General features: G+C 64.6%; 61 protein-coding genes and 1 riboswitch (1 of these 62 only partly in view). Of the genes, 34 read left to right on the plus strand and 27 right to left on the minus strand.

Translation table 11 applies throughout. From position 1 onward, the window contains the following. Positions 1-383, plus strand: a 383-nt coding sequence (locus tag N7650_RS17380; protein WP_279899277.1) for a DNA-3-methyladenine glycosylase, incomplete at its 5' end; no start/stop codon positions are given. A gap of 4 nt (positions 384-387) precedes the next feature. Beyond that, entirely contained in the window at positions 388-1,704 is a 1,317-nt protein-coding gene (locus tag N7650_RS17385; RefSeq protein WP_279899279.1) for a bifunctional DedA family/phosphatase PAP2 family protein, read from the plus strand. 3 nt (positions 1,705-1,707) lie between these two features. Here N7650_RS17385 and N7650_RS17390 read toward each other — a convergent pair whose 3' ends face one another. From N7650_RS17390 to N7650_RS17400, 3 genes are read right to left on the minus strand one after another with little or no spacing between them, the layout of a single operon-like run. Then, positions 1,708-2,298 carry an LON peptidase substrate-binding domain-containing protein gene (locus N7650_RS17390; RefSeq protein ID WP_279899280.1) on the minus strand — a complete coding sequence of 197 codons (591 nt, stop codon included), beginning with the start codon at positions 2,296-2,298 and terminating at the stop codon, positions 1,708-1,710. Between the two features lie 10 nt (positions 2,299-2,308). Then, positions 2,309-3,025: an LrgB family protein gene (locus tag N7650_RS17395; RefSeq protein ID WP_009397910.1), complete on the minus strand. Its 717-nt coding sequence runs from the start codon at positions 3,023-3,025 to the stop codon at positions 2,309-2,311. Then, a complete protein-coding gene (locus N7650_RS17400) occupies positions 3,022-3,384 on the minus strand; it encodes a CidA/LrgA family protein (RefSeq protein WP_009397909.1) in 363 nt (120 codons plus the stop codon). Before N7650_RS17400 ends, N7650_RS17395 begins: the two co-directional genes overlap by 4 nt. 171 nt (positions 3,385-3,555) lie before the next feature. Between N7650_RS17400 and N7650_RS17405 the strand changes: the two genes are divergently transcribed. The 3 genes from N7650_RS17405 to N7650_RS17415 all read left to right on the plus strand — a co-directional run bounded on the left by N7650_RS17405 (position 3,556) and on the right by N7650_RS17415 (position 6,493). Further along, positions 3,556-4,011 carry a MaoC family dehydratase gene (locus N7650_RS17405; protein WP_064302059.1) on the plus strand — a complete coding sequence of 152 codons (456 nt, stop codon included), beginning with the start codon at positions 3,556-3,558 and terminating at the stop codon, positions 4,009-4,011. 90 nt (positions 4,012-4,101) lie between these two features. Further along, positions 4,102-5,823 (plus strand): C13 family peptidase, encoded by a 1,722-nt coding sequence (locus N7650_RS17410; protein ID WP_279899282.1) that lies wholly within the window; start codon positions 4,102-4,104, stop codon positions 5,821-5,823. Between the two features lie 28 nt (positions 5,824-5,851). Beyond that, on the plus strand, positions 5,852-6,493 hold the full coding sequence (locus N7650_RS17415) for an oxidoreductase (RefSeq protein ID WP_009397906.1): 642 nt from the start codon (positions 5,852-5,854) through the stop codon (positions 6,491-6,493). 73 nt (positions 6,494-6,566) lie between these two features. On the opposite strand, the gene N7650_RS17420 is transcribed toward N7650_RS17415, so the two are convergent. The 4 genes from N7650_RS17420 to N7650_RS17435 all read right to left on the minus strand — a co-directional run bounded on the left by N7650_RS17420 (position 6,567) and on the right by N7650_RS17435 (position 10,797). Beyond that, on the minus strand, positions 6,567-6,854 hold the full coding sequence (locus tag N7650_RS17420) for a YceK/YidQ family lipoprotein (RefSeq protein ID WP_279899283.1): 288 nt from the start codon (positions 6,852-6,854) through the stop codon (positions 6,567-6,569). Continuing rightward, a complete protein-coding gene (ubiX, locus tag N7650_RS17425) occupies positions 6,851-7,480 on the minus strand; it encodes a flavin prenyltransferase UbiX (RefSeq protein WP_009397903.1) in 630 nt (209 codons plus the stop codon). Before ubiX ends, N7650_RS17420 begins: the two co-directional genes overlap by 4 nt. Beyond that, positions 7,477-8,829, minus strand: a complete 1,353-nt coding sequence (mpl, locus tag N7650_RS17430; RefSeq protein WP_279899285.1) for a UDP-N-acetylmuramate:L-alanyl-gamma-D-glutamyl-meso-diaminopimelate ligase — start codon at positions 8,827-8,829, stop codon at positions 7,477-7,479. Before mpl ends, ubiX begins: the two co-directional genes overlap by 4 nt. Before the next feature lie 66 nt (positions 8,830-8,895). Continuing rightward, on the minus strand, positions 8,896-10,797 hold the full coding sequence (locus N7650_RS17435; protein WP_279899287.1) for a sigma-54-dependent Fis family transcriptional regulator: 1,902 nt from the start codon (positions 10,795-10,797) through the stop codon (positions 8,896-8,898). Positions 10,798-11,064: 267 nt separating this feature from the next. Here N7650_RS17435 and N7650_RS17440 point away from each other — a divergent pair, with 267 nt between their 5' ends. The 9 genes from N7650_RS17440 (at position 11,065) to N7650_RS17480 (ending at position 20,361) form a co-directional block, all read left to right on the plus strand. Beyond that, positions 11,065-12,585 carry an aldehyde dehydrogenase gene (locus N7650_RS17440; protein WP_279899288.1) on the plus strand — a complete coding sequence of 507 codons (1,521 nt, stop codon included), beginning with the start codon at positions 11,065-11,067 and terminating at the stop codon, positions 12,583-12,585. A gap of 176 nt (positions 12,586-12,761) precedes the next feature. Beyond that, entirely contained in the window at positions 12,762-14,210 is a 1,449-nt protein-coding gene (eat, locus tag N7650_RS17445) for an ethanolamine permease (protein ID WP_064302065.1), read from the plus strand. A 48-nt stretch (positions 14,211-14,258) separates the two neighbouring features. After that, complete coding sequence (locus N7650_RS17450; protein ID WP_009397405.1) at positions 14,259-15,653, plus strand: ethanolamine ammonia-lyase subunit EutB; 1,395 nt, start codon at positions 14,259-14,261, stop codon at positions 15,651-15,653. 11 nt (positions 15,654-15,664) lie between these two features. Beyond that, complete coding sequence (gene eutC / locus N7650_RS17455; protein WP_279899289.1) at positions 15,665-16,483, plus strand: ethanolamine ammonia-lyase subunit EutC; 819 nt, start codon at positions 15,665-15,667, stop codon at positions 16,481-16,483. 109 nt (positions 16,484-16,592) lie between these two features. Then, positions 16,593-17,045, plus strand: a complete 453-nt coding sequence (locus N7650_RS17460; RefSeq protein WP_009397409.1) for a GNAT family N-acetyltransferase — start codon at positions 16,593-16,595, stop codon at positions 17,043-17,045. Between the two features lie 298 nt (positions 17,046-17,343). Continuing rightward, the gene (locus N7650_RS17465) at positions 17,344-17,994 is read left to right on the plus strand and encodes a DedA family protein (RefSeq protein ID WP_279899292.1); all 651 of its coding nucleotides are present in this window, start codon (positions 17,344-17,346) and stop codon (positions 17,992-17,994) included. 9 nt (positions 17,995-18,003) lie between these two features. Continuing rightward, a complete protein-coding gene (locus N7650_RS17470) occupies positions 18,004-18,819 on the plus strand; it encodes a zinc-dependent peptidase (protein ID WP_279899294.1) in 816 nt (271 codons plus the stop codon). 91 nt (positions 18,820-18,910) lie between these two features. Then, on the plus strand, positions 18,911-19,438 hold the full coding sequence (gene ppa / locus N7650_RS17475) for an inorganic diphosphatase (protein ID WP_009397414.1): 528 nt from the start codon (positions 18,911-18,913) through the stop codon (positions 19,436-19,438). Between the two features lie 209 nt (positions 19,439-19,647). Then, entirely contained in the window at positions 19,648-20,361 is a 714-nt protein-coding gene (locus N7650_RS17480; RefSeq protein ID WP_037059688.1) for an XRE family transcriptional regulator, read from the plus strand. 224 nt (positions 20,362-20,585) lie between these two features. On the opposite strand, the gene N7650_RS17485 is transcribed toward N7650_RS17480, so the two are convergent. From N7650_RS17485 to N7650_RS17505, 5 genes are all read right to left on the minus strand, one after another. Then, positions 20,586-21,080 carry a DUF6882 domain-containing protein gene (locus N7650_RS17485; RefSeq protein WP_279899297.1) on the minus strand — a complete coding sequence of 165 codons (495 nt, stop codon included), beginning with the start codon at positions 21,078-21,080 and terminating at the stop codon, positions 20,586-20,588. Positions 21,081-21,160: 80 nt separating this feature from the next. After that, positions 21,161-22,027 carry a hypothetical protein gene (locus N7650_RS17490; RefSeq protein WP_279899299.1) on the minus strand — a complete coding sequence of 289 codons (867 nt, stop codon included), beginning with the start codon at positions 22,025-22,027 and terminating at the stop codon, positions 21,161-21,163. 3 nt (positions 22,028-22,030) lie between these two features. After that, on the minus strand, positions 22,031-22,597 hold the full coding sequence (gene mntP / locus N7650_RS17495) for a manganese efflux pump MntP (RefSeq protein WP_279899300.1): 567 nt from the start codon (positions 22,595-22,597) through the stop codon (positions 22,031-22,033). A 3-nt stretch (positions 22,598-22,600) separates the two neighbouring features. Continuing rightward, positions 22,601-22,769: riboswitch (yybP-ykoY riboswitch) on the minus strand. A 156-nt stretch (positions 22,770-22,925) separates the two neighbouring features. Further along, positions 22,926-23,825: a proline iminopeptidase-family hydrolase gene (locus N7650_RS17500; protein ID WP_009397424.1), complete on the minus strand. Its 900-nt coding sequence runs from the start codon at positions 23,823-23,825 to the stop codon at positions 22,926-22,928. 97 nt (positions 23,826-23,922) lie between these two features. Next, positions 23,923-24,684 (minus strand): LuxR family transcriptional regulator, encoded by a 762-nt coding sequence (locus tag N7650_RS17505; RefSeq protein WP_279899302.1) that lies wholly within the window; start codon positions 24,682-24,684, stop codon positions 23,923-23,925. Between the two features lie 175 nt (positions 24,685-24,859). Between N7650_RS17505 and N7650_RS17510 the strand changes: the two genes are divergently transcribed. The 9 genes from N7650_RS17510 (at position 24,860) to dxs (ending at position 34,427) form a co-directional block, all read left to right on the plus strand. After that, a complete protein-coding gene (locus tag N7650_RS17510) occupies positions 24,860-25,747 on the plus strand; it encodes a proline iminopeptidase-family hydrolase (protein ID WP_279899303.1) in 888 nt (295 codons plus the stop codon). A 3-nt stretch (positions 25,748-25,750) separates the two neighbouring features. After that, the gene (locus N7650_RS17515; protein WP_064302079.1) at positions 25,751-26,698 is read left to right on the plus strand and encodes an ABC transporter permease; all 948 of its coding nucleotides are present in this window, start codon (positions 25,751-25,753) and stop codon (positions 26,696-26,698) included. Then, positions 26,695-27,552: an ABC transporter permease gene (locus N7650_RS17520; RefSeq protein ID WP_279899306.1), complete on the plus strand. Its 858-nt coding sequence runs from the start codon at positions 26,695-26,697 to the stop codon at positions 27,550-27,552. Before N7650_RS17515 ends, N7650_RS17520 begins: the two co-directional genes overlap by 4 nt. Beyond that, positions 27,549-28,535 (plus strand): ABC transporter ATP-binding protein, encoded by a 987-nt coding sequence (locus tag N7650_RS17525; protein ID WP_279899308.1) that lies wholly within the window; start codon positions 27,549-27,551, stop codon positions 28,533-28,535. Before N7650_RS17520 ends, N7650_RS17525 begins: the two co-directional genes overlap by 4 nt. Beyond that, positions 28,532-29,506, plus strand: a complete 975-nt coding sequence (locus tag N7650_RS17530) for an ABC transporter ATP-binding protein (RefSeq protein ID WP_279899309.1) — start codon at positions 28,532-28,534, stop codon at positions 29,504-29,506. The genes N7650_RS17525 and N7650_RS17530 overlap by 4 nt, the downstream gene beginning before the upstream one ends. A gap of 32 nt (positions 29,507-29,538) precedes the next feature. Continuing rightward, positions 29,539-31,080 carry an ABC transporter substrate-binding protein gene (locus tag N7650_RS17535; protein WP_009397431.1) on the plus strand — a complete coding sequence of 514 codons (1,542 nt, stop codon included), beginning with the start codon at positions 29,539-29,541 and terminating at the stop codon, positions 31,078-31,080. A gap of 138 nt (positions 31,081-31,218) precedes the next feature. Then, positions 31,219-31,461, plus strand: coding sequence for an exodeoxyribonuclease VII small subunit (locus tag N7650_RS17540; protein WP_279899311.1), 243 nt, complete (start codon positions 31,219-31,221; stop codon positions 31,459-31,461). Next, positions 31,458-32,345, plus strand: a complete 888-nt coding sequence (gene ispA / locus N7650_RS17545; protein ID WP_009397433.1) for a (2E,6E)-farnesyl diphosphate synthase — start codon at positions 31,458-31,460, stop codon at positions 32,343-32,345. The genes N7650_RS17540 and ispA overlap by 4 nt, the downstream gene beginning before the upstream one ends. Positions 32,346-32,528: 183 nt before the next feature. Next, positions 32,529-34,427 carry a 1-deoxy-D-xylulose-5-phosphate synthase gene (gene dxs / locus N7650_RS17550; protein WP_279899313.1) on the plus strand — a complete coding sequence of 633 codons (1,899 nt, stop codon included), beginning with the start codon at positions 32,529-32,531 and terminating at the stop codon, positions 34,425-34,427. 109 nt (positions 34,428-34,536) lie between these two features. On the opposite strand, the gene N7650_RS17555 is transcribed toward dxs, so the two are convergent. The 11 genes from N7650_RS17555 to nrdR all read right to left on the minus strand — a co-directional run bounded on the left by N7650_RS17555 (position 34,537) and on the right by nrdR (position 42,403). Next, a complete protein-coding gene (locus tag N7650_RS17555) occupies positions 34,537-34,956 on the minus strand; it encodes an MFS transporter (RefSeq protein WP_279899314.1) in 420 nt (139 codons plus the stop codon). Then, complete coding sequence (gene ribA / locus N7650_RS17560) at positions 34,953-35,570, minus strand: GTP cyclohydrolase II (RefSeq protein WP_279899315.1); 618 nt, start codon at positions 35,568-35,570, stop codon at positions 34,953-34,955. Before ribA ends, N7650_RS17555 begins: the two co-directional genes overlap by 4 nt. Positions 35,571-35,686: 116 nt before the next feature. Continuing rightward, entirely contained in the window at positions 35,687-36,421 is a 735-nt protein-coding gene (locus tag N7650_RS17565) for a transporter substrate-binding domain-containing protein (protein ID WP_009397437.1), read from the minus strand. Positions 36,422-36,434: 13 nt separating this feature from the next. Then, the gene (locus N7650_RS17570) at positions 36,435-36,938 is read right to left on the minus strand and encodes a phosphatidylglycerophosphatase A (protein WP_009397438.1); all 504 of its coding nucleotides are present in this window, start codon (positions 36,936-36,938) and stop codon (positions 36,435-36,437) included. Then, positions 36,935-37,900 (minus strand): thiamine-phosphate kinase, encoded by a 966-nt coding sequence (thiL, locus tag N7650_RS17575; RefSeq protein ID WP_279899317.1) that lies wholly within the window; start codon positions 37,898-37,900, stop codon positions 36,935-36,937. Before thiL ends, N7650_RS17570 begins: the two co-directional genes overlap by 4 nt. A gap of 18 nt (positions 37,901-37,918) precedes the next feature. After that, entirely contained in the window at positions 37,919-38,419 is a 501-nt protein-coding gene (gene nusB / locus N7650_RS17580; protein WP_009397440.1) for a transcription antitermination factor NusB, read from the minus strand. Then, positions 38,416-38,892 carry a 6,7-dimethyl-8-ribityllumazine synthase gene (gene ribE / locus N7650_RS17585; RefSeq protein ID WP_009397441.1) on the minus strand — a complete coding sequence of 159 codons (477 nt, stop codon included), beginning with the start codon at positions 38,890-38,892 and terminating at the stop codon, positions 38,416-38,418. The genes nusB and ribE overlap by 4 nt, the downstream gene beginning before the upstream one ends. Positions 38,893-38,982: 90 nt before the next feature. Further along, positions 38,983-40,074, minus strand: a complete 1,092-nt coding sequence (gene ribBA, locus N7650_RS17590) for a bifunctional 3,4-dihydroxy-2-butanone-4-phosphate synthase/GTP cyclohydrolase II (RefSeq protein ID WP_009397442.1) — start codon at positions 40,072-40,074, stop codon at positions 38,983-38,985. A gap of 19 nt (positions 40,075-40,093) precedes the next feature. Beyond that, on the minus strand, positions 40,094-40,759 hold the full coding sequence (locus N7650_RS17595; RefSeq protein WP_009397443.1) for a riboflavin synthase: 666 nt from the start codon (positions 40,757-40,759) through the stop codon (positions 40,094-40,096). Positions 40,760-40,805: 46 nt separating this feature from the next. Beyond that, entirely contained in the window at positions 40,806-41,936 is a 1,131-nt protein-coding gene (ribD, locus tag N7650_RS17600; RefSeq protein WP_279899320.1) for a bifunctional diaminohydroxyphosphoribosylaminopyrimidine deaminase/5-amino-6-(5-phosphoribosylamino)uracil reductase RibD, read from the minus strand. Between the two features lie 2 nt (positions 41,937-41,938). Next, positions 41,939-42,403 (minus strand): transcriptional regulator NrdR, encoded by a 465-nt coding sequence (gene nrdR / locus N7650_RS17605; RefSeq protein WP_009397445.1) that lies wholly within the window; start codon positions 42,401-42,403, stop codon positions 41,939-41,941. A 109-nt stretch (positions 42,404-42,512) separates the two neighbouring features. On the opposite strand from nrdR, the gene N7650_RS17610 reads away from it, so the two are divergent. The 3 genes from N7650_RS17610 to trxA are packed head-to-tail and all read left to right on the plus strand — an operon-like array spanning position 42,513 to position 44,526. Then, a complete protein-coding gene (locus N7650_RS17610; protein WP_064302089.1) occupies positions 42,513-42,962 on the plus strand; it encodes a YbaY family lipoprotein in 450 nt (149 codons plus the stop codon). Continuing rightward, positions 42,963-43,622: a 50S ribosomal protein L11 methyltransferase gene (locus N7650_RS17615; RefSeq protein WP_279899321.1), complete on the plus strand. Its 660-nt coding sequence runs from the start codon at positions 42,963-42,965 to the stop codon at positions 43,620-43,622. Between the two features lie 31 nt (positions 43,623-43,653). Beyond that, entirely contained in the window at positions 43,654-44,526 is an 873-nt protein-coding gene (gene trxA / locus N7650_RS17620) for a thioredoxin (protein ID WP_009397448.1), read from the plus strand. A gap of 84 nt (positions 44,527-44,610) precedes the next feature. Here the strand turns inward: trxA and N7650_RS17625 are convergent, their stop codons facing one another. Then, complete coding sequence (locus N7650_RS17625; RefSeq protein WP_009397449.1) at positions 44,611-44,952, minus strand: hypothetical protein; 342 nt, start codon at positions 44,950-44,952, stop codon at positions 44,611-44,613. 129 nt (positions 44,953-45,081) lie between these two features. Here N7650_RS17625 and N7650_RS17630 point away from each other — a divergent pair, with 129 nt between their 5' ends. From N7650_RS17630 to N7650_RS17650, 5 genes are all read left to right on the plus strand, one after another. Next, positions 45,082-45,672 (plus strand): DUF2796 domain-containing protein, encoded by a 591-nt coding sequence (locus N7650_RS17630; RefSeq protein WP_279899322.1) that lies wholly within the window; start codon positions 45,082-45,084, stop codon positions 45,670-45,672. 45 nt (positions 45,673-45,717) lie between these two features. Then, positions 45,718-46,437, plus strand: a complete 720-nt coding sequence (locus tag N7650_RS17635) for an ABC transporter ATP-binding protein (RefSeq protein WP_279899324.1) — start codon at positions 45,718-45,720, stop codon at positions 46,435-46,437. Continuing rightward, a complete protein-coding gene (locus N7650_RS17640; protein ID WP_009397452.1) occupies positions 46,437-47,702 on the plus strand; it encodes an ABC transporter permease in 1,266 nt (421 codons plus the stop codon). Before N7650_RS17635 ends, N7650_RS17640 begins: the two co-directional genes overlap by 1 nt. Before the next feature lie 11 nt (positions 47,703-47,713). Continuing rightward, complete coding sequence (locus tag N7650_RS17645; protein WP_009397453.1) at positions 47,714-48,235, plus strand: DUF3299 domain-containing protein; 522 nt, start codon at positions 47,714-47,716, stop codon at positions 48,233-48,235. A 108-nt stretch (positions 48,236-48,343) separates the two neighbouring features. Next, a complete protein-coding gene (locus N7650_RS17650) occupies positions 48,344-49,027 on the plus strand; it encodes an OmpW family outer membrane protein (protein WP_009397454.1) in 684 nt (227 codons plus the stop codon). 105 nt (positions 49,028-49,132) lie between these two features. Here N7650_RS17650 and N7650_RS17655 read toward each other — a convergent pair whose 3' ends face one another. Together N7650_RS17655 and N7650_RS17660 are read right to left on the minus strand one after the other, a co-directional pair. Next, positions 49,133-50,062 (minus strand): NAD-dependent epimerase/dehydratase family protein, encoded by a 930-nt coding sequence (locus N7650_RS17655; RefSeq protein ID WP_009397455.1) that lies wholly within the window; start codon positions 50,060-50,062, stop codon positions 49,133-49,135. After that, positions 50,055-50,939 carry a sugar nucleotide-binding protein gene (locus N7650_RS17660; RefSeq protein ID WP_279899326.1) on the minus strand — a complete coding sequence of 295 codons (885 nt, stop codon included), beginning with the start codon at positions 50,937-50,939 and terminating at the stop codon, positions 50,055-50,057. Before N7650_RS17660 ends, N7650_RS17655 begins: the two co-directional genes overlap by 8 nt. 290 nt (positions 50,940-51,229) lie before the next feature. On the opposite strand from N7650_RS17660, the gene N7650_RS17665 reads away from it, so the two are divergent. Beyond that, entirely contained in the window at positions 51,230-52,273 is a 1,044-nt protein-coding gene (locus tag N7650_RS17665; RefSeq protein WP_279899327.1) for a TauD/TfdA family dioxygenase, read from the plus strand. A gap of 21 nt (positions 52,274-52,294) precedes the next feature. Further along, positions 52,295-53,092, plus strand: coding sequence for a TSUP family transporter (locus tag N7650_RS17670; RefSeq protein WP_009397460.1), 798 nt, complete (start codon positions 52,295-52,297; stop codon positions 53,090-53,092). A 1-nt stretch (position 53,093) separates the two neighbouring features. Here the strand turns inward: N7650_RS17670 and N7650_RS17675 are convergent, their stop codons facing one another. Next, complete coding sequence (locus N7650_RS17675) at positions 53,094-53,912, minus strand: helix-turn-helix transcriptional regulator (RefSeq protein WP_009397461.1); 819 nt, start codon at positions 53,910-53,912, stop codon at positions 53,094-53,096. Between the two features lie 178 nt (positions 53,913-54,090). Between N7650_RS17675 and N7650_RS17680 the strand changes: the two genes are divergently transcribed. After that, positions 54,091-54,861: the 5' portion of a sodium:alanine symporter family protein gene (locus N7650_RS17680; RefSeq protein WP_009397462.1), read on the plus strand. The gene runs 672 nt beyond the window's last position; only the first 771 of its 1,443 coding nucleotides appear in the window; it begins with the start codon at positions 54,091-54,093; the stop codon falls past the right edge of the window.

The following is a 54,861-nucleotide window of genomic DNA, read 5'->3' on the forward strand; positions in this document are numbered from 1 at the left end:
AGTCCGGCTTCCCCTGGGTGGATGAACTGTCCGACGACAACGCCCTGGCACAGATGCAGTTGAACAACCCGGACGCCAGCGGCGGCCTCCGCCCGCCCGAGCGCCTGTGCGCCGGGCAGACCCTTCTGTGCAAGGCCCTGGGCCTGAAAGTGCCGAACTGGGACGCCAAGCGCTTCGATCCGCAACAACTGTTCGTCGAGGATTGCGGAATCATCGTGCAACAAATAATCCAGACCACACGGCTGGGCATCCCTCAAGGCCGCGACGAACATCTGCCGCTGCGCTTCGTCGATGCCGAATACGCACGGTACTGCACGCGGAACCCGCTGCGCCGCGGCCAAGTCGAAGGCCGCGATTTCTTCTTTCTGACACAAGGAAACTGAGACGATGGGCCCATGGCTCGACAGCCTCACCGGCTGGCTGACGATGAACCCGCAATGGCTGGGTCTGGCGATATTTCTGGTGGCCTTCGTGGAGTGCCTGGCGATCGCCGGGATCATCGTGCCCGGCACCGTATTGCTGTTCGCCGTGGCCGTGCTGGCCGGCAGCGGCGCCCTGTCGCTGCATGAAACCCTGATCCTGGGCTACCTCGGCGGGTTGCTGGGGGACGCGGTGTCCTACACCCTGGGCCGACGCTTCCATCAGAACATCCGGCGCCTGCCCCTGCTGCGCCATCACCCGGAATGGATCGGCAGCGCGGAAACCTATTTCCAGCGCTATGGCATCGCCAGCCTGCTGGTCGGCCGCTTTATCGGGCCGCTGCGGCCGATGCTGCCGATGGTTGCGGGCATGTTCGACATGCCGCTGCCGCGCTTTATCGCGGTCAGCCTGATCGCCGCCGCCGGCTGGTCGCTGGCCTACCTGCTGCCCGGCTGGGCCACCGGCGCGGCCATGCGCCTGCCGCTGCCGGAAGGCTTCTGGCCGCAGGCCGGGGTGGTCGCAGCCGGCCTGGCCATCCTGGTCGGGGTGAGCATCAACAGCTCACTGCGCGCCCAGCCCCGCGGCACCCGCTTGATTGCAGCGGTCAGCCTGGTGATGCTGGCGGCAATCTTCTTCGGCTGGCCCTACCTGACCCATCTCGACCAGGGGCTGATGGCGCTGGTCCAGGAACATCGCAGCGATTACCTGAACAGCATCATGGTGCTGATCACCCGCCTTGGCGATTTCCGTACTCAATTCGTTGTCGCCGCCGTGCTGGTCGCCCTGCTCCTGCTGACCCGGCAATGGCGCCCGGCATTCTTCGCCGCCGCCACCCTGGGCGGTACGGCGATCTGCAACGCCGGCCTGAAGTGGTTCTTCGCCCGCGCTCGCCCGGAAGTGCTGACCGAACCGCTGACCAGCTACAGCATGCCCAGCGGCCACAGCTCGGCCTCCTTCGCCTTCTTCCTGACCCTGGCGGTACTGGCCGGGCGCAGCCAGCCGCCGCGCATGCGCCTGACCTGGATCCTGCTGGGCTGCCTGCCGGCGCTGTCGATCGCCATGTCGCGGGTCTATCTCGGCGTGCACTGGCCGACCGATGTCCTTGCCGGCGGGCTGCTGGCCTGCTGCGTATGCGCGGTAAGCCTGACGGTGATCCAGTATCGCGAACCGCTGTATGCCATGTCGCTGCGGGTGTGGTGGCTGATCCTGCCGGCCTGCGTCGGCGTGCTGGCGTTCTTTGCCCTGCACGCCCTGCCCCATGCGCTGCAACGCTATTCCTATTGAGGCTCAGGCGAAGAGTTCGCCCTGGATGCGGTCCAGCAGCGACTGGATCGCCACCAGTTTCTGGGTAGGAGAATCGATGGCCAGCAGCTTGAGCTTGTCCTCGTCATCGAAGGGCAGCAGGTAGGCCAGCTGGTTGGCCAGGGCCTGCTTGCCGGTGATCTGGCTGGCCATGTCGAGGCCGGAGACCATGGGGTGCTCGGCCAGGGCCATCAACAGCGCCAGCAGGTCGTCATCGTCCTCGTCGAGGGGCAGGTCGGCCTGCTCGTCGAGCCAGCGCACATCGGCCACCAGCAGGTTGTCCTTGCGCACTTCGAAGTCATCGACCATGAAGCGCCGCTCGCCTTTCACCCGGATACCCAGAAGACCGTTGTCCTGCTGCTGGAAATCCTCGATCAGCGCCTGGCAGCCTATTCCCGCGAAGGATTCCGGCGCCCTGCCGACCTGTTCGCCCTCCAGGATGCAGACCACGCCAAAGCCGCAGCCCTGCTTCATGCAGCGGCCGATCATGTCCAGGTAACGGGCTTCGAAGATCTGCAAATCCAGGTTGCAACCGGGGAACAGCACGGTATTCAGGGTAAACAGGGGCAAACTCATTGCAGCTCCTCTAGGCAACCAGGCTGACCGCCAGCGGCAGGAATACCGCAGTAGCCACGCCCATCAGGCTCATCGCCAGGGCTGCGAAAGCCCCGCACTCTTCACTTTCCTGCAAGGCCACCGACGTGCCCACCGCATGGGCGGTCAGGCCCAGGGCCATGCCCCGGGCTTCGGGGCTGCGCACGCCAAGCGCGGTCAACAGCGCCGGGCCGAAGATCGCCCCGATCACCCCGGTGATCAGCACGAACACCGCAGCCAGGGCCGCCACGCCGCCGATCTGCTCGGCCACCAGCATGGCGATGGGCGACGTCACCGACTTCGGCGCCAGGGTCATCAGGATCATGTGCTCGGCCCCGAACCACCAGCCCAGCAGCAGACAGATACCGGTGGCGAACACGCCTCCGACTACCAGCGTAGTAAAAGTCGGCCAGAACAGTTGGCGAATGCGCCGCAGGTTGAGATAGAGCGGCACGGCCAGGGCCACGGTGGCCGGGCCAAGCAGGATGTTCATGATCTCGGTGCTCTTGCGGTATTCGGCGTAGGTCAGGCCGCAGCTCAGCAGCACGCCCACCACCACCAGCATGGACACCAGCACGGGCTGGAGGAAGATCCAGCGGGTTTTCTCGTAGGCGGCGATGACGATCTGGTACGCCGCCAGGGTAACGCCGATGCCGAACAGCGGATGATGGATCACCGCCTGGGTCGCGCCATGCCAGTCGAGCATCATGGACGCTCCCCGGAGTGCTTGCCGCGATTGATCATCTTCTGCATCAGCACGCCACAGAAGGCCATGGCCAGCACCAGCGACAGTACCAGCGCCCCGGCGATGGCCCAGAAGTCGGCGACGATATCGGCGGCATAGACCATCACCCCCACCGCCGGCGGCACCAGCAACAGCGGCAGGTAGCGCAACAGGCTGGACGACGCTTCGCTCAGCGGCGCACCGACTTCGCCACGCACCATCAGGAACACCAGCAACAGCACCAGGCCGATGATCGGCCCGGGCAGGATCGGCACCAGCAAGTGATTGACCGCCGTTCCGAGCAACTGGAACAGCACGAGCCACGTCAAACCGCGCAACAACATCGCATACCTCCCCTCGAACCTGGCGGCCATTATAAGCACGCTATCGACCTGCCTATAACCCGACATTCGCCCGAGGCATAGGCACTTGACCAGGCTTTCATCGCGTGCTGATCTTAGACGCTCGTATCTTTGCTGGTCACAAATCATTCAAGGACAGTCAGGAGAGTCGCGATGCCCTATGTACCCGTTGCAGAGCTGTCGCAGTACGTTGGTAAGGAACTGGGACGTTCCGAATGGCTGAAGATCGATCAAGAACGCATCAACCTGTTCGCCGAGGCCACCGGCGACTTCCAGTTCATCCATGTGGACCCGGTGAAGGCGGCAAAAACGCCATTTGGTAGCACCATTGCCCATGGCTTCCTCAGCCTGTCGTTGATCCCCAAGTTGATGGAAGACATCCTCGTCCTGCCCGAAGGGCTGAAGATGGTGGTGAACTACGGACTCGACAGCGTGCGCTTCATCCAGCCGGTCAAGGTCGATTCGCGGGTGCGCCTGGCGGTGACCCTCACGGACGTCACCGAGAAGAAACCCGGCCAGTGGCTGCTCAAGGCAACCGCCACCCTGGAAATCGAAGGCGAAGAAAAACCCGCCTACATTGCCGAACCGCTCTCCCTCGCCTTCCTCTGACCCTGCACGTGCGAAACGGCCTGCCGGGCCGTTTCACCCTCGCCCGGCTTCTGCGGCATACTCGTGGGCCTAGACCGCCCGGACCCCGCCATGCGCCATTTCGTTCCATTTGCCTTGATTCTTTTGCTCGCTGCCTGCGGCGACGGTGAATCGCTGTCGCCGCCCGATGCCCGACTGCCCGATGGCGGCCGCTACCGGGGAGAGGTGGTGGACGGCCTGCTGCAGGGTGAGGGTCGTATCGACTATCCCAACGGCAGTTGGTACGCCGGGCATTTCAGCAACGGCCAGCTGGATGGCCAGGGCGAGTGGCACGGCAGCAATGGCGAGGTCTATATCGGCCAGTTCCAGCAGGGCCTGTTCCACGGCCAGGGTAAACTGACCACCGCCACCAGCAGCTACAGCGGCGGCTTCAAGCTGGGCCGGCGCGATGGCGAGGGAACCTTGCGCGACGGCGCCCAGCATTACAGTGGCCAGTTCAAGGACGACCAGTACAGCGGCGCGGGCAAGCTGGTGCTCGCCGATGGCAGCCAGTACCAGGGCCAGTTCGCCAAGGGCAAGCCCAACGGCGAAGGCGTGCGCAGCGACACCAGCGGCAATCAGTTCAGCGGTCGCTTCGTCGATGGTGAACTCAACGGCACCGGCACCTTCAGCAGCGCCGAGGGCGATCAGTACATCGGCGACTTCAAGGCCAATCGCCTGGAAGGGCGCGGCCGTTACGAGAACGTCGATGGCGATGTGTGGATCGGCGAGTTCAAGGACGGTTCCCTGACCGGCCCGGGCGAACTCTTCGCGGTCGATGGCAGCCACTACAAGGGCGGCTTCCGGGAATGGCGCTTTGCAGGAAAGGGCCGCCTGCAACTGGCCGACGGCAGCGTCTATACCGGCGGCTTCGAGAACGATGCCTACCAGGGCAGCGGACGGCTGGTGCTGCCGGACGGCAAGGTCGAGGACGGCCACTGGATCAACGGCCTGCGGGTTCGTGACGAAAAAGGCCGGTTGCTGCCCGACCCGCTGGAGCAGGCGTTGCTCAACCAGGGCGCGCTGCTGGAACAGGAGCTGGCCCGCGTGCCGGCGTCCAGCGGCTCCATCGACCTGTACAGCCTGACCCTGGCCGGGGACGGCAACCAGAGCGTGTTCATGCGCGAAGCCGACTATGTCAGCGACATGCTCAAGACCCGTTTCGGCGCGGTCGGCCAGATCACCCTGGTCAACCATCGCGACCACCTGGCCGATCGCGTCATGGCCACCCGCGAGAACCTGGCCCGCTCCGCCCGCCGCCTGGCCGAGCGCAGCGGCCCTGACGACCTGGTATTCATCTACCTGACCAGCCACGGCAGCCACGAACATGAACTGGTGCTGGACCAGCCGCGCCTGCAACTGGCCGACCTGCCGGCAGACGAACTGGCGGCGGCACTCGCCCCGCTCAAGGAGCGTGACAAGGTAATCGTCATCTCCGCCTGTTATTCCGGGGGCTATATCGAGGCGCTCAAGGACGACCGCACCCTGATCATGACCGCCTCGCGGGCCGACCGTGTCTCGTTCGGCTGCTCGGAAGAAGCGGACTTCACCTATTTCGGCGATGCCCTGTTCGCCCAGGCGCTGAACCAGACCGACGATCTGCTGCAAGCCTTCGAACTTGCCAGGGCGCATGTGGCCCAACGTGAACAAGCCGAGGATTTCGAGGCATCCGAACCGCAGATCTGGGCCCCGAAAGGGGTAGTGGCACATTGGCAAAAACTGCGCCAGCAACAAGCCCGCAAGGCCCTGCAAAGCAACGCTGCGGTTGAGGAAAAAAGCCCAGCCAGCCGCTAAGCTGGAGCCTATGCAAGGGAGAAACATCATGTACCTGACGCCGCAGCACATCCTGCTTGCCGGAGCCACCGGCCTTACCGGTGAACACCTGCTCGATCGCCTGCTCAGCGAGCCGACCATCAGCCGGGTGCTCGCGCCAACCCGCCGCCCACTGGCCGAACACCCGCACCTGGAAAACCCGGTGGGGGATCCGGCGGTATTCCTGCCGCAGCTCAGTGGTCGGGTGGACATCGCTTTCTGCTGCCTGGGTACCACGATCAAGCAGGCGGGCTCGGAGAATGCCTTCCGCGCGGTGGATCTGGACATGGTCGTGGCCTTCAGCAAGCGCGCCCGCGAGATGGGCGCACGGCACCTGCTGGTGGTAAGCGCGATCGGCGCAGACCCGAAATCGTCGATCTTCTACAACCGGGTCAAGGGCGAGATGGAAGAAGCCCTCAAGGCCCAGGACTGGCCGCAATTGACCATCGCCCGGCCATCGTTGCTGCTCGGGGAACGCAGCGAACCACGCCTTGCGGAAAAGGTGGCGGGCAGTCTGTCGAAGCTGATTCCGGGCAAGTACCACGGGATCGAGGCGTGCCAACTGGCCAGGGCGCTATGGCGGCTGGCGCTGGAAGAGCAGGATGGGATTCGGATCGTGGAGTCCGATGAGCTGCGCAAATTGGGGAAATGATCTTATTGCCTCATCGCTGGCAAGCCAGCTCCCACAAGGTCCCTGTGGGAGCTGGCTTGCCAGCGATAGGGCCCTAGAGTCCGCCGGAAGCCTGGAGCCCCACCCCTAGAACGGTCAACACCGACAACGGCAACAACACCGTATCCAGCACCATGCTCCCCGGCAGGTCCAGCCCCGGGTACTTCGGTGCTTCGGCACCAAAGCGATCCGCCGCACAACACCCACCCTGCATCGCATACAGATCCAGCCGCGTTCCGGAATACACCAGCGGCGCTCCCGGCTTGGCTGCATCCAGCGTTCGCACCGTGGCGCAGCCCGTCGCGCAGAGCACCACCAGCAGCGCGAAGACCAGCGCCCTCACTCCTCGCCTCCGAAGTGATGCTCGCCCCAGCGTGGCAGCATGTCCTGCGGAATATCCAGCAGGTTGAGGATCCTCGCCACGACGAAGTCCACCAGGTCATCGATGGTCTGCGGCTGGTGATAGAAACCCGGCGCCGCCGGCAGGATAACCGCGCCCATCTGCGACAGCTTGAGCATGTTTTCCAGGTGGATCGTGGAGAACGGCGCCTCGCGCGGCACCAGGATCAACTGGCGGCGCTCCTTCAGGGTGACATCCGCCGCCCGCTCGATCAGGTTGTTGCAGGCGCCGGTGGCAATCGCCGAAAGCGTGCCGGTGGAACAGGGCACCACCACCATCGCCGCCGGCGCGCCGGAGCCGGAGGCGACCGGCGACATCCAGTCTTCCTTGCCATAGACCCGAATCTGCCCGGCCGCGGCGCCGGTGTATTCGGTCAGGAATGCCTGCATGCCCTGTGGCTTGGCAGGCAGGACGACATCGGTCTCGGTAGACATCACCAGTTGCGCCGCCTTGGAAATCAGGAAGTGCACCTCGCGGTCCTCGCGTACCAGGCAATCCAACAGGCGCAAGCCGTACTGGGCCCCGGACGCGCCGGTCATGGCCAGGGTGATGCGCTCCGGCCCGCTCATCCGCGCAGCGCCTCGGCCAGCTTGCCATGCAGGCCGCCAAAGCCGCCGTTGCTCATGATCACCACCTGGGTGCCGGTGCGGGCCTGGCCCTTGACCCGCTCGATGATGGCCTCAAGGCTGTCCGCCACCACCGCCGGCACCGTGCATTGCGCAGCGGTGGCGGCCAGGTCCCAGCCGAGGTTGGGCGGTGCGTACCAGATCACCTGGTCGGCGTCCTTGACGCTTTCCGGCAGGCCGTCGCGATGGGCGCCGAGCTTCATGGAGTTGGAACGCGGTTCGATCACCGCGATCACCGGAGCATCGCCAACCCGCTTGCGCAGGCCGTCGAGGGTGGTGGCGATGGCGGTCGGGTGGTGGGCGAAGTCGTCATAAATGGTGATGCCGTTGACCTCGGCAACCTTTTCCATCCGCCGCTTGACGCTTTTGAACGCGCTCAGCGCCGCGATGCCCAAGGCCGGGACGACGCCGACATGGCGTGCCGCCGCCAGGGTGGCCAGGGCGTTGGCAACGTTGTGCTGGCCGGTCAGTTCCCACTCCACCAAACCCTGCACTTCGCCCTCGAAGCTGACTTCGAAGCGCGAGCCGTCATCGCTGAGCAGGCGCACCTGCCATTGGCCGCCGACACCGGTGGTCTGGACCGGGGTCCAGCAACCCATTTCGATGACCCGCTTGATCGCCGGTTCGGTAGTCGGATGAATCACCAGCCCCTCGCTGGGAATGGTCCGTACCAGATGATGGAACTGACGCTCGATGGCCGCCAGGTCAGGGAAGATATCCGCGTGGTCGAATTCGAGGTTGTTGAGGATCGCGGTCCGTGGACGGTAATGGACGAACTTCGAGCGCTTGTCGAAGAAGGCGCTGTCGTATTCGTCGGCCTCGACCACGAAGAACGGCGTACCGCCCAGCCGCGCCGAAACCGAGAAGTTCTGCGGGACGCCGCCGATCAGGAAGCCCGGGCTCATCCCGGCGTGCTCTAGGACCCAGGCCAGCATGCTGCTGGTCGTGGTCTTGCCGTGGGTGCCCGCCACCGCCAGGACCCAGCGGCCCTGCAGCACATGGTCGGCCAGCCACTGCGGGCCCGAAACGTAGGGCAGGCCCTTGTTCAGCACGTATTCGACTGCCGGGTTGCCCCGCGACAGCGCATTGCCGATCACTACCAGGTCGGGAGCCGGGTCCAGTTGCGCCGGATCATACCCCTGGGTCAGGGCGATGCCCTGGGCTTCGAGCTGGGTGCTCATGGGCGGGTAGACGTTGGCATCGGAGCCGGTGACGTGGTGGCCGAGCTCCTTGGCCAGTACCGCCAGCGAGCCCATGAAAGTGCCACAGATACCAAGAATGTGAATGTGCATGGTCAACCTCGGAAAACGTGCAGGCAGGGTAGCCCAGAGGGGGGAAAAACTCACCCGGTGTTTGCTTCAGGCCCCCTTGGACAGCCCATGCTTGCGCAGTTTCCGATACAGGGTGTTTCTACTTATGCCGAGCTGCGCCGCAACCTGGGTCATGTGCCAGCGTTTTTCCTCGAGCACCGCCAGCAAGGCCTGGCGCTCGGCATCGTGCAGCGGGTGCGCCGGGTTATCCACAGGCGCGACCGCGGCCAAGGGCGCAGTGCGCACCAGTGCTGGCAGGTCGTGCACACCGATCCGGCCGTCCTCGCACAGCGCCACCAGCGTACGCAGGACGTTACGCAATTGCCGCACGTTGCCCGGCCAGGCGAAGTCCAGCAGCAGCCGGCGGGCCGCCGGATCAAGCTGCACCGGCTGGCGCCCCGCCTCCCGGGCGAGGATGAAGTCCAGCAGCTGCGCCTTGTCAGAGCGCTCGCGCAATGCCGGCAATGCCACCTCCAGCCCGTTGAGCCGGTAGTAGAGGTCTTCACGGAAGCTGCCATCGGCGACCCGGTCAAGCAGATTGCGGTGGGTGGCACTGATGATGCGCACATCCACATCCTGCGGCTCGCCGCCGATCGGCACCACCTGACGTTCTTCCAGGACACGCAGCAGCCGGGTCTGCAGGCCCAGCGGCATGTCGCCGATCTCGTCCAGCAGCAAGGTGCCGCCATCGGCCTGTTGCAACTTGCCGCGCATGCCTTCCTTGCGCGCGCCGGTGAAGCTGCCGCCGCGATAGCCGAACAGTTCGCTTTCGATCAGGCTTTCCGGGATAGACGCGCAGTTGAGCGCGATGAACGGCTTGCCGGCGCGCTGGCTGGCCTGGTGCACGGCCTTGGCGAAGGCCTCTTTGCCCGAACCGGTCTCGCCGTTGAGCAGCAGCGGCACATCCCGTTCGAACACCCGCACTGCACGACGGAAATCGTTTTGCAGCGCCGGGTCGAGCAAACAGATGTCGTCCGGCTTCGCAGCAGCGACGCTCGGAGCAGACAGCGGCCGCACCTGCTGCCCGCGCACGCTGGCGAACAACCGACGACCATCGCGGGTCCGTAGCGGCCAACTGGTGCTGGCCAGGGCAGTGGCGCGCCCCAGCAGATCGTCCAGCCGGCAATCGAAGAACATCTCCACCGGTTGCCCGAGCAACCCGCCTCGCAGGTTGCCCAGCAGGTTCAGGGCACTCTGGTTCACCGCACGGATCCGCCCTTCGCCATCGAAAGCCAGCAGCCCCTCACTGAACAGCCCGACCGACTCGGCCTGCAGATGGAAGCGCAGCAACCAGTGATTGTCGAAACAACGCAGGAAATAGCAGCTCTCGATCATCTTCGCCGAGAGATTGACCAGCGCCATGGTGTGGAACTGGCTCTGCCGCGAAGCATCGGCCCGCGCCGATGACACGTCGAGCACCGCCAGCAGTTCGCCGTGAGGATCGAACACCGGGCTCGCCGAGCAGGTCAGCCCGGTGTGACGACCGCGAAAGTGTTCATCCTGATGAATGGTCAGGGCCTGGCGCTCGACCAGGCAGGTGCCGATGCCATTGGTGCCCTCCCGCGCTTCGCTCCAGTCGGCGCCCAGCCATAGCCCGGCGCGCTCGAAGATGCGCCGCTCGCTGGGCGCGGTCACGCAATTGAGGATGACCCCGCGCGCGTCGGTCAGCAGTACCGCGTGGCCGGCACCGGAAAGTTGCTGATGCAGGCTGTTCATCTCGCCGTCGGCGATCTGCAGCACCTGGCGCAGGCGGTCGCGGCTTTCCAGCACACGCTCATGCTCGAGCACCGTCGGCGCCACGGCCAGGGCCGGGTCGAGGTGGTAGTCCTCCAGGCAGCGCAGCCAGGAGCGGGCGATCGACGGGTCGCTGCCAGGGCCCTGCAAGCCACCCTTGCCCTGCGTCACCGTCAGCACTTGCCGGGCATGCCGGCTCAGATGATTACCCTGCACTTTTTATTGTTCTCCGCGGGTGAGAGAAAGCCAGCATCCTCCAGGCGCTGGCGCATTGCAATGCCGGCTTGACCGCCGGGTCACGGGCTGTACCGCCAGCGGTACAAAGTGTCACCCAGGCTGTGCCGCATCCCTCACAAAACGCCGCGCAGATCCCCGGAAAACTGCGCCAGATCATCCATCCAGCGCCCTCTGCGGGCACTGGCCCGACCTTTGCTCTACGCTCCATATCCTCCCCAACAAAACACATAAGCCAGGAGAGACACCATGCGTTACGCACATCCGGGTACCGAAGGCGCAAAGGTTTCGTTCAAGAGCCGCTACGGTAACTACATCAATGGCGAGTTCGTGGCTCCGGTCAAAGGCGAGTACTTCACCAACACGTCGCCGGTGAACGGCCAGCCAATCGCCGAATTCCCCCGCTCCACTGCCGAAGACATCGACAAGGCCCTGGACGCCGCCCATGCCGCAGCCGACGCCTGGGGCCGCACCTCCGTACAGGACCGCTCCAACGTTTTGCTGAAGATCGCCGACCGCATCGAGCAGAACCTCGAAGTCCTGGCCATCACCGAGACCTGGGACAACGGCAAGGCCATCCGCGAAACCCTGAACGCCGATATCCCGCTGGCGGTGGACCACTTCCGCTACTTCGCCGGCTGCATCCGTGCCCAGGAAGGCGGCGCCGCCGAGATCAACGAAGGCACCGTGGCCTATCACATCCACGAACCGCTGGGCGTGGTCGGGCAGATCATCCCGTGGAACTTCCCGATCCTCATGGCCGCCTGGAAACTCGCCCCGGCCCTGGCCGCCGGCAACTGCGTGGTGCTCAAGCCTGCCGAGCAGACTCCGCTGGGCATCACCGTGCTGGTCGAACTGATCGGCGACCTGCTGCCACCGGGCGTGCTCAACATCGTGCAAGGCTACGGTCGCGAAGCCGGCGAAGCCCTGGCCACCAGCAAGCGCATCGCCAAGATCGCCTTCACCGGCTCTACGCCGGTGGGTTCGCACATCATGAAATGCGCCGCCGAGAACATCATTCCCTCCACCGTCGAGCTGGGCGGCAAGTCGCCGAACATCTACTTCGAAGACATCATGAAGGCCGAGCCGTCGTTCATCGAAAAGGCCGCCGAGGGCGTGGTGCTGGCATTCTTCAACCAGGGCGAAGTGTGCACCTGCCCGTCCCGGGCCCTGGTCCAGGAATCCATCTATCCGCAGTTCATGGAAGTGGTGATGGAGAAGGTCAAGAAGATCAAGCGCGGCGACCCGCTGGATACCGACACCATGGTCGGCGCCCAGGCCTCGCAGCAGCAGTTCGACAAGATCCTGTCCTACCTAGAGATCGCCGAGAAGGAAGGCGCCGAACTGCTCACCGGCGGCCAGGTGGAAAAACTCGAAGGCAGCCTGGCCACCGGGTACTACATCCAGCCGACCCTGCTCAAGGGCAACAACCGCATGCGCGTGTTCCAGGAAGAGATCTTCGGCCCGGTGGTCAGCGTCACCACCTTCAAGGACGAAGCCGAGGCCCTGGCCATCGCCAACGACACCGAGTTCGGCCTGGGTGCCGGCGTCTGGACCCGGGATATCAACCGCGCCTATCGCATGGGCCGCGGGATCAAGGCCGGCCGCGTGTGGACCAACTGCTACCACCTGTACCCGGCCCATGCCGCGTTCGGTGGCTACAAGAAGTCCGGTGTCGGCCGTGAAACCCACAAGATGATGCTCGATCACTATCAGCAGACCAAGAACCTGCTGGTGAGCTACGACATCAATCCGCTCGGGTTCTTCTAAACCCTTATCGCTGGCAAGCCAGCTCCCACAAAGACCGCGTTCACCGCCACCCTGTGGGAGCTGGCTTGCCAGCGATGAATACGACGCGCTCCCACAGACAAAAACCAGTGCCAAGCGCTCTGGCCCGCTTCCTGCAGCACGCTCACCACTCAAAAAAAGACAACAGGTGACTCCCCATGCCAAGCGATCATTCCGCCGGATCCCCGGCAGGTTCTTCCGTAGATTTCGAAAAGGTCGGTTCCGACTATTTCCAGCAACGTGAATTGAAAAAAGGCGCCGCCGGCTGGGTCCTGCTGGTCGGCCTTGGTGTCGCCTACGTGATTTCCGGCGACTACGCCGGCTGGAACTTCGGCCTGGCCCAGGGCGGCTGGGGCGGGATGTTCCTCGCCACCCTGCTGATGGCCACGATGTACCTGTGCATGTGCTTCTCCCTGGCCGAACTGTCCTCGATGATCCCCACCGCCGGCGGCGGCTACGGCTTTGCCCGCAGTGCCTTCGGGCCTTGGGGCGGCTTCCTCACCGGCACGGCGATCCTGATCGAGTACGCCATCGCCCCGGCCGCCATCGCCGTGTTCATCGGCGCCTATTGCGAGTCGCTGTTCGGCATCGGCGGCTGGATGATCTACCTGGCCTTCTACATCGTCTTCATCGGCATCCATATCTTCGGTGTCGGCGAGGCGCTAAAGCTGATGTTCATCATCACCGCCGTCGCGGCCATCGCCCTGGCCGTGTTTCTGCTGGCGATGGTGCCGCACTTCGATGCGAAGAACCTGTTTGACATAGCGCCCACCCAGGCAGCCGGCGCCAGCAGCTTCCTGCCGTTCGGCTATGTTGGTGTGTGGGCGGCGATTCCCTACGCGATCTGGTTCTTCCTCGCCGTCGAAGGCGTGCCGCTGGCCGCCGAAGAAACCAAGAACCCCAAGCGCGACCTGCCTCGCGGCCTGATCGGCGCCATGCTGGTGCTGCTCAGCTTCGCCTTGCTGATCCTGGTGATCGGCCCGGGCGGTGCCGGTGCCGAAGCCCTGAAAAGCTCCGGCAACCCGCTGGTCGAGGCGCTGGCCAAGGCCTACGGCGGCTCGACCTGGATGGGTGGCTTCGTCAACCTGGTCGGGCTGGCCGGCCTGATCGCCAGCTTCTTCTCGATCATCTACGCCTATTCCCGGCAGATCTTCGCCCTGTCCCGCGCCGGCTACCTGCCGCGAGCGCTGTCGCAGACCAACAAAAGCAAGGCTCCGGTGCTGGCCCTGATCATCCCCGGGATCATCGGCTTCGCCCTGTCGCTGACCGGCCAGGGCGACCTGCTGATCCTGGTGGCGGTGTTCGGCGCTACGCTGTCCTATGTACTGATGATGGCCGCGCATATCACCCTGCGCATCAAACGCCCCAAAATGGAGCGTCCTTATCGCACCCCGGGCGGCATCCTGACCTCGGGCGTGGCCCTGGTGCTGGCCTGCATCGCCGTAGTGGCGGGCTTCCTGGTGGATCCGCGGGTGGTGATCGGCGCTGCGATCATTTATGGCGTGCTGATTGCGTACTTCGCCCTGTACAGCCGTCACCACCTGGTGGCCGGCACGCCGGAAGAAGAGTTCGCCGCGATCCAGAAGGCCGAAGAGGCCTTGCACTGACCGAAATACTGCGCCGCCGGTCAAACGGCGGCGCTCTGGAGATTGCACATGGCAAGTTTCGTACACACGGCAGGCCAGCAGACCTACCGCTTCGACAGCCTGAAGGAAGTGATGGCCAAGGCCAGTCCGGCCCGCTCCGGCGACTTCCTCGCCGGGGTCGCCGCCAGCAACGACGGTGAGCGGGTCGCGGCGCAGATGGCATTGGCCGACATCCCCTTGAGCCACTTCCTCAACGAAGCGCTGATTCCCTACGAGGACGACGAAGTCACCCGGCTGATCATCGACACCCATGACAAGCAGGCCTTCGCCGCGGTCAGCCACCTCACCGTCGGCGGCCTGCGCGACTGGCTGCTCAGCGATCACGCCGATGAAGCCAGCCTGCGCGCGCTGGCCCCGGGCCTGACCCCGGAAATGGCCGCCGCGGTATCGAAGATCATGCGCGTGCAGGACCTGGTCCTGGTGGCGCAGAAGATCCGCGTGGTCACGCGTTTTCGCGGCACCATGGGCCTGCGCGGGCGCCTGTCCACCCGCCTGCAGCCCAACCACCCCACCGACGAGCCGGCCGGGATCGCCGCGAGCATCCTCGACGGCCTGCTCTACGGCAACGGCGACGCCATGATCGGCATCAACCCGGCCACCGACAGCATCGCTTCGATCTGCGCCCTGCTGGAAATGCTCGACGCCATCATCCAGCGCTACGACATCCCTACCCAGGCCTGCGTGCTGACCCATGTCACCACGTCGATCGAGGCGATCAACCGCGGCGTACCGCTGGACCTGGTGTTCCAGTCCATCGCCGGGACCGAGGCGGCCAACGCCAGTTTCGGGATCAATCTGAATGTGCTGAAGGAAGGCTATGAAGCGGGCCTGAGCCTGAACCGCGGCACCCTGGGCCAGAACCTGATGTATTTCGAAACCGGCCAGGGCAGCGCGCTGTCGGCCAACGCCAACTTCGGCGTCGATCAGCAAACCTGCGAAACCCGTGCCTATGCCGTGGCCCGGCATTTCAAGCCGTTCCTGGTGAACACCGTGGTCGGTTTCATCGGCCCGGAGTACCTGTACAACGGCAAGCAGATCATCCGTGCCGGCCTTGAAGACCACTTCTGCGGCAAGCTGCTCGGCGTGCCCATGGGCTGCGACATCTGCTACACCAACCACGCCGAGGCCGACCAGGACGACATGGATACCCTGCTGACCCTGCTGGGTGTGGCAGGCATCAACTTCATCATGGGCATCCCGGGCTCCGACGACATCATGCTCAACTACCAGACCACCTCCTTCCACGATGCCCTCTACGCCCGCCAGACCCTGGGCCTCAAGCCGGCGCCGGAGTTCGAGGCGTGGCTGGCCCGTACCGGCATCTTCACCCAGGCAGACGGCCGCGTGCGCTTCGGCGACAACCTGCCGCCGGCCTTCCGCCAGGCCCTGGCGCAATTGGGATAAGCGAGCGAACCATGGACAAGCAACCGACGCCCACCGACAACCCCTGGCTGGAACTGCGCCGCCTGACACCGGCGCGAATCGCCCTGGGACGCACCGGTACCAGCCTGCCGACCCAGGCCCAGCTGGACTTCCAGTTCGCCCATGCCCAGGCCCGTGATGCCGTACACCTGCCATTCGACCACGCCGGCCTGCGCGAGCAACTGCAGGAACGCGGGCGCGATAGCCTGCTGCTGCGCAGTGCCGCGCAGGATCGTCACCAGTATCTGCAACGCCCCGACCTCGGCCGGCGCCTGCATGAAGACTCCGCCGAGCTGCTGCGCGAGCATGCGCGGAGCAATCCGGGGGGCGTGGACCTGGCCATCGTTGTAGCCGATGGCCTGTCCGCGCTCGCCGTGCATCGCCATACCCTGCCGTTGCTCAATCGCCTGGAAGAACAGATCGCCACCGATGGCTGGTCTACCGCGCCAGTGATGCTGGTGGAGCAGGGCCGGGTCGCGGTAGCCGACGAAATCGGCGAGCTGCTGGGCGCCCGCATGACCGTGATCCTGATCGGCGAACGCCCCGGGCTCAGTTCGCCGGACAGCCTTGGCCTGTATTTCACCTGGAACCCCAGGGTCGGCCTGACCGACGCCTACCGCAACTGCATCTCCAATGTGCGCCTCGAGGGCCTGAGCTATGGCATGGCCGCGCACCGCCTGGTCTACCTGATGCGCGAAGCCTGTCGGCGGCAGCTATCAGGGGTGAATCTGAAGGACGAGGCCCAGGTTCAGACTCTGGAAACGGAAACGAACCCGCAGCAAAACGGAAACTTCCTGCTTGGAAAGTCCTGACTAAGGGCTACTTTTTCGTCGATTGCGCTTTTTTTCCGCTTTAGGCAGCATCTGGGGCGACGGCTGCCCGAGATTCGCCGCCATTCCCTACGAAACACGAGGCCTGCTTATGCGAATCATCCAAGCAACCCTTGAGCACCTGGACCTGCTCGCCCCGCTGTTCGTCAAATACCGTGAGTTCTATGGCGAACTGCCATATCCGGATACCTCCCGCGCCTTCCTGCAAAAACGCCTGGAACGGGGCGAGTCGGTCATCTACCTGGCCTTGCCGGACGATGACGACAGCAAGCTGATGGGTTTCTGCCAGCTCTACCCGAGCTTCTCCTCGCTGTCGCTGAAGCGGGTTTGGATTCTCAACGATATCTACGTGGCCGAGGATTCCCGGCGCATGCTGGTGGCCGACCACCTCATGCGCGAAGCCAAGCGCATGGCCAAGGAAACCAACGCCGTGCGCATGCGGGTCTCGACCAGCAGCAACAACGAGGTGGCGATGCGCACCTACGAGTCCATCGGCTTTCGCGAGGACACCGAGTTCAAGAGCTACGTCCTGCCGATCAACTAGTCACGAGCACGACACGGACCCTGTGGGAGCTGGCTTGCCAGCGATAGGGCCGGCAAGGGCAATGAGGTTGTCAGATCGGGCCTCATCGCTGGCAAGCCAGCTCCCACAGGGATCAGTGGAACTCGAAAGTCTCCGCACATTCAGCTACAAACTGCGTAAGCAGAATCCCCTCACAGCCGTATAATGCCTCCCTTCAGACTGTGTGAATCGTTACCCAGGCCTGTGGGCAAAAACCTCACACTCCGCACTGCCAGCCATCGCATGCCCGTAAAGCCGGGTCCTGAACAAGGTGCTGTACATGGATTTCAACCCGCTGGACCTCATTCTGCATCTCGATGCCTACCTCGATCTGCTGGTCAACAACTACGGTCCCTGGATCTACGCGATCCTGTTCCTGGTGATCTTCTGTGAAACCGGCCTGGTGGTGATGCCGTTCCTGCCGGGCGATTCCCTGCTGTTCATCGCAGGCGCCGTGGCCGCGGGCGGCGGCATGGACCCGGTGCTGCTGGGCGGCCTGCTGATGCTGGCGGCGATACTGGGCGACAGCACCAATTACGTGATCGGACGAACCGCCGGGGAACGGCTGTTCCGTAACCCCGACTCGAAGATCTTCCGCCGCGACTACCTGCAGCAGACCCACGATTTCTACGAGCGCCACGGTGGCAAGACCGTGACCCTGGCGCGCTTCCTGCCGATCCTGCGCACCTTCGCGCCGTTCGTCGCCGGCATCGCGAAAATGTCCTACCCGCGTTTCTTCGGCTTCAGCGTGGCCGGCACCATCCTCTGGGTCGGCGGCCTGGTGACCCTGGGCTACTTCTTCGGCAACGTGCCGTTCATCAAGCAGAACCTGTCGCTGATGATCGTCGCCATCATCCTCCTGTCGCTGGTCCCGGTGATCATCGGTGTGGTCCGTGGCCGCCTGGGCCGCAGCCAGGCCAAGGCGCACTGACCGGCGATCATGTGGAGCTTCAGCGCCTGGCGTCGGCGCCGCACCCTGGAACGCCATCCGGTCGATCCACAGCTGTGGCAGCAGGTGCGCGAGCGCCTGCCGATCCTCGACGGCATCAGCGACGCGGAAGACCGCTGGCTGCGTGAAGCCTGCGTGCTGTTTCTCAGCGACAAGCACCTGACCTGCCTGCCCGGGGTCGAGCTGGACGACGGCGAACGCCTGTTCCTCGCGGCCCAGGCGCAGTTGCCGTTGCTGCACCTGGGCGCGCTGAACTGGTACCAGGGCTTCCACGAACTGATCCTCTACCCCGACGACTTCCTCAGCCCGCAGCGCCACCGCGACAGCAGCGGCATCGAACACGAGTGGGACGCCGAGCACAGTGGCGAAGCCTGGCAACAGGGCCCGGTGATCATGGCCTGGCCCGGCGTGCTCTCCAGCGGTGGCTGGGAAGGCTACAACCTGGTCATCCACGAGCTGGCACACAAGCTGGACATGCTCAACGGCGACGCCAACGGCTTGCCGCCGCTGCACAACGACATGCGCGTCGGTGACTGGGCCACGGCCATGCAGCAGGCCTATGACGACCTCAACGCCCAACTGGACCGCAACCCCGACGCCGAGACCGCTATCGATCCCTACGCAGCGGAAAACCCGGCGGAATTCTTCGCCGTCACCAGCGAATACTTCTTCAGTGCGCCCGACCTGCTGGCCCAGGCCTACCCCCAGGTCTACGCCCAGTTGCGCGGCTTCTATCGCCAGGATCCCCTGGCCCGCCTGCAACAGCTGCAGGCCACGCATCCCGGCTACAAAGAAGCCGCGGAGTGAATCGGTCAAGCATCGGGGCGGGCGTGGCAAGGGCCTTGGAATGTGCCTATAATCGCGGCCAATTTTTGGTCAAACACGGGGGCAACGCCCAATGAGCTACAGCAAGATCCCGGCTGGCAAAGACCTGCCGAACGACATCTACGTCGCCATCGAGATCCCGGCCAACCACGCGCCGATCAAATACGAGATCGACAAGGACAGCGACTGCCTGTTCGTTGACCGCTTCATGGCCACCCCTATGTTCTACCCGGCCAACTACGGTTTCATCCCGAACACCCTGGCCGACGACGGTGATCCTCTGGACGTGCTGGTCGTTACCCCGTATCCGGTCGCTCCAGGCTCGGTGATCCGTGCCCGTCCGGTCGGCGTCCTGAACATGACCGACGATGGTGGCGGCGACGCCAAGATCATCGCCGTACCGCACGACAAACTGTCGCAGCTGTACGTAGACGTGAAGGAATACACCGATCTGCCAGCGCTGCTGCTGGAGCAGATCAAGCACTTCTTCGAGAACTACAAGGATCTGGAGAAAGGCAAATGGGTCAAGATCGACGGCTGGGGCAATGCTGACGCCGCCCGCGCCGAGATCAGCAAGTCGGTCGCTGCCTACAAAGGCTAAGTCCGGTTGCGTAAAAAGCCCCGCATTCGCGGGGCTTTTTTATGGACACTGGTATGGAAACCATTCGATCAAATGGCCCTATGCAGAATTAGCGAAAATTCCTACAAAAATATGGGCAGCAGCTGTAATCACGCCTCCATCATTTCCCCGAAACATCTCAACTCAATGTTTATAGGAAGCCTTGCGCTTGGGTTCTAGACTCGACGCCCATGAATACTTCCGGTGATCGATTGAAGGCCCTGCTGAGCGAGTGCAACCTGAGCGCTTCGGACTTTGCCGCGCAACGCAAGGTAACCCCCCAGCATGTAAACAACTGGTTCCACCGCGGCGTGCCCCAGGCCCGCCTCGATGAAATCGCCGAACTGCTCTGCGTACGGGCCAAATGGCTGCGTACCGGCGAAGGCCCCAAGCACAGCTCGCCGCTACCGCGGGTCAATCGCAGCCGCAACGGCCCGTTGCGCAGTGAACCACCAGAGCACAGTGCCCTGAGTTGCCACGGCGAAAACGACGTCCGCCTGCAGTTCCATGTACTGCGCGCACGCCAGCTCGAGCCCATCGACCAACGCTACCTGCGCCTGCCGCGCCACGCCCTTGACCGCCTCGGTGTCGATCCCGGCCAGGCGATCGCCCTGAGCATGCCCGACTACAACATGACTCCGCTGATTCCCTACGGCGCCCCCCTGGCCATCGACCGCGGCCTGACCCGGGTGGTGGACGGCGAACTCTACGCCGTACTGCACAACGGCCAATTGCGCATCAACAGCCTGAGCAAACGCAGCAACGGCGCCCTGCGCCTGCACAGCCACGACAGCGAGGGTTTTCCCTGCGAGAACTACGGAGTCGGCCAATCCCGCGGCCACCAGCTGGAAGTGCTGGGCTGGGTGTTCTGGTGGGCGCAATATCGCAGCGAAAGGCCGGACTGAAGCGCCGGAGTGCATTTTTTGCTGGGCATTGCGAGTCATTCCCAGTATGCTGTGCGCCACCTCAGCCCTGAGTGCCGCTTGCACCTCACGGGCCGGGCGAGGTCTCACACAGCCCTCGCTCATACGGCACCACCCTGCGGTGCCGTCCAACGATTTGAAGGCGGTTGCGGCTTGCCAAAAGCCAGCCAGAACTGTCCCCGAGAAGCCGGCCACAAGCCGGCTTTTTAATTTCCGTTATTGCAGCTTCCCTCTCCAACCCGCCTGCCCCCCGTCAGCGCCAGAAACGCATTCATCTGCCCATACGGCGCCCGATATACACCCAGCGCATTCAGGTACTTCACGCTGATCGCCGCCAGTTCCCAGGCCATGGGTTCGTCGTCGATGGAGAACGCCTGCTCCGAGACGAACAGGTCCAGCCCGGTGAGATCACCCAGGGCCTTGAGCGGCGCTGATCGTTCACGGTGCCGGGGCAGCAGCGTTTCGTTGCTCCAGGCCCAGCGCCAGGTGTTTTCATTGCCGGCATGGCTGCCGATGGGAATGACATCGGCCTCGACCACCTTGTTGTCGTCGAGGTCGTACATTTCGAGTAGACCGGCCTCCTGGTCGAAGGACCATCGGGCGTGGCCGGCGAGGTGGTGCTCGGTTTCGAGCAGTTGCTGTTTTTCCTTGAGTTCGTCCTTGGCAGACCGCAGGAAGCGGTCGAAATGTTCGTTGATCATGAGGTTTCCTGAACGCTGCGGATGGCGTGGCCGGAACGATCAAGAGTAGCCGCGATTTGCCAGACCGCGGCAAATACACCTCACCCCCGCGGGGACGGCGGCGGCAGCAGCTCCAGTACGCGATCGCGGCCGCCCTCGGCCACCAGGTAAGTGCCACGCCCGGTAGCCACGATGGATTGCGGCGCCTTGAGGAAGGACAACACCGTGCGTTGCTCGCCCTGCGGATCCACCAACAGCAGGCGGGCGCGGTGGGTGGAGTCCTCGCTTATCCACAGGCCACGCTGGTCACACATCAGGAAGGTGGGCTGGTTGAGGCCGCTGAGAATCACCGGGTCGCTGCGGTCCTCGGTCAACTGGCGGACCAGGCCGGTTTCCTTTTCGCTGTACAGCAAGCGGCCATCGCTGCAACGGGTAATCGACTCGGTTTCAGTGAGACCATTCCTCAGCACGGTCAGCGAGCCGTCACTCCAGCGGTAGCGCATCAGGCGACCGTCACCCTTGCGATCCTCGATGGCGTAGAGATCCTCGCCGTCGTTCCACAGGCCTTGGACATTGTTGCCACTGAACAACGGCGTCACCTGGCCGTCCTTGAACAGGCTGACCGGCGCGTTGCCCACTTCCTGGCTGAACACCCAGCCACCGAGCGCGGGGGTCATGCCGTCGGGCTTGGACAGCCCGCCCACCAGGGTTTCGCGCTGGCCGTCGCGCTGGATGCGCACGATGCTGCCTTTGCTGCCTCGCAGTTCCTGGCTGACCAGTAACGAGCCGTCCGGCAAGGGCGCCAGGGAGGCCGCCTTGGGCACGGCGCGGTAGGCGACCTGGAAGCTCCAGTCGCCAGAAGCCTGCACCGGGTAGAAGCTCTGCCAGGCAAAGAAACCCAGCGCGGTGAGGACCAGCACAGCGCCGGCAAGCACTAGCTGACGCAATACAGAGAAGCTTCGAGTCATGGATCAGACCGCCGTCAGGTGTTCATAAAGGATGGCCGCGCCCACCAGCATCAGCACCACGCCACCGGCGATCTCGGCACGCTTGCCGACGACCGCGCCGAGCACGCGGCCAAGCATCACGCCGACAGTCACCATCACACCGGTAGCCATGCCGATTGCCGCTGCCGCGACCAGGATGTTCACGTCGACGAAGGCCAGGCCCACGCCCACCGCCATGGCATCGATGCTGGTGGCGAACGCGGTCACGGCTAGGATGAAGAAGGAATGCTGGCTGGCTTTTTCTTCGGCTTCGTCCTCGTGCTTGAGACCGTTGTAGATCATGTGAAGGCCAAGTGCCAGTAGCAGGCCGAATGCGATCCAGTGGTCCCAGTTTTCCACGTATCGCACCGCTGCCTGGCCGATGCCCCAGCCGACGACGGGGGTGATGGCCTCGATCACACCGAAGATCAGGCCGGTGCGCAGGGCTTCGCTGAAACGCGGTTTATGCAGGCTGGAGCCTTTGCCGATGGCGGCGGCAAACGCATCGGTGGACATCGCCATGGCGAGGAAGAAAAGGGAAATCGGGTTCACGGTTTCTATCCAGTCGGGCTATGAGTCAACGACGCAACCACACGCCCGACTCCAGGCATGGCTGCATCGTTGGTCTCGCCAACCAGAAGGTGTTCACGCCACGGCTGCTGCCGAGAATGTTGACGCGAACGCTCATGACCGAGGGTCAGGAGCAGGCTACTCCCCAACAAGGGTCGCCAATATAGTGGCCCGGATGTGAAAAAAACATCAACCGGAAACGACTTTTCCTACTCGAGGCGTCTGGACGGGCCTCATCGCTGGCAAGCCAGCTCCCACAGGGATCTGCTGTGGGAGCTGGCTTGCCAGCGATGAGGCACTCAAGAACACCTCAAAGGTTCTGGTCGAGGAAGGTGACTACAGTCCCCATGCACGCCACCCGCTCTTCCACGTGCGGCATATGGCTCGAATTCTCGAACAGCGCCCAACGAATGCCGGGGATCAGGTCCAGGTATGGCTTGACCACCAGCGGCGTGGCTTCGTCATAACGCCCGGAAATCAGCAGGCTTGGCACATTGATGCGCGGCAGGCGATCAACGATGGTCCAGTCCTTGGTGCTGCCGATCACGTGGAATTCGTTCGGCCCGGTCATGGCGTGGTACACGGTGGGGTCGGCGTCGACCTGGGCGAAGGTCCGAGCCACTTCGTCCGGCCAGGGGTTGAGGCGGCAGACATGACGGTCGTAGAAGACCCGGGTCGCGGCGATGTAGTCGGCGGCGGTGAAGTCACCAGCGGCCTCGTGGCGCAGCAGAGTGTCCTGCACGTCCTGCGGCAGTTCCTCGCGCAGGCGGTTGGCTTCCTTGACCCAGGTGCGCATGTCTGCCGGCGAGTTGGCGATCACCAGGCAGCGCAGCCCGGCCGGGCGCCGTACCGCGTGCTCGCTGGCGAGCATGCCGCCCCAGGACTGGCCGAGCAGCGCGTAGCGGTCGCGAATGCCCAGATGGTCGAGCAGGTTGTCGAGTTCTTCGAGGAACAGGCTCACGGTCCAGAATGACGGCGGCATGTCCGGCAGATGGGTCGAGCGCCCGTTGCCGAGCTGATCGTAGTGGATGACCGGGTAGCCACCGGCCGCGACATCCTTGTAGGCATCGACGTAGTCATGGGTACAACCCGGGCCGCCATGCAGGATGACCAGCGGGGTGCGCCCGCACTCCAGGTCACCGGTGACGCGATACCAGGTTTGATAACTACCGAAAGGGGCAAAGCCTTCACGCGATTTGATGAGTTCCATTTCATCGGGCTCCGTGCGGATCGTAGGGCATACCATAGCCGCCACGTGCCTCGGGCATAACTAGAGAATTCTCTAGGTTTTCGCGATTTTTCCGCTATCAGTCCTCTAAAAGCCGGTAGTGCACGGCACGGGCTACCGCCTGGACACGATTCTTGGCACCCAGCTTGTGCATGGCCGAGGTCAGATGCAGGGAGATGGTGGCCAGCGAGCGGTTCAATTGCTCGGCGATCTGCGCCGCCGTCAGGCCCTCGGCGGCCCAGCGCAGGCACTCGCGTTCGCGGCGGGTCAGGCGGATGACCTGCGGCGAGCATTCCTTGTCGAGCAGGGGGTAGGCGGCTTCCTGGAGCGCGTGGGCGACCAGACTGAAGTCAGCGAGATGCTCGCGGGCCTCGTCGAGGTCACGCCTGCTGGTCTGCGGGCGCAGGCCGGTGAGGGTGGCGAAGCCGCCGCGAGGCAGGTGGATCGGCACGGTCACGCCACAGGCCAATTGCGCATCCTGCAGATAGCCGACCACCGGCGCATGCCGACTGTCGATGAAACGCTGGAGGATGGTGTCGCCCTTGGGCTGGTAGGACCAGACGAACGGCGAAATGCTCGTCAGCGCAAGGTGCTGCACCGGATCGATCTGGTAATAGCCTTCGGCGCACCAGAGGTCCTGCCAGTCCTGCGGGGTGTTGCGCACCCGCAGGATCGCCGGGGTGATGAGTTCGCCGACGTGGTCCAGTGGAACGGGACTGTAGTCATAGACCAGGGCTTCGAAGCCCAGGTCCGCTGCCACGTCGGCAACGCTGTCCATCTGCTCGTCCAGGCTCCTGCCAGACAACAGACGATGGTCGAGATCAGCCAGTTTGGCCTGCATTCCTTGCACTCCTGCGTATTACCCCTGTTGGATTTCCATCTTGAAGTCCGACAAGTAGAATGCCACGGCCCGGCGCCGGACTGCCACCACAAACCTATAGGAAATACTAGCTTGTGGGCACTGCCGTCTCCTGCGCAGGGTATAGCTGCAAGCCAATGCCAACAGGAGAGTAGCGATGTGGCGTGAGATGCAACCGGACCAGCAGTTCGACGTGACGGTCGATGGCCACAATCTCGTGGTGTACAGCTATGGTGAAGGCGACGAGGTGCTGCTGCTCCTCAATGGCGGCCCCGGGCTACCCTGCGATTACCTTCGCGAGGCCCATTCGTGGCTCAAGGACAAGGGTCTGCGCGTGGTCACCTTCGACCAACTGGGAACCGGCAAGTCCGCCCGCCCCGAAGACCCGTCCCTGTGGAACATCACCCGCTACGTTGCCGAAGTGGAAACCGTGCGCCAGGCCCTCGACCTCGGCCGTGTGCACATGCTCGGGCATTCCTGGGGCGGCTGGCTGGCGATCGAGTACGCCATCCATCATCCGCAGGCACTCAAGAGCCTGATCCTGGAAAACACCGTCGGCGATATTCCGCACCTGTCCAGCGAGCTGGAACGCCTGCGCGGCGCCCTTGGCAGCGAAACCGTGGCGATGATGCAGCGCTTCGAGGCCCTGGGGCAGCTCGACCATCCGCAGTACCAGGCAGCGATCACCCTGCTCAACTACCGGCATGTCTGCCGTCTCGATGAATGGCCGGCGCCGATCCAGCGCTCGCTGGGCGACTGGAACATGGGCCCGTACACCGCCATGCAGGGGCCAAACGAGTTCCTCTATATCGGCAACCTCAAGGATTGGAACCGGCTCAAGGAAATGGGCGACTTCAGCATGCCGGTACTGATCACCACCGGGCAGCACGACGAACTCACCCCGGCCTGCGCCATGCGCATGAAGCTAGCCCTGAAAGACGCCGAACTGCATGTGTTTCCCAACAGCAGCCATATGCCGTTCTACGAGGAACCCGAGGCGTACTACCCGGTATTGCTGGATTTCCTGCAGCGCCACCGGGGTTGATCGATGAACCTGGCGCGCTACCGCTTCGTCCTGACCCGCCCGCTGCAACTGCTCCCGGTTTTGCTGGGCATCAGCCTCATCACCTTCGTGCTGGTGCGCTCGATCCCCGGTGACCCGGCGCGGGTACTGCTCGGCGCGCGCAGCACGCCGGACGCGATCCAGAAGATCCGCGCCCAGTTCGGCCTGGACGAGCCGATCTGGGTGCAATACCTGTATTTCCTGAAGAACCTGCTCAACGGCGACCTGGGCCAGTCCCTGCTGTATCGGGTCGATGCGCTGAAGCTGATCGCCACGCGGATCGAGCCGACCCTGATGCTGGTGTTCGGCAGCGTGCTCCTGGCATTGCTGATAGCCGTGCCGCTGGCGACCCTCGCGGCGCGCAACAAGGGCGGCTGGATCGATAACCTGATCCGCGTGTTCACCACGGCCGGGCTCGGGTTGCCGGCGTTCTGGCTGGGCTTGATGCTGATCCTGCTGTTCAGCGTGCATTGGGGCCTGTTCCCGGTTTCCGGCTATGGCCGGGAGTGGCCGGAAAAACTTCACCACCTGGTGCTGCCCTGCCTGACCATCGCCCTCGCGCTGTCGGCGGTACTGGTGCGCAACCTGCGCGCCAGCATGCTGGTGGAAATGCAGTCCGACCAGGTCACCGCCGCCCGCGCCCGCGGTCTCTCCGAGAACGCGGTGTTCCGCCGCCACGTGCTGCCCAACTCGATGGTGCCGACGGTCAACCTGCTGGCCGTCAACATCGGCTGGCTGATCAGCGGCACCGTGGTCATCGAAAGCCTGTTTTCCCTGCCCGGCATCGGCCAGTTGCTGGTGCGCGGCATTTTTACCCGCGACTACATGGTGGTGCAGGGCGTGGCCATGGTGCTGGCCTGTGCCACGGTAGCGGTGAACTTCATCGCCGATATCGTCACCACGGCCATCGACCCGCGGGTGAAGATCCAATGAGCAGCCCCAGCATCGCAATCCCGAGCCGCTGGCGCCTGCGCTGGAACCTGGGCGATGGCCGCCTGACCCTGTATTTCGGCCTGGCCATCGTTCTTGGCTGGGGCCTGCTCGCCCTCCTCGCTCCATGGGTCGCCCCCTACGACCCGCTGCTGCAGAATGGCGACCTGCGCCTGATGGCACCGAGCCTGGCGCACCCTTTCGGCACCGACAACTTCGGCCGCGACATCCTCTCCCGGGTCATCTGGGGCGCACGCATCGATTTGCAGATGGCCCTGGTCGGGGTGATCGTCCCCTTCCTGCTCGGCACCTGCATCGGCGCCATCTCCGGCTATATCGGCGGACGCCTGGACGCAGTGTGCATGCGCCTGATCGACATCGTCCTGGCCTTCCCCTTCCTGGTCCTGATGCTGGCGATCATGGCGATCCTCGGCCCCGGACTGGGCAGTTTCTATATCGCCATGGCCCTGGTCGGCTGGGTCTCCTATGCGCGGCTGATCCGCTCGCAGATTCTGATCCTCAAGGAAAGCGATTTCGCCCTCGCCGCCCGCAGCCTCGGCTTCAGCCACCGGCGCATCCTTTTCGGGCACCTGATGCCCAACGCTCTATTCAGTTCGGTGGTGTTCTGCATGTCCGACGCGGTGCTGGTGCTGCTCAACGGTGCGGCGGTCAGCTACCTGGGCCTCGGCGTGCAGCCGCCCACTGCCGAATGGGGCACGATGGTTGCAGAAGGTCAGAGCTTCATCACCAGCGCCTGGTGGATCTGCACCTTTCCGGGCCTGGCCGTGGTGACCCTGGCGATGGGCTTCAGCCTGCTCGCCGACGGTGTCGCCGAACGCCTGGGAGACCGCTCATGAGCACGCCGCTGTTGCAGGTCGAGGACCTGAGCGTGATCGTTCGCAATGATCAACGCGATATTGCCGTGGTCGATCGCCTGTCCTTCAGCCTTGGCGAAGGCGAGATCCTCGGCCTGGTGGGCGAATCCGGCTCAGGCAAGACCATGGCCTGCCGCGCCCTGATGCGCTTGCTGCCCTCGCCGAAACTGCGCGTCGAAGGCACGGCGGTGCGCCTGGGCGGAACCGACCTGCTGCAACTGGACGATGCCGGCATGCGCCGCATGCGTGGCCGCGAACTGGGGATGATCTTCCAGAATCCGAGCAGCCACCTCGATCCACTGATGCGCATCGGCGAGCAGATCGCCGAGGGCATCCGACTGCACCAGGGGGCCTCGCGCCGGGAAGCGCGGGCCGAAGCCATCGAGGTGCTGCGCCAGGTCGGCATTCCCGACCCGCAATCCCGCGTGGACAACTACCCGCACGAATTCTCCGGCGGCATGCGCCAGCGGGCGATGATCGCCGTGGCCCTGGGCTGCAATCCGAAGGTGCTGATCGCCGACGAGCCGACCACGGCGCTGGATGTCACCGTGCAGGCGCAGATCCTCCGGCTGCTCCTGGACCTGCGCGACCGCCGCGGCCTGTCGATGATCCTGATCAGCCACGACCTCGGCGTGGTCGCCCAGACCTGCGACAGCATCGCCGTGATGTATGCCGGACGCTTATGCGAGCACGGCAGCAAGATGCAGATTCTCAAGCGCCCGCAACACCCCTACAGCGCCGGCCTGCTCGCCTGCCATCCGGCGGCGGACAGCGGCCAGCGCCTGATGAACACCATCGGCGGGCAACCACCGCTGCTCGGCGACATGCCCGGGGGTTGCCGCTTCGGCCCACGCTGCGGCCTGGCGTCGCCGATGTGCCGCGAGCACCTGCCACAGTTGCGGGAGATTTCGCCCGGCCACCGCCTGGCCTGTCATACACCGCTGCTGCACGGAGTCGCCCCATGAGCACGCTGTTGCAGGTCAACGACCTGCAGGTGCAATTTCCCGCCGCTGGCAGCGGCCTGTTCAGCCTGCGTCCGCGCAAGGTCAGCGCGGTCAATGGTGCGTCGTTGCACCTGGCCGCCGGGGAAACCCTCGGCCTGGTGGGCGAGTCCGGCTGCGGCAAGAGCACCCTGGCCCGGGCCATCCTGCACCTGAACCCGGTGGCCGGCGGGCAGGTTCTCTTCGACGGCATCGACATGGCCCAGGGCAGCCAGGCCGATATCGCCCGCCTGCGCCACGAGACCGCGATGATCTTCCAGGACCCGTACACCGCCCTGAATCCGCGCCAGCGCATCGGCGACATCATCGCCGAGGTACTGCGGGTGCAGCGCAAGGTGCCCGAGGCACAGGTACCGGAACGGGTCGCCGAACTGCTGAGCCTGGTCGGCTTGCGCCCGGAACTGGCCAGGCGCAAGCCGCGCTCGCTGAGTGGCGGCCAGTGCCAGCGGGTCGGCATCGCCCGCGCCCTGGCGGTGGAACCGCGGCTGATCATCGCCGACGAATGCGTCGCCGCCCTCGACGTGTCGATCCAGGGCCAGATCATCAACCTGCTGCTGGAACTGCGCGAGCGCATGAACCTCGCCATGCTGTTCATCACCCACGACCTCACCGTGGTTCGCCGCCTGTGCGACCGGGTGGCGGTGATGTACCTCGGGCGCATCGTCGAGGAAGGCCCGGTGCACGAGGTCTTCGACGCGCCACGCCACCCCTATACCGCTGCACTGATCCAGTCCATCGCCGATATCGACCCGGCCCGCCGCCTGCCCGAGCAACCGCTGCCGGGCGAGCCGCCGAGCCCGCTGCACCTGCCCACCGGCTGCGCCTTCCATCCCCGTTGCACACGCGCCCTGCCCGCCTGCCGGGAAAGCCAGCCGCCAACCCATTCCCTGGGTACACGACGCCATACCTGCGTCCACCCGGAGCCGCTGTCCTGACCTAACGTCCTTTCATCAAATGGAGCTTGAGCATGAAACCCGGAGCATTGAAGTTACTCACCGCCGCCCTGCTGGCCGCCAGCGCCTTGACCACCGGCGTCGCCCACGCCGCAGGGGTGCTGACCATCGGCTGCCGTGAGGAAAGCACCACCTTCGACCCGATCAAGACCGCGCAGAACCGCGACAACTGGGTCTTCGCCAACGTCTACGACGTGCTGGTGCGGGTGGACAACAGCGGCACCAGGCTGGTCCCCGGCCTGGCGGAAAGCTGGGTCATCTCCGACGACGGCCTGACCTACACCTTCAAGATCCGTCCCGCGAAGTTCTCCGACGGCTCGCCATTGACCGCCGAGGACGCCGCCTTCTCCCTGCTGCGCATTCGCGATAACCCCGGCTCGCTCTGGGCCGACTCCTACAAGATCATCGACACGGCCGTCGCCAAGGATCCCCACACCCTGGTGGTGACCCTGCACAGCAAATCGGTGCCCTTCCTCGCGCAACTGGCCACGGCCAACGTATCCATCGTGTCCAAGGCAGCCATCGAAAAGCTCGGCGAGGAGGAATACGCGCAGAATCCGGTGGTATCCGGGGCATTCAAGGTCAAGGAGTGGCTGCGCGGCGACCGCGTGATCCTGGAAAAGAACCCGCAATACTGGGAAGCCGACAAGGTCAGCCTGGATGGCGTCGAGTGGATCTCCATCCCGGATGACCGCACGCGCATGCTCAAGGTCCAGGCCGGCGAGCTGGACTCGGCCATCTTCGTGCCCTTCTCCCAGGTCAACGACCTGCAGAAGGACAAGAAGGTCACCGTCCACATCGACCCGTCGACCCGCGAAGACCACCTGCTGATCAACCACGAGAAAGGCCTGCTGGGCAAACAGGAAGTGCGCGAGGCCATCGACCTGGCGATCGACAAGAAGGCCCTGGTGGAAACCGTCACCTTCGGTCATGGCGAGCCGGCCTATTCGTACATTCCCAAGGGTGCGCTGTACCACAACGCCAACAACCTGCAGCGCCCCTACGACCCGGCCAAGGCCCGCGAACTGCTGAAGAAGGCCGGGGCCGAAGGGCTCAAGGTCAATTACGTGGTCAATGCCGGCAACGAAGCCGACGAGCAGATCGCCGTACTGGTGCAGAAGCAACTGGCGGATGTCGGCATCACAGCCAACCTGCAGAAGGTCGATCCGACCCAGAGCTGGCAGATGCTGGTGGACGGCGACTACGACCTGTCGGTGATGTACTGGACCAACGACGTGCTCGACCCCGACCAGAAGACCACCTTCGTGCTCGGGCATGACAGCAACCAGAACTACATGACCCGCTACAGGAACGACAAGGTCAAGGACCTGGTGGCTGCGGCGCGGGTCGAGACCGATCCGGTCAAGCGCGGCCAGATGTACGAAGAACTGCAGAAACTGGCCAAGCAGGACGTACACTGGATCGACCTGTACTACAGCCCGTACATCAACATTTCGCGCAGCAATATCCAGAACTTCCTGCAGAACCCGCTGGGGCGCTTCACCCTGGAAGAAACGGTGAAGCTGGAGCCTGGCGTGAAAACCGCGCAGAACTGAGTCGTGCGCTCGGCCTTACCGCTGGAATGCCGGCGGTAAGGCCGTTGCCATGCGACCAAAGAACCTGCCACCAATTTGCCCCGGATGCCCTGCTCTGCTAGTGTCGCGCCGTTCAGAACCGCCACCGAGACAGACGCCATGGCCCGAAAAAAAGCCGCCATCGATTTCGAGCAATCCCTCGCCGACCTGCAAGCCCTTGTCGAGCGCCTGGAGAACGACGAGCTGTCGCTGGAAGACTCGCTGACCGCCTTCGAGCAAGGCATCCGCCTGACCCGCGACTGCCAGGGCGCCCTGACCCAGGCCGAACAGAAGGTGCAGATCCTTCTGGAACGCGACGGCGAACTGGCTGCAGAGCCCTTCGACGCGGAACAGGCGGAATGATCCGCGCCTACCAGACCGCCTGCCAGGCACGGGTCGATGCTGCCCTGGAGCCGCTGTTCCAGGCGCCTTCGGTGGAACTCACCCGGCTCTACGAAGCCATGCGCTACAGCGTGATGAACGGCGGCAAGCGCGTCCGTCCGTTGCTCGCCTATGCCGCCTGCGAAGCCCTGGGCGGCACAGCCGAACAGGCCAATGGCGCGGCCTGCGCGGTCGAGCTGATCCATGCTTATTCGCTGGTGCATGACGATCTGCCGGCGATGGACGACGACGACCTGCGGCGTGGCCAGCCGACTACCCACAAGGCCTTCGACGAGGCCTGCGCGATCCTGGCCGGCGATGGTTTGCAGAGCCTGGCGTTCAGCGCCCTGCTAGACCCGCGCCTCAGTTCGCAGAGCGATGCCACCCGGCTGGCCATGGTGCAGACCCTGGCCAAGGCGGCCGGGCCTGCCGGCATGGTCGGCGGCCAGGCCATCGACCTCGGTTCGGTAGGCCTCAAGCTGGACCAGGCCGCTCTCGAATTCATGCACCGGCACAAGACCGGCGCGCTGATCGAAGCCAGCGTGCGCCTCGGCGCCCTGGCCAGCGAACGCGCTGGCGACGCCGAACTCAAGGCCCTGCAGCAGTATGCCCAGGCCATCGGCCTGGCCTTCCAGGTGCAGGACGACATCCTCGACGTGGAAAGCGATACCGCCACCCTGGGCAAGCGCCAGGGCGCCGATATCGCCCGCGACAAACCCACCTATCCCGCGCTGCTCGGGCTCGACGCGGCCAAGGCCTATGCCCTGGAACTGCGCGACCAGGCGATCGACGCCGTGCGTCCATTCGACGCAGCCGCCGAACCGCTGCGGGCGCTGGCGCGCTACATCGTCGAACGCCGCAACTGAGCGGTGCCCCAATCGCTGGCAAGCCAGCTCCCACAGAGACTGCATGCACCGCCTGACCTGTGGGAGCTGGCTTGTCGGACCGCCGCACCGCAGCGATGAGGCCCTGACAGTCACCCACAAAATGTGCAGTCTCTCCCCAATGGGGTAAACTGCCGCGTCTTCAAACCTATAACGACTCGCCTGATGCCCACGACGTTTCAAGAGATCCCACGCGAACGCCCGGTCACGCCGCTCCTGGACCGTGCCGCCACGCCTGCCGGTTTGCGGCGCCTGGCCGAAGCCGACCTGGAGAACCTGGCCGACGAACTGCGCCAGGAGCTGCTCTACAGCGTCGGCCAGACCGGCGGTCACTTCGGCGCCGGCCTGGGCGTCATCGAGCTGACCATCGCCCTGCACTATGTCTTCGACACCCCGGATGATCGCCTGGTGTGGGACGTCGGGCACCAGGCCTATCCGCACAAGATCCTCACCGGTCGCCGCGAGCGCATGAATACCCTGCGCCAGAAGGATGGCCTGGCCGCCTTCCCGCGACGCAGCGAGAGCGAATACGACACCTTCGGCGTCGGTCACTCCAGCACCTCGATCAGCGCTGCCCTGGGCATGGCCATCGCCGCCCGCCTGCGCAACGAGGCGCGCAAGTCCATCGCGGTGATCGGCGACGGCGCCCTGACCGCCGGCATGGCCTTCGAGGCGTTGAACCATGCCCAGGAAGTCAACGCCGACATGCTGGTCATCCTCAACGACAACGACATGTCGATCTCGCGCAATGTCGGCGGGCTGTCCAACTACCTGGCCAAGATCCTCTCCAGCCGCACCTACGCGAGCATGCGCGAGGGCAGCAAGAAGGTCCTGTCGCGGCTTCCCGGCGCCTGGGAAATCGCCCGCCGCACCGAGGAATACGCCAAGGGGATGCTGGTCCCCGGCACCCTCTTCGAAGAGCTGGGCTGGAACTACATCGGCCCGATCGACGGCCACGACCTGCCGACCCTGATCGCGACCCTGCGCAACATGCGGGATCTCAAGGGCCCGCAGTTCCTGCATGTTGTGACCAAGAAGGGCAAGGGCTTCGCCCCGGCCGAGGTCGATCCGATCGGCTACCACGCCATCACCAAGCTGGAACCCCTGGATGCCCCTGCCGCCGCGCCGAAAAAGGCCGGCGGGCCGAAGTATTCCGCCGTGTTCGGCCAATGGCTGTGCGACATGGCCGCCGCCGACGAGCGTCTGGTGGGCATTACCCCGGCAATGAAGGAAGGCTCCGACCTGGTGGCCTTCAGCGAACGTTATCCACAGCGCTACTTCGACGTGGCCATCGCCGAGCAGCATGCGGTGACGCTGGCCGCGGGCATGGCATGCGAGGGCTCCAAGCCGGTGGTGGCGATCTACTCGACCTTCCTCCAGCGCGCTTACGACCAGTTGATCCATGACGTCGCGGTACAGAACCTCGACGTGCTGTTCGCCATCGACCGCGCCGGCCTGGTGGGCGAAGACGGCCCGACCCACGCCGGCAGCTTCGACCTGTCCTACCTGCGCTGCATCCCCGGCATGCTGGTGATGACCCCGAGCGACGAGAACGAACTGCGCCGCATGCTCAGCACCGGCCACCTGTACAACGGCCCGGCGGCGGTGCGCTACCCACGCGGCAGCGGCCCGAATGCGCCGATCGAAGACAGCCTGGATCCGCTGGAAATCGGCAAGGGCGTGATTCGCCGCCAGGGCAGCAAGGTCGCCTTGCTGGTGTTCGGCGTACAACTGACCGAGGCACTGAAGGTTGCCGAAACACTGGACGCCACGGTGGTGGACATGCGCTTCGTCAAGCCACTGGACGAGGCTCTGGTGCTGGAGCTGGCCGGCAGTCACGACCTGCTGGTGACCATCGAAGAGAACGCCATCATGGGCGGTGCCGGTGCGGCGGTGGGCGAGTTCCTGGCTCGCGAGGCCGTGCTCAAGCCTTTGCTGCACCTGGGGCTGCCGGACGTGTATGTCGAGCATGCCAAGCCGGCGCAGATGCTCGCCGAGTGCGGGCTGGATGCCGCGGGCATCCAAACTTCGGTGCGCAAGCGCATGGAGCTTCTGGGCCTGTAAGGGCCTCATCGCTGGCAAGCCAGCTCCCACAGGTTCAGCACAGGCCTTAAGACTTGTGCAGGACCTGTGGGAGCTGGCTTGCCAGCGATTGCCGTGTATCTTCCGTGCATCAGGCCAATTGGCGGGGAAGACGGTAGAGATACAGGATGACCACGCTGGAGATCGCCAGCAGGATCTGCGGCACTGCCTCCAGACCGACGAACACCGACAGCGCGGCGACCCAGGCCGGCAGGCAGGCGAACAGCATGCCCAGGCGGCGAACCCTGGCCAGTTCGACCCAGGCAGCAGGTTCGGCCTCGCTATCGAGCGCCTTGCCGGTGGCGATCAGGGCGTGCTTGTACACGCCGAAACGCGGCAGGGTCAGGAACATCGAAGCAATGCCGCCAATGAACATCGGCATGGCCAGGACCGGGATGAGCGGGTCCATGCCACCGAAAGCCCAGGCGAAGACAATCAAGGGCGCCAGCGCCACCGCCAGGTATTGCCACCAGGCCAGGGCCAGGCGAGTCCGTACCTGGCTGCGGGTCACGCGCGACCGGCCTCGCCCTGGTGCTCGTTGCCCATCATGTGGCCGAGCTTGCCGGCCTTGGTGGCCAGGTAGTGCTTGTTGTGCGGGTTATGCCCGGTATGCAGCGGCAAGCGCTCGGCAACGACGATACCCATGTCGGTCAGCGCCTTCACCTTGCGAGGGTTGTTGGTCATCAGGCGCAACGAACCAACGCCCAGGTGTTCCAGCATCGGCCGGCACATGCCGTAGTCGCGCTGGTCGGCGGCGAAGCCCAGGCGCTCGTTGGCCTCGACCGTGTCGGCACCGCCGTCCTGCAACTCGTATGCGCGGATCTTGTTCAGCAGGCCGATGCCACGGCCTTCCTGGCGCAGGTAGAGCAGTACGCCGCGCCCTTCCCGGGCGATGGCTTGCAGGGCTGCTTCAAGCTGCGAACCACAATCGCACCGCTGGCTGAACAGGGCATCGCCCGTCAGGCATTCGGAATGCAGGCGGCCCAGCACCGGCTGGCCGTCGGCGACATCACCGAGGCTGAGCACGACGTGCTCGCGGCCGGTGGCTTCGTCGAGAAAACCGTGCATGGTGAAGGTCGCGAAAGGAGTAGGCAGCTTGGAGGCAGCAACGAAAACGACGGGCACCTTGTGCTCCTGAATATGCATGAAAATTGACGTGGGCCGATTGTAACAGCAGCTTGCCACAGCTGCTTATGCTGAATTGCTGAGGCAAAAGATCGAAAAGTTCGATGGTGGATGACCTAGCGCACAGGCTTTTCGAAGGGGTAAGGCTGCTTCCAGCGCTCGAAAATCGGCTTCAGTGCGCCACTGGGCACGAGTTCGTCCATGCGCTTGTCGAACAGGTCGCGCAACGCCTTGCCTTCGGGCGTATCGCCAAATGCCAGATATAAAGGCAGTTCCGCCACATGGGTACTGCGGAAGTCCTCCGGGTGCTCGGCCTGGGCGTGCACATGGTTGACCTCGGTCTGGGCATCGATATAGAAGTCCACCCGCTCGCGCTCGAGCATCGGCAGGATACCGTCGCGACGCTGTACTTCGCGGTAGTAGCCGACGTTGGCCAGGTAGCGCTGGTAGTCGTAGCCGCGCACCCAGGACAGGCGGAACTGGCCAAGGTTGGCCGGAGTCGGCTGCGGCTTGCGGGCCAGGCCCAGGGCGTAGATATGATCGGAGTCGAAATTCCAGCGTGGGTACAGGTTGCCGGACATTTCCTCTTGATAGGAGCCGACCCAGGCATCCGCCTCACCGCGATTCACCAGGCCGATGGCCCGGGTGTAAGGCGCGCTGAGCACCTTGACCTTGACCCCGGCCGGCTCGAACACCCTGCGCAATACATCCCAGGCCACGCCGGTGCCATCGGCGTTGGTGTAGTCCTGCCAGGCCTCGCTGGCCAGACGCACCTCCGCCGGCAGGCCTTCGGCCCGCGCCACGCCCAGCATCCCGGCCAGCATGGCGACCAGCAACAACCACTTGCGCATCGTGCGACTCCCTTTAAACCAGGCTCCAGACCAGCACTTGCATGGCCAGCCAGGCGAAGACCCCGGCCAGCACATCATCGAGCATGATGCCCACGCCGCCATGCACATGCCGGTCGATCCAGCGAATCGGCCATGGCTTGAGGATGTCGAAGAAGCGGAACATCAGGAATCCGGCCAGCAGCCACAGCCAGCCTTCCGGCACCAGCCAGAGGGTGATCCACATGCCGACCATCTCGTCCCAGACGATACCTTCATGGTCGTGGACCTTGAGGTCATCGGCCACCTTGCCGCACAGCCAGAAGCCGAACAGCATGGTCAGGCCGAGCATCAGCCAGTAGCCCCAGTCCGGAAGCATCTGCCACAGCGGCACGAACGGCAGCGCCACCAGCGAGCCCCAGGTTCCAGGGGCCTTGGGCATGGTGCCCGAGCCGAAGCCGAAAGCCAGGAAATGCCACGGATTGCGCCAGACCGAAGGCGGAACGTTTTCCGCTGGCACCTGGTTGGGGTGGTCGGTCACGGTGTCTCCCTAAAATGTTGATAGCCGCGCACGGCAGGAGTGATATCGCGGCCCTGGGCATCGTGCAGGCTGACGCCGCTGCCGGCTTCGACCCGACCCACCACATGCACTGGCCAGCCCTCGGCCAGCAGACCGGGCAGCTCGGCAGGCGGCAGGGTGAAGGCGATCACGTAGTCGTCTCCACCGGTCAGCGCCGCCTGTCGTGCCCCCTCGAGACCGAGAAACGCGGTCAGCGCCTCACCCAGCGGCAGGCGCTCCACTTCCAGGCGCAAGGCAACGGCGGAAGCCGTGGCGATATGTCCGCAATCGGCCAGCAGACCATCGGATACGTCCAAGGCCGCCGTGGCCTTGCCACGCAGTGCCTGGCCCAGCGCAATCTGCGGCGAAGGCGACCAATACTGGGACAGTAGCGGTTCGGCCCGGGTTGCATCGGCCTGACGTTCACCCAGCACCAGGGGCAAGGCGCCGGCGGCATTGCCCAGCTCGCCACCGACGCAGACCAGGTCACCGACCTGCGCACCGCCCCGGGTCAGCGCCTGCCCGGCAGGCACGCGACCGAGCACGGTCATGGTCAGGCTCAGGGGGCCGCGGGTGGTGTCGCCGCCGACCAGGGTCAGGCCGCACTGCCGGGCCATCCGGCTGAGGCCGCGGGCGTAGTCGCGCAGCCAGTCCGGATCGGTCTCGGCCAGGGTCAGGGCCAGGGTGAAGGCCAGCGGCGTGGCGCCCATGGCAGCCAGGTCGCTGGCGGCGACCGCCAGCGAGCGCTGGCCGAGCAGGAAAGGATCGCTGACGACAGGGAAATGCACCCCGGCCACCAGCGTGTCGGTGGAGATCGCCAGCTGTTCGCCGGGCCCCGGCGCCAGCAGCGCGCAATCGTCACCGATGCCCAGGGCGATACCTTCGCCGCCCTGCGCACAGGGCGCGACGGCGAAGAACTGGCGGATCAGCTCGAACTCACCCATGGACAGGCAGCGCCACGATCAGCGCTTGAACGCCTTCACTTCGGCTTCGCGAAGCACGGGTGCAAGCTTGTCGAGAACACCGTTGACGAACTTGTGGCCGTCGGTGGAACCGAAGACCTTGGCCAGTTCGATGCCCTCGTTGATCACCACGCGGTACGGCACGTCGTGGCGCACCAGCAGTTCCCAGCCGGACAGGCGCAGCACGGACAGCTCGACCGGGTCGAGTTCTTCCAGGGCCATGTCCAGGCAAGGCTTGAGGGCGTTGTCGATTTCGGTCTTCTTGGCCGGCACCCCGTGAAGGATCTCGCGGAAGTAGGCACCGTCGACATCGCTGAAATCGTTATCGACCCGGAACTGCGCTTCGATCTCGTTCAGCGAATGCTGGGCCATGTGCCACTGGTAAAGGGCCTGGGTCGCGAGCTTGCGGGCTTCGCGACGCTTGGCGCTTTTCGAGGGTTTGCCGGCATCGGCGGGTTTCGGATCGCGCGGGTTGAAACGATCGCTTTCGTCGCTAATCACTTGGCCTCCAGCTGCGCCAGCAGACTGACCATTTCCAGAGCGGACAGCGCGGCTTCGGCGCCCTTGTTGCCGGCCTTGGTGCCGGAACGCTCGATGGCCTGCTCGATGGAATCGACGGTCAGCACACCGAAGGCGACAGGAATACCGAACTCCATGGACACCTGGGCCAGGCCCTTGGTGCATTCGCCCGCAACGTATTCGAAGTGCGGAGTACCGCCACGGATCACGGCGCCCAGGGCGATGATCGCGGAGTACTCACCCTGTTGGGCGACCTTCTGCGTGACCAGGGGGATTTCGAACGCGCCCGGGGCACGGATGATGGTGATGTCGCTTTCGCTCACGCCATGACGAACCAGGGCGTCAACGGCACCGCTCACCAGGCTTTCGACGACGAAGCTGTTGAAGCGGCCAACCACCAAAGCGTAGCGACCTTTGGGGGCAATGAAGGTACCTTCGATGGTCTTCAGGGACATTGCGGGATTCTCATCTTAAAGAGCCAGGCCGCAAGAACGCGGCCTGTGGGAGTTTTGGTCACGAACGGGCAACGGTCAAACACCGTCGGCTCATTCGGAGGGCACGTATTCTACAACTTCCAGATCGAATCCGGATATCGCATTGAACTTCATCGGCGAACTCATCAGGCGCATTTTGCGCACGCCGAGGTCGCGCAGGATCTGCGAGCCGGCACCGACGGTGCTGTAGGTGGTCGGCGCCTTGGTCGGAGCATCGCCCGCACTTTCGCGGATATGCGCCAGCAGCACATCACCGTCCAGCGGATGACCGAGCAGCAGCACCACGCCGCTGCCGGCCTCGGCCACGGCGGCCATGGCCGCGCGCAGGCTCCAGCGGCCCGGCTGCTTGACCAGCAGCAGGTCGCGCAGCGGGTCCATGTTGTGTACGCGTACCAGGGTCGGCTCTTCCGCGCAGATCTTGCCCAGGGTCAGGGCCATGTGCACGTCGCCTTCCACCGCGTCACGGTAGGTGACCAGGTTGAATTCGCCCAGCTCGCTCTCGATCGGCTGCTCGGAAATCCGCTGGATGGTGCGCTCGTGGATCATGCGGTAGTGGATCAGGTCGGCGATGGTGCCGATCTTCAGGCCGTGTTCAGCGGCGAAGACTTCCAGCTCGGGACGGCGCGACATGGTGCCGTCGTCGTTCATCACCTCGCAGATCACCCCGCTTGGCTCGAAGCCGGCCATGCGCGCCAGGTCGCAGGCGGCTTCGGTGTGGCCAGCGCGAGCCAGGGTTCCGCCGGGCTGGGCCATCAGCGGGAAGATATGACCGGGGCTGACGATATCCTCAGCCTTGGCGTCCTTGGCGGCGGCAGCCTGTACGGTGCGGGCGCGGTCGGCGGCGGAGATGCCGGTGGTGACGCCCTCGGCGGCTTCGATCGAGACGGTGAACTTGGTGCCGAAGCCGGAACCGTTGCGCGGCGCCATCAGCGGCAGCTTCAGGGTTTCGCAGCGCTCGCGGGTCATCGGCATGCAGATCAGGCCGCGGGCGTGCTTGGCCATGAAGTTGATGTGCTCGGGCAGGCAGCACTCGGCTGCCATGATGATGTCGCCTTCGTTTTCGCGGTCTTCGTCATCCATCAGGATGACCATTTTGCCCTGGCGGATGTCTTCGACCAGTTCTTCGATGGTGTTGAGCGCCACGCGGCACCCCCTTCTCAATTCAGGATTTCAGGTAGCCATTGGCGGCCAGGAAGCTTTCGGTAATGCCGCTGCCTTTGCTCGGCTCGGCGGCTTTGTCACCCAGGAGCAGGCGCTCCAGGTAACGGGCAAGCAGGTCGACCTCGAGGTTGATCCGACGACCCGGGCGGTAGTCGGCCATGATGGTTTCGGCCAGGGTGTGCGGGACGATGGTCAGCTCGAATTCGGCGCCATCGACTTCATTGACCGTCAGGCTGGTGCCATCGACGGTGATCGAGCCCTTGTGGGCGATGTACTTGGCCAGTTCCTTGGGCGCGCGCACGCGGAACTGGATGGCGCGGGCGTTATCGGCGCGGGAGATGATCTCGCCGACGCCGTCGACATGACCGCTGACCAGGTGACCGCCAAGACGGCTGCTCGGGGTCAGGGCCTTTTCCAGGTTGACCCGGCTGCCGGCCTTCAGGTCGGAGAAGGCGGTGCAGTCCAGGGTTTCCCGGCTGACGTCAGCCCAGAAGCCGTCGCCCGGCAATTCCACGGCGGTCAGGCAGACGCCGTTGACGGCGATGCTATCGCCGAGCTTGACGTCGCTCAGGTCGAGCTTGGCGGTTTCGACATGGACACGCACATCGCCGCCCTTGGGAGTGATGGCGCGGATGCTGCCGATGGATTCGATGATGCCGGTGAACATGGGGTCCTCCTCGGAGACCAGGGCCGCGCCAGGCGCAAGCCGCGAATTATACGCCTGGGGCAGGCGCGGGGACGGCAGTGACTCGCCAGTCATCGCCGACCGCGCGCATTTCGATGATTTTCAGGGCCGGTGCCTCGCTCATCCGCGCCAGCGGCCAGTCGAGCAGCGGGCGCGCGGTGGAGCCAAGGAACCTGCCAGCGATGAACAGCTGGTATTCGTCGATCAGGCCAAGCCGGGCGAACGCGCCGGCGAGACCGGGGCCGGCTTCCACCAGCACCTCGTTGATATCGCGGCGGGCCAGTTCCACCAGCAACTGGTGCAGGTCGACCTGGCCGTTCTCGCCAGGTATGCGCAGCAGTTGGTGACCGGCGGCGGCGTAGCGCGGATCGTCTTCGGCCGCAGTGACCACCAGCGTCGCGCCGGCCTGGAAGAACGGCGCGTCCAGCGGCAGGCGCAGCCGGCCATCGATCAGCACGCGCAGTGGCGGACGCGCCAATGCCAGGGCGGTGGTCTCGGGATCCAGGCCCAGTTCATCGCCGCGTACGGTCATCCGTGCGTTATCGGCGATCACGCTGGCGGCACTGGTCAGGACCACACTGGAGCGGGCGCGCAGGCGTTGCACGGCAGAGCGCGCCGCCGGGCCGGTGATCCACTGGCTTTCGCCGCTGGCCATGGCGGTGCGACCATCCAGGCTCATCGCCAGCTTGACCCTGACGAACGGCAGGCGATGCTCCATGCGCTTGAGGAAACCGGGGTTGAGCGCCCGGGCTTCGGCTTCGAGCACACCGCTGGCGACTTCGATACCGGCGTCGGCCAGACGCTTGAGGCCATTGCCAGCGACCTGCGGATTGGGGTCCTGCATCGCCGCGACCACCCGGCTCACCCCGGCGTTGACCAGCGCTTCGGCGCAAGGCGGCGTGCGTCCGTGGTGGCTGCAGGGCTCCAGGGTCACGTAGGCACAGGCACCGCGCGCCAGCTCGCCGGCCTCGCGCAAGGCGTGGACTTCGGCATGGGGTTCGCCGGCACGCACATGCCAGCCCTCGCCGACGATGCGCCCGTCACGCACGATCACGCAGCCTACCCGCGGATTCGGATGGGTCGAATACACGCCCTTGCGCGCCAGCTCCAGCGCGCGGGCCATGTAGTGAGCGTCGAGCACGGCGCGTTCTGTGGACATGTTCACTCTTTGGACGGCTCTCGGGCCAGGCGGTCGATCTCTTCGCGGAACTCGTCGAGGTCCTGGAAGCGTCGATACACGGAAGCGAAGCGGATATACGCCACTTCATCGAGCTTTTGCAGTTCGGCCATGACCAGCTCACCGACCACCAGCGACTTGACCTCGCGCTCGCCCTTGGCCCGCAGCTTGTGCTTGATATGGGCCAGTGCGGCTTCCAGGCGCTCGACGCTGACCGGACGCTTTTCCAGCGCGCGCTGCATGCCGGCGCGCAGCTTGTCTTCGTCGAAGGGTTGGCGGGTGCCGTCCTGCTTGATCAGGCGCGGCAAGACCAGTTCGGCGGTCTCGAAGGTGGTGAATCGCTCGCCGCAGGCCACGCATTCGCGGCGGCGGCGCACTTGCTCGCCCTCGGCGACCAGTCGCGAGTCGATGACTTTGGTGTCGTTGGCACCGCAGAAGGGACAGTGCATGGTGGCAGGCAACAAAAAAAGGGAGGGCCATGGTAGCGCATCCGACTGGCAAGACAAGCCAAAGGGGTTACCATCCAGTGAGGAAATACGCCCCCTAAGGAATTTATCCATGTCGTTTCGAGCGCTCGCCGTGCTCGGTTTCGCCACCCTGCTGACCGCCTGCAGCAGCGAAACCCCCAAGCCAGTACCGCCCCAGGCCCCGGCCAAGCCCGTGGCCAGGCATGTCCATGTGCCGACGCCGCTGCCTGCCTACCAGCGCGAACTGAGCGGCAGCTTCACCAATATTCCCCGGGGCGCCGAAGTCGAGGTCGCCCTGCTGGTGATCGACGAGCGCGGCCGCCCGCAGCGCCTGCTGGCCAGCGATACCTACGACGGTACCGGCCAGGCCCTGCCGTTCCAGTTGCGCTTCAATCCGGAGGTCTTTCCAGCCGGTGGGCGGGTGGAGTTGCGTGCCCGCGCCAGCCAGTCCGGACAACTGATCCTGCACCTCAAGCCGGTCAGCGTGCCCCGTGCCGAAACCCAGGCCTTCGGCCCGCTGCAACTGGAAAAGGCGCCCTAGATGGCGCCCATTCAACTGGAGGCCGCGTTGAGCGGGTTGCTGGGCGATGCGCGCCTGGTGGCCAGCGAATTGCCGGACTGCCCGCTGAAACTCTGGTTGATCGACGCCGATAACATGGATCGCGCCTTCAGCCCCGAGGAAACCCGGCGCATTCTCGACGAGCCGCCATACTGGAGTTTCTGCTGGGCCAGCGGCCTGGCCATGGCCCGCTACCTGGCCGAGCGCCCGGAGTGGGTCGCGGGCAAGCGGGTCCTGGATTTTGGCGCCGGATCCGGGATTGCCGGGATCGCGGCGGCGAAGGCCGGTGCCCTGGAAGTGGTTGCCTGCGACCTCGATCCGCTGGCGCTGCAGGCCAGCCGGGCGAACGCGGAACTCAATGAGGTGCAGCTGAGCTATTCCAGCGACTTCTTCGCCGAGGACGATCGCTTCGACCTGATCCTGGTCGCCGACGTGCTCTACGATCGTGCCAACCTGCCGCTGCTCGACCAGTTCCTCAGCCGTGGCCGGCAGGCCCTGGTAGCCGACTCGCGGGTGCGCGACTTCCAGCATCCGCTCTACCGCCGGCTCGATACCCTGCATGCCCTGACCCTGCCGGACCTGGCCGAGCCCCACGAGTTTCGCCAGGTGAGCCTGTACCACGCCAGCCGCGGGGCCTTATAGTGGCGTCATTCATGCGTTCGCGAGAGTCGAGATGAGTCAGGAATCGCCGTACATTTTCGATACCACCGTTGCCAACTTCGATCAGGTGGTGATCGCCAACTCCCATCACAAGCCGGTGCTGGTGGACTTCTGGGCCGACTGGTGCGCGCCGTGCAAGGCGTTGATGCCGATGCTGGCGAAGATTACCGAGGAGTACCAGGGCGAACTGCTGCTGGCCAAGGTCAACTGCGATATCGAACAGGACATCGTCGCCCGCTTCGGTATCCGCAGCCTGCCTACCGTGGTGCTGTTCAAGGATGGCCAGCCGGTGGACGGCTTCGCCGGTGCCCAGCCGGAATCGGCGGTGCGCGCCATGCTCGAACCCCATGTGCAACTGCCCGCACCGGCCGCGGCCGATCCGCTGGAGCTGGCCCAGGCGCTGTTCAACGACGGGCGCTACAGCGAGGCCGAAGCCGCGCTCAAGGCACTGCTGGCCGAGGACAACAGCAACGCCGCAGCGCTGATCCTCTATGCCCGCTGCCTGGCCGAACGTGGCGAGCTGGTGGAAGCGCAGACCGTGCTGGACGCCGTAAAGAGCGACGAGCACAAGGCAGCGTTGGCCGGCGCCAAGGCCCAGTTGACCTTCCTGCGCCAGGCCAGGGACCTGCCGGAAGTGGCCGAACTGAAATCGCGCCTGGCGCAGAATGCCGAGGATGACGAGGCGGCTTACCAGTTGAGTATCCAGCAATTGTCGCGCCAGCAGTACGAGGCGGCGCTGGAAGGCCTGCTGAAGCTGTTCAAGCGCAACCGCGGGTACGAAGGCGGATTGCCGCACAAGACCTTGCTGCAGGTCTTCGAGCTGCTGGGCAATGACCACCCGCTGGTGGGGACCTACCGGCGCAAGTTGTTCGCAGCCCTTTACTGAGTCAGTTCCGGCCTCATCGCTGGCAAGCCAGCTCCCACAGGATCCTGGGAGCTGGCTTGCCAGCGATGAGGCCCGAAAGAGCACCTAGCCAATCCAGTGGTACACCGGCGCATCCGCCCCGCTTTCCACCTTCACCTCGGCACTGTGCCGCAGCCGCACCAGCAGGCGCTTGCCCGCCGCCGTGCTCCCGGCCAGGCCTTCAAGCAACTCCAGCAACGCCGGCCCCTGCATTTCCCCCGCCTTGCGCAGCAGTTCCTTCGCCGCCAGCCACAGAGTGTCATCCGGCCGCGCCTGCGCTACCGGCGCTGCACTGCTGACCGGCGTCGCCGCCGGCTCGCCCGCCCGCGCCAGGCTAGCCCATTCCTCCGGCCCCAGCTCGATGGTCAGATCCACCGGCCATTCGCCGATATGTCCTCGAATTCGCACGTCGCGTCCTCCGTTTTCAGGCGGCCATGCTCCCATGCCGGTCGAAGAACGCCAAGGGAGACTGGCGAGCGGATTCTACTTTGTTATAACATTTCAAAATCTTTCCAAACCCTCCCCGGAGTTCCGCCCATGCGTCGCCTGCTGCTTGCCTTGCCTTTCGCGCTGCTGCCCCTGGCCTTCACCGCCTACGCGCATTCCGACCACGATCATGATCATGAGCACGACCACGCCCATGGCGCACTGGGCGCCCACGAACACGGCGTCGCCCACCTGAACGCCGTGCTCGACGGCAATACCCTGGAACTGGAACTGGAAAGCCCGGCGATGAACCTGGTGGGCTTCGAGCATGCGGCCCAGAGCGATGCCGACAAGGCCAAGGTGGCCACAGTGCGAGCCCAACTGGAACAACCACTGAAACTGTTCGGCCTGACCGCCGCTGCCAATTGCAAGGACAGCGACCAGGAACTGCAAAGCCCGCTGTTCGGGGATGCCCCGGCCAAGGATGACGACGGTGATGGCGACGAGCATGAGCACGGCCACAGCGATATCCACGCCCACTACCGCTTCGAATGCGCCAAGCCGGATGCCTTGCGGAGCCTGGACCTGGCCCCGCTGTTCAAGACCTACCCTTCGACCCAGAAGATCCAGGTCCAGTTGATCGGGCCAAGTGGCCAGAAAGGTGTCGAAGCCACGCCGGCAAACGCTACGATCAACTTCTAAGCCACCTATCCAGTGAAGCGCCCGGGGCAACCCGGGCGTCGATTTATGAGCCAGGCACTGATTGAACTGACCGACCTGGGCTTCGCCTGGCCGGGCCAACCACCGCTGCTGGACATCCCGGCGCTGCGCCTCGACGCCGGTGAATCGCTGTTCCTCAAGGGCCCCAGCGGCAGCGGCAAGACCACCCTGCTGGGCCTGCTCGGCGGTGTGCAGAAAGCCGACCGCGGCAGCATCCGCCTGCTCGGCCAGGACCTTGGCGAACTGAGCCAGAGCGCCCGCGACCGTTTCCGCGTCGACCACACCGGCTACATCTTCCAGCAGTTCAACCTGCTGCCGTTCCTGTCGGTGCGGGAGAACGTCGAGCTGCCTTGTCGTTTTTCCAGGACGCGCGCCGAACGTGCTGCTCAACGCCATGGCAGCGTCGCCGAAGCCGCCAGCGTGCTGCTTGCCCACCTCGGCCTGAACGACCCGACCCTGCTCGCCCGTCGCGCCGACAGCCTGTCCATCGGCCAACAGCAACGCGTTGCTGCAGCCCGGGCGTTGATCGGCCAGCCGGAGCTGGTGATCGCCGACGAGCCCACCTCGGCCCTCGACGCCGATACCCGCGAGGCCTTCATCCGCTTGCTGTTCGCCGAATGCCGCGACGCCGGCTCCAGCCTCTTGTTCGTTAGCCATGACCAAAGCCTGGCGCCGCTGTTCGACTGCCAGTCGTCCCTTGCCGAACTCAACCGCGCGGCCCGCCCTGCCAGCGATACGGAGGTCTGATGTACCTGCTCCGCCTTGCCCTGGCCAGCCTGGCCAACCGCCGTTTCACCGCTTTTCTCACCGCCTTCGCCATTGCCCTGTCGGTGTGCCTGCTGCTGGCCGTGGAACGGGTCCGAACCGAAGCCCGCGCCAGCTTCGCCAGCACCATCAGCGGTACCGACCTGATCGTCGGCGCCCGCTCCGGCTCGGTGAACCTGCTGCTGTATTCGGTCTTCCGCATCGGCAACGCCACCAACAACATTCGCTGGGACAGCTTCGAACACTATGCCAACGACCGTCGGGTGAAGTGGGCGATCCCGATTTCCTTGGGCGATTCGCACCGCGGATACCGGGTGATGGGCACGACCCAGGCGTACTTCGAGCACTACCAGTACGGCCATCGGCAGAACCTGGAACTGAGCCAGGGCCGGGCGTTTGCCAGCGATCCATTCGAGGTGGTGCTGGGCGCCGAGGTTGCCGAAGCCCTGCATTACAAGCTCGGCGACAAGCTGGTGCTGGCCCATGGAGTGGCCGCCATCAGCCTGGTCAAGCATGACGACAAGCCCTTCACCGTGGTCGGCGTGCTCAAGCGCACCGGCACCCCGGTAGACCGCACCTTGCACATCAGCCTGGGTGGCATGGAGGCGATCCATATCGACTGGCACAACGGTGTGCCGGCGCGTGGCAACGGGCGTATCAGCGCCGACCAGGCGCGCAACATGGACCTGACGCCGACGGCGATAACCGCCTTCATGCTCGGCCTCAACAGCAAGGTGGCGACCTTCTCGCTGCAACGGGAAATCAACGAGTTCCGCAGCGAGCCGCTGCTGGCGATCCTGCCCGGCGTCGCCCTACAGGAACTGTGGAGCCTGATGGGCACGGCGGAGCAGGCGCTGTTCGTGGTATCGCTGTTCGTGGTGCTGACCGGGCTGATCGGCATGCTCACGGCCATCCTTACCAGCCTCAACGAGCGCCGCCGGGAAATGGCCATTCTGCGCTCGGTAGGCGCACGACCGTGGCACATCGCCGGGCTGCTGGTGCTGGAGGCCTTTGCCCTGGCCCTGGCCGGGATCGGCGCAGGGCTGGGACTTCTGTACCTGGGCATCGCCGCAGCCCAGGGTTACGTGCAGGCCAACTATGGGTTATACCTGCCGCTGGCCCTGCCGAGCAGCCACGAATGGACCCTGCTGGCGATCATCCTCGGGGCTGCGCTGCTGATGGGCAGCATCCCCGCGTGGCGGGCCTATCGACAGTCGCTGGCCGATGGCCTGTCCATTCATCTGTGAGTATCCGTGGAATGCGCCGTGCCCTGTTGTTGTTGCTGTTTTGCGCCCTGCCCGCCTGGGCCGGTGAGCCCCGGACCCTGGAATGGCCGCAGTTGATTCCCCCCGGCGCGCCGGTGATCGAGCCGCAACTGGCACCGCTGCACAACCTTTCGCAACTCTCCAACCTGGGGGACGCGCTGGCGGCCGAAGCGGCGCCGGCGGCGCACCAGCAGGTGCCGGACGCGCCGGTGGTCAAGGAACTCGACGGCCAGCAGGTCAAGCTGCCGGGCTATATCGTGCCGCTGGAAGTCGGTGAGGACGGGCGCACCACGGAGTTTCTCCTGGTGCCGTACTACGGCGCCTGCATCCATGTCCCTCCGCCACCGTCGAACCAGATCGTGCATGTGGTCAGCGAGATCGGCATCAAGGTCGAGGAGCTGTACCAGCCCTACTGGATCGAAGGGCCCATGCGTGTCCAGTCGTCGTCCAGCGAGCTGGCCGAGGCCGGATATCAGATGGAAGCCGAGAAAATCTACGCTTACGAACTACAATGAATGGCCTCGCCACAACGCCTTCGCTTTCATTGAGCTGAATCAAGTATCGCCCCGTGGCAGCTCCTTAACATTGGAACCATCGAATCCAAATGTCCCCTGGGAGCTTCCATGAACAAGTCCTTGCTCGGCGCCTCGCTGATCGCCCTCGCGCTCGCAGCGCCTGCCGCCTACGCCCACAAGGCCGGTGATTTCATCGTCCGCGCCGGTGCAGCCACCGTCGCCCCGAACGAAGACAGCGGCAACCTGAAACTCGACGGCGTAAAGGTCGCCGGCACCAAGGCAACCGTGGACAGCGACACCCAGCTGGGCCTGGCCTTCGCCTACATGGTCACCGACCACGTCGGTATCGAACTGCTGGCCGCCACCCCGTTCCAGCACCAGGTGAACGTGAAAGGCCTCGGCCCTGCCCTCGATGGCAAGCTGGCCGACATCAAGCACCTGCCACCCACCCTGTCGGTCCAGTACTACCCGATGGATGCCGGCTCGAAGTTCCAGCCTTACGCCGGTATCGGCCTGAACTACACCCTGTTCTTCAACGAAGACCTGACCAGCGAACGCAAGGACCAGGGCTTCAGCAACATGAAAATGAAAAACTCCGTGGGCCTCGCCGGCCAGTTGGGCATGGACTACATGATCAACGACAACCTGCTGGTCAACGCCTCGGTCTGGTACGTGGATATCAACACCGAAGCCAGCATCGACGGGCCGAGCGCACTGGGCGTGGGCAAGACCAAGGTCGATGTGGATATCGATCCATGGGTCTACATGGTGGGTATCGGCTACAAATTCTGAATGCAAAAAAGGGCCGCGCAAGCGGCCCTTTTTTTATGGCGGCCTTCAGGGCCTCATCGCTGGCAAGCCAGCTCCCACAGGGGCCTGAGCTGGCTGATACGGCACTCAGCGGCCTAGCAGTCGGCTCAGGCCCACCGCCAATGGCGTGACCTCAGGCAACCCGAACCGCTCCAGCAGCCGGCGGTTATCCGCCCGCGAGTGGCGAATATCGCCGCTGCGCGCTACCCCGTAACTCACTGCCGGCAAGTCTCCCAGCACACTGCGCAATGCCTCCAGCAACTGGTTCAACGACGTCGCCTGGTTCAGGCCGATATTCACCGCCCCCTCTTCCACCCGTGGCATTTCCAGCGCTTGCACCATCACCGCGACCAGGTCGGAGACATAGAGGAAATCCCGGGTCTGCTCGCCATCGCCGAACACGGTGATCGGCGTGCCGCTCAGCGCGCGCTCGCAGAAGATGCTGATCACCCCGGAGTAAGGCGAGGACGGATCCTGGCGCGGGCCGAAGATATTGAAGAAGCGGAATACCACGGGCTCCAGGCCATGCTGGCGACGGTAGAAATCCAGGTACTGCTCGCTGGCAAGCTTGTCCGAGGCGTAGGGTGTCAGCGGTGCCTTGGCAATGTCCTCGCTGATCGACTCGCCTTCACCATTGTTGCCGTAGACCGCCGCGCTGGAAGCGAACAGCACGCGCTTGACGCCGGCCAGGCGCATCGCCTCGCAGACATTCAACGTGCCGATGAAATTGCTCTGGTGGGTCTTCACCGGATCATCCACCGAGGCCTGTACCGAGGCCACCGCCGCCAGGTGCACCACGGCCCGACAGCCTTCGACAGCGCGCTTGACCAGCTCTGCATCGGCGACGTCGCCTTCGATCAGTTGCAGCCCGGGGTGGCCGAGTTGCAGGTTGTCACGCTTGCCGGTGGACAGGTCATCCAGCACACGCACCGAATGGCCCTTCTGCAGCAGGGCGTCACACAGGTGGGAACCGATGAAGCCAGCGCCACCGGTAATCAGAATGGGGGCATCAGCCATGACGATAGAATCGATCCAGTAAGGTCGGCAGGCCGGAGCGCCAGGCACGCGGCTTGATGCCGAAGGTGTGAAGGATTTTCTTGCAGGCCAGCACCGCGTGTTGCGGTTCTTCGGCAGCATCGGGACGCGCGGCGTGGGCCTGGGCGGTGGGGGCCTCGACCGCGAGCTGGCGCAATTGCGAGGCTTCGCCGAGGATCGCCTGACCCAGCGCCAGCGGCGTGGTCGCCTCGTTGCCGGCGTAGTGGTAGGTACCCCATAGCGGCGCGGCGCAATCCAGTTGCTTGAGGACCGAGAGAATGACCCGGGCGGCATCGTCCACCGGGGTCGGGTTACCCCGCCGATCGTCGGCCAGGAACAGCTCGTTGGCAGTTTCCGCCCGGGTCAGGAAGCGCCCGAGGATACCGTCGGGGCTGTCGTCCAGCACCCAGCCGAAGCGCAGCAGTACATGCTGCGGACAGATGGCCCGCACACTCTGCTCGATGCGCCACAGCGCCTGGCCACGCAGGCCCAGGGGCACCGGCTCGTCCTTTTCGCTGTAGGCCGTCGCGCGCGAGCCATCGAACACCCGGTAACTGGACGGTTGAACGAGAATGATGTTGTGGTGCTGGCACAGCTCGGCGAGCCGCTCTGCCGAGCGCTCCTGGGAGGCCAGGCGCTGCTCGCTGACCGACTCGGCCTGGAACCAGTCGAAGTAGTAGGCCAGGTTGACCAGGGCGCCGGGCCGGGTGTCATCGAGCAACTGGGTCAGGCTCGCGGCATCCCAGCCCTGTTCGGGCGGGCGTGGCGCGAGAAAGCCGATGTCCTCCTCGGCCCCGAGACGAATCAGCGCTTGCCCAAGGGCATTTCCACCACCCAACAGCATCAGGCGCATTCGCATAGGTTCAGCAGGTCCGCTCAGGTTGATTGAAGGCAAGCACGTAGTTTGCGGTTTCCGCCGAGGGAAGTCCAACCGCCCGAGCCCACGAAATGTTTAGCCGCGCAGGTCAAGCAGGGCGGTTTCCCACACTCTCAAATAGGAATCCGCTTACACCGGCAAAAGAACCAACTGACTTCGGCGACCGAAAAAACCACCTTCAATATCTACCTTGCCGGCTACCTGTTGCGCAGTCAGGAGCCATCGTGGGGCAAGGACGCCCCGAATCCTCTATTTGCTAAGGAAGGTTGCCCATGAAGGACTGCGAAATCGCCACCCTCACCCTCGATAACGACCAGCTCGACCAACTGCACAAGGCCAGCCTCGACCTTGCCCGCCACGGAGGCCCTCAGGCGCCAGGCGCCGCGCTCAAGGCGCGCTTGTGGGCACGTTTGCTGGAAGCCAGCCTGCAACCGGTGCAGCAGGCCACGGTGAACCTGTTTGCCGACGGTAAGCTCGCCGCTTTGCTATTCGCCCGCTTGCGCGCGCCCAAGGACGACCCGCTGCCTGAGCGGCTGCCGGAACTGGCGGCGCTGGAGCAGGACTTCACCTGCCTGTACCTGGGCTCGCGCAACCAGGTGCTGCTGGAACTGGTACGCCATTGCGCCTTCGCGTTCGATATCGACAACGATGGCAAGCACCTGCGCCTGGTCGACAACTTCAAGGGCGGCGGGCGCTTGCCGCGCCACGATGAAGACCGCCGCAAGCCGGTGGAGCTCAGTTCCCACGCCGGCCTGCGCCTGGGCCCGCACACCGAGGCGCCCTATCACTGCTCGGTGGTCGCCCGCGACGGACACTCCCCGGCGCCTTCGGCCCTGGTCCTCAGCGCCCGCTGGAACCCGGCCGGCGAGCCAACCCGCATCGTCCCGCTGCGCAGCGTGATCGAAGGGCTGGGCAGCCTTGATGTGCTGGCGTTGAGTTCACGCTCGTTCGACTTCACCCGCAGCGAATGCTTCGTCGATGGTCACGGTGCTGGCGGCGCAGCCACCTCCATCATCGACTTCGACGAGCAAGGTGGTTTTAGCGTGCGCTACAACGCCTACCGCTTTTCCCTCAACGAGCAAGCCAGCGATGCCGCCGCCCGGGCCTTCGACGCCTTCCAGTCGCGCCTGGCACAGACCCGGCCGGTGGATTTCGTGCTGCAGCCGGACACCGTGCTGCTGGTCAACAACACGCGCGCCCTGCATGGCCGCGAATCGTTGTGCGACAACCGTCGCCTGCTGATACGGCTGTTCGGTTATTCGCGCTTCGCCCGCCCGCTGATCCTCAAGCAAGACCCGCTGCTGGTGCGCGGTTGATAGCCCTGGAGTAACCATTCAATGCTGGAAATCGATTTATCCCTGCTACTGATACTCGCCACCGTCGCGCTGCTGGCCGGGTTCTTCGATGCCATCGCCGGAGGCGGTGGGCTGATCACCCTGCCGGTGCTGTTCATCGCCGGCCTCGATCCGCTGGCGGCGCTGGCCACCAACAAGTTCCAGGCCGCCAGCGCCACGGTCTCGGCGACCTGGGCCTTTGCCCGGCGCGGCATGCTGGACTGGAACAGCGGCCTGCCCATGGCCTTGATGGCGTTCGTCGGTGGTGCGCTCGGTGCACTGTCGGTCAGCCTGGTCCCCCATGACTTGTTGCAGGCCGGGGTGCCGGTGCTGCTGATCCTGGTGGCCGCTTACTTCGCCTTCAGTCCGCGCCTGGACGACCAGCAACTGCGCAAGCCACGGATACCGCCGGGCCTGTTCTGCCTGCTGATCGCGCCGCTGCTGGGGTTCTACGACGGCGTGTTCGGCCCGGGGGTCGGTTCGTTCTTCATGCTCGCGTTCATGCTATTGCTGGGCCAGGGCATGCTCCGCTCGGTCGGTAACAGCAAACTGCTTAATGCCGCGTGCAATCTCGGCGCCCTGCTGGTCTTCGCTGCCAGCGGCAAGCTGCTCTGGCCCCTGGCACTGGTGATGGCCCTGTGCGCCATGCTTGGCGCGCAACTGGGGGCACGCTGCGCCGTGCATTTCGGCCCGCGCCTGATCCGCCCGCTGGTGGTGTGCGTGTGCACGGTCATGGCAACCAAGCTGCTGATGGACGTCGGCAATCCGCTGGTGGAATGGGTGGCAGACGAGTGGCCTTGATTCATTCGATCTCGAACAGGCCGTTGCGGATCGGCCCGGCGGTGAGGCGCTCGCGCACATCATCGTCGATACGCGGATCGTCCGGTCGATACAGCTTCACCTGGCGATAGGCATTAATGCGGTTGATTTCCGGACCGAGATATTCCCAGACCACCCGGGTGCAGGCCGGGGTGCGCCGATCACCGCTGGAAACCCCGGTCTTGAGGCCGTTGAGACGGGTGATCCGGCTCTTGAAACTGGGGATCAGCACAGTCTGGCTCATCTCGTTGACGGTGAGCGACTCGTAATCCATCAGGAACACCCGGTCCTGCAACTGGAAGGCCGCGCCCAGGTAGCGGCAACGCACCCAATCCTCGGCCTGCACGTCGGTACTGCTGGAGCGCTCCTGACGCTCCTGGCGCTCGAAAAGGTAGTTGCCATTGTCTTCGTACAGATGCACCAAGGACAACAGAATGCTGCCCGGTACCGACATGCAGTTGGAGTATTCGAAGTAGTACCCGCAGTAGCGCGACAGGTTGCCGGCGTGCTCGCGCAGCGGGCGCAGCAGCTCAAGCAAGGGATCGTTCTGCACGGGGTTCGCCACCGTGGCGCCACGCGCGCCGATCAGCCGGGCGAACTGCTCCGGCGGCATGCCAAGTTCGTAATCCTCGACCCCGAAGAAATCGCCAATGCGCTTGAGGTTGTACGCCGTCGGCTGGCTCTGCCCGCTGAGGTACTTGTTGAATTGCGCCCGGTTGATCGAGAGCTGGCGGCAAACCTCCGAGATAGAGCGATAGTGGCTGCAGGCCAACTTGAGGTTGATACCGAGGTTTTCACTCATGGAAACGGATCCGGCTGATGCAACAGGCGCCAGTTTAGCATCAAGTCGCACCAAAACAGAGCAAGTGGCGAAATTGTAACCGTAGTTGTCATGGCCAAACATGCGCGCCATGGACCTGGTGCTTGCACGCCGTCCTATCTGTCTTTCATGCAAAGAATAAGAATCCGAGGTCACTTCCATGCTCGAAGCGCTCAACGATTTCCTTTCGGGGAAACTCCTCATCGTGCTCATCGTCGGACTGGGTAGCTATTTCACCATCCGCTCCCGTTTCGTCCAGTTCCGCCATTTCGGCCACATGTTCGGTGTATTCAAGGAATCGTTGCGCGGCCAGGCTGGCCAGCTGAGCTCTTTCCAGGCATTGATGCTGAGCCTGGCCGGCCGGGTCGGTGCGGGTAACATCGCCGGTGTCGGTATCGCCGTGACCCTGGGCGGCCCGGGCGCCGTGTTCTGGATGTGGGTCACTGCCCTGGTCGGCATGTCCAGCAGCTTCTTCGAATGTACCCTGGCCCAGGTCTACAAGCGCGCCGATGGCGATGGCCTGTACCGTGGCGGTCCGGCGTACTACATCCAGCATGGCCTGAAGCTGAAGGGCATGGCCGTGGTGTTCTCCCTGCTGCTGCTGGTCACCTACGGCTTCGCCTTCAATGGCCTGCAGTCCTACACCGTGACCCACTCGCTGCAAAACGCCTTCGGCTTCGCGCCGAACCACACCGGCATCGCCCTGGCCATCCTGCTGGCGATCGTATTCGTCGGTGGCATCAAGCGCATCGCGGCAGTTTCCGACCTGCTGGTTCCAATCAAGACCCTGGCCTACATCGGCGTCACCCTGTACGTAATCGGTACCCAGATCGACCACGTTCCGGCCATGCTCGAAACCATCTTCAAAAGCGCCTTCGGCCTGGATCCAGCCTTCGCCGGCCTGCTGGGCAGCGCCATCGTCATGGGCGTG

It is taken from the genome of Pseudomonas sp. GD04058 (assembly GCF_029836855.1).
In the GTDB taxonomy this organism is placed as follows: domain Bacteria; phylum Pseudomonadota; class Gammaproteobacteria; order Pseudomonadales; family Pseudomonadaceae; genus Aquipseudomonas; species Aquipseudomonas bharatica.

What these genes read in the sequence shown, in the direction of transcription:
- N7650_RS17385 (WP_279899279.1), top strand. Translation starts at nt 388, where the DNA reads ATGGGCCCATGGCTCGACAGCCTCACCGGCTGGCTGACGATGAACCCG.
- N7650_RS17390 (WP_279899280.1), bottom strand. Translation starts at nt 2,298, where the DNA reads ATGAGTTTGCCCCTGTTTACCCTGAATACCGTGCTGTTCCCCGGTTGC.
- N7650_RS17395 (WP_009397910.1), bottom strand. Translation starts at nt 3,025, where the DNA reads ATGATGCTCGACTGGCATGGCGCGACCCAGGCGGTGATCCATCATCCG.
- N7650_RS17400 (WP_009397909.1), bottom strand. Translation starts at nt 3,384, where the DNA reads ATGTTGTTGCGCGGTTTGACGTGGCTCGTGCTGTTCCAGTTGCTCGGA.
- N7650_RS17405 (WP_064302059.1), top strand. Translation starts at nt 3,556, where the DNA reads ATGCCCTATGTACCCGTTGCAGAGCTGTCGCAGTACGTTGGTAAGGAA.
- N7650_RS17410 (WP_279899282.1), top strand. Translation starts at nt 4,102, where the DNA reads ATGCGCCATTTCGTTCCATTTGCCTTGATTCTTTTGCTCGCTGCCTGC.
- N7650_RS17415 (WP_009397906.1), top strand. Translation starts at nt 5,852, where the DNA reads ATGTACCTGACGCCGCAGCACATCCTGCTTGCCGGAGCCACCGGCCTT.
- ubiX (WP_009397903.1), bottom strand. Translation starts at nt 7,480, where the DNA reads ATGAGCGGGCCGGAGCGCATCACCCTGGCCATGACCGGCGCGTCCGGG.
- mpl (WP_279899285.1), bottom strand. Translation starts at nt 8,829, where the DNA reads ATGCACATTCACATTCTTGGTATCTGTGGCACTTTCATGGGCTCGCTG.
- N7650_RS17440 (WP_279899288.1), top strand. Translation starts at nt 11,065, where the DNA reads ATGCGTTACGCACATCCGGGTACCGAAGGCGCAAAGGTTTCGTTCAAG.
- eat (WP_064302065.1), top strand. Translation starts at nt 12,762, where the DNA reads ATGCCAAGCGATCATTCCGCCGGATCCCCGGCAGGTTCTTCCGTAGAT.
- N7650_RS17450 (WP_009397405.1), top strand. Translation starts at nt 14,259, where the DNA reads ATGGCAAGTTTCGTACACACGGCAGGCCAGCAGACCTACCGCTTCGAC.
- eutC (WP_279899289.1), top strand. Translation starts at nt 15,665, where the DNA reads ATGGACAAGCAACCGACGCCCACCGACAACCCCTGGCTGGAACTGCGC.
- N7650_RS17460 (WP_009397409.1), top strand. Translation starts at nt 16,593, where the DNA reads ATGCGAATCATCCAAGCAACCCTTGAGCACCTGGACCTGCTCGCCCCG.
- N7650_RS17465 (WP_279899292.1), top strand. Translation starts at nt 17,344, where the DNA reads ATGGATTTCAACCCGCTGGACCTCATTCTGCATCTCGATGCCTACCTC.
- N7650_RS17470 (WP_279899294.1), top strand. Translation starts at nt 18,004, where the DNA reads ATGTGGAGCTTCAGCGCCTGGCGTCGGCGCCGCACCCTGGAACGCCAT.
- ppa (WP_009397414.1), top strand. Translation starts at nt 18,911, where the DNA reads ATGAGCTACAGCAAGATCCCGGCTGGCAAAGACCTGCCGAACGACATC.
- N7650_RS17480 (WP_037059688.1), top strand. Translation starts at nt 19,648, where the DNA reads ATGAATACTTCCGGTGATCGATTGAAGGCCCTGCTGAGCGAGTGCAAC.
- N7650_RS17485 (WP_279899297.1), bottom strand. Translation starts at nt 21,080, where the DNA reads ATGATCAACGAACATTTCGACCGCTTCCTGCGGTCTGCCAAGGACGAA.
- N7650_RS17490 (WP_279899299.1), bottom strand. Translation starts at nt 22,027, where the DNA reads ATGACTCGAAGCTTCTCTGTATTGCGTCAGCTAGTGCTTGCCGGCGCT.
- N7650_RS17500 (WP_009397424.1), bottom strand. Translation starts at nt 23,825, where the DNA reads ATGGAACTCATCAAATCGCGTGAAGGCTTTGCCCCTTTCGGTAGTTAT.
- N7650_RS17505 (WP_279899302.1), bottom strand. Translation starts at nt 24,684, where the DNA reads ATGCAGGCCAAACTGGCTGATCTCGACCATCGTCTGTTGTCTGGCAGG.
- N7650_RS17510 (WP_279899303.1), top strand. Translation starts at nt 24,860, where the DNA reads ATGTGGCGTGAGATGCAACCGGACCAGCAGTTCGACGTGACGGTCGAT.
- N7650_RS17515 (WP_064302079.1), top strand. Translation starts at nt 25,751, where the DNA reads ATGAACCTGGCGCGCTACCGCTTCGTCCTGACCCGCCCGCTGCAACTG.
- N7650_RS17520 (WP_279899306.1), top strand. Translation starts at nt 26,695, where the DNA reads ATGAGCAGCCCCAGCATCGCAATCCCGAGCCGCTGGCGCCTGCGCTGG.
- N7650_RS17525 (WP_279899308.1), top strand. Translation starts at nt 27,549, where the DNA reads ATGAGCACGCCGCTGTTGCAGGTCGAGGACCTGAGCGTGATCGTTCGC.
- N7650_RS17530 (WP_279899309.1), top strand. Translation starts at nt 28,532, where the DNA reads ATGAGCACGCTGTTGCAGGTCAACGACCTGCAGGTGCAATTTCCCGCC.
- N7650_RS17535 (WP_009397431.1), top strand. Translation starts at nt 29,539, where the DNA reads ATGAAACCCGGAGCATTGAAGTTACTCACCGCCGCCCTGCTGGCCGCC.
- N7650_RS17540 (WP_279899311.1), top strand. Translation starts at nt 31,219, where the DNA reads ATGGCCCGAAAAAAAGCCGCCATCGATTTCGAGCAATCCCTCGCCGAC.
- ispA (WP_009397433.1), top strand. Translation starts at nt 31,458, where the DNA reads ATGATCCGCGCCTACCAGACCGCCTGCCAGGCACGGGTCGATGCTGCC.
- dxs (WP_279899313.1), top strand. Translation starts at nt 32,529, where the DNA reads ATGCCCACGACGTTTCAAGAGATCCCACGCGAACGCCCGGTCACGCCG.
- N7650_RS17565 (WP_009397437.1), bottom strand. Translation starts at nt 36,421, where the DNA reads ATGCGCAAGTGGTTGTTGCTGGTCGCCATGCTGGCCGGGATGCTGGGC.
- thiL (WP_279899317.1), bottom strand. Translation starts at nt 37,900, where the DNA reads ATGGGTGAGTTCGAGCTGATCCGCCAGTTCTTCGCCGTCGCGCCCTGT.
- ribE (WP_009397441.1), bottom strand. Translation starts at nt 38,892, where the DNA reads ATGTCCCTGAAGACCATCGAAGGTACCTTCATTGCCCCCAAAGGTCGC.
- N7650_RS17595 (WP_009397443.1), bottom strand. Translation starts at nt 40,759, where the DNA reads ATGTTCACCGGCATCATCGAATCCATCGGCAGCATCCGCGCCATCACT.
- ribD (WP_279899320.1), bottom strand. Translation starts at nt 41,936, where the DNA reads ATGTCCACAGAACGCGCCGTGCTCGACGCTCACTACATGGCCCGCGCG.
- nrdR (WP_009397445.1), bottom strand. Translation starts at nt 42,403, where the DNA reads ATGCACTGTCCCTTCTGCGGTGCCAACGACACCAAAGTCATCGACTCG.
- N7650_RS17610 (WP_064302089.1), top strand. Translation starts at nt 42,513, where the DNA reads ATGTCGTTTCGAGCGCTCGCCGTGCTCGGTTTCGCCACCCTGCTGACC.
- N7650_RS17615 (WP_279899321.1), top strand. Translation starts at nt 42,963, where the DNA reads ATGGCGCCCATTCAACTGGAGGCCGCGTTGAGCGGGTTGCTGGGCGAT.
- trxA (WP_009397448.1), top strand. Translation starts at nt 43,654, where the DNA reads ATGAGTCAGGAATCGCCGTACATTTTCGATACCACCGTTGCCAACTTC.
- N7650_RS17630 (WP_279899322.1), top strand. Translation starts at nt 45,082, where the DNA reads ATGCGTCGCCTGCTGCTTGCCTTGCCTTTCGCGCTGCTGCCCCTGGCC.
- N7650_RS17635 (WP_279899324.1), top strand. Translation starts at nt 45,718, where the DNA reads ATGAGCCAGGCACTGATTGAACTGACCGACCTGGGCTTCGCCTGGCCG.
- N7650_RS17640 (WP_009397452.1), top strand. Translation starts at nt 46,437, where the DNA reads ATGTACCTGCTCCGCCTTGCCCTGGCCAGCCTGGCCAACCGCCGTTTC.
- N7650_RS17645 (WP_009397453.1), top strand. Translation starts at nt 47,714, where the DNA reads ATGCGCCGTGCCCTGTTGTTGTTGCTGTTTTGCGCCCTGCCCGCCTGG.
- N7650_RS17650 (WP_009397454.1), top strand. Translation starts at nt 48,344, where the DNA reads ATGAACAAGTCCTTGCTCGGCGCCTCGCTGATCGCCCTCGCGCTCGCA.
- N7650_RS17655 (WP_009397455.1), bottom strand. Translation starts at nt 50,062, where the DNA reads ATGGCTGATGCCCCCATTCTGATTACCGGTGGCGCTGGCTTCATCGGT.
- N7650_RS17660 (WP_279899326.1), bottom strand. Translation starts at nt 50,939, where the DNA reads ATGCGAATGCGCCTGATGCTGTTGGGTGGTGGAAATGCCCTTGGGCAA.
- N7650_RS17665 (WP_279899327.1), top strand. Translation starts at nt 51,230, where the DNA reads ATGAAGGACTGCGAAATCGCCACCCTCACCCTCGATAACGACCAGCTC.
- N7650_RS17670 (WP_009397460.1), top strand. Translation starts at nt 52,295, where the DNA reads ATGCTGGAAATCGATTTATCCCTGCTACTGATACTCGCCACCGTCGCG.
- N7650_RS17675 (WP_009397461.1), bottom strand. Translation starts at nt 53,912, where the DNA reads ATGAGTGAAAACCTCGGTATCAACCTCAAGTTGGCCTGCAGCCACTAT.